Here is a 57,136-nt window from a genome sequence, read left to right as displayed (position 1 = left end):
CGATTCCTTGCCAAGGCGATCAGGCGGCGCGAGCGTTGGAGAACGCTTGCGAGGAGGCGTACTGCTCACCAGCGAGCTGGAAGCCGCGAACGTTGGCAAACACCGGTGCATCGGTAACCACCAGGTCGTGGTTCGGGAACTTCTCCTGAATCAGATCCTTGAAGAACTCCGCTCCACCACCGGCCAGAATGATGTTGTCGATGTCCACGCCGTTGCCCACACGGTTGGCCAGGACCGACACGAATTGGCGTGCCTTCTCCTTGCCGATCTTGATGTGGCGCGTGATGTCGAACGACTTCCCGCAAAAGCGCGGGGCGATGCCGGTGCGAATCGCATCATCGATCACCGAGTAGTCGTTCAGTTGGGTGCCAAGCTCGCGGCCGATGGCCTCGGCCATGGTCGACAACACCGCCGACATCCCCCCCGAGTGAGCGCCGCTACGGGCGTTGGCCATCTTCACCCCGTGGGCGACCACCCAGTCGAGCGTGTAGAAACCCGGGTCGATCAGCAGGTTCATCTGGTTCTTCATTCGCCCATACAGATTGTTGCGGATCGCGTAGTCAAAGAAGCCACCGATGGGTTGCGGGATCACGCGAACCGCCCGAACTTCGACCTCGATGGTGGCGCCAGGCTCGCTCGTAGTAGGAGCCGGCACCCGATGCGTGCCAACCATGCGCTTGGCCAGATCAAGGTTGTGAGTCTCGAAGGTGTTGACCGGCAAGCCAAGCACGAGCACATCGATGTGCGGCACGCCCATGTAGGAGATCGCCCCGCGCACGAGCGCCATGTAGACATCCGAGAGCGAATACTTCGAATCGAGCACCCGGCCGTAGCTGGCGTCCTGGGCGAGCTTGGCGTCGCGCCCCACCTCATACAGCACGCCGTTCACGTCGACGGTCACCGTGTTGCGCTTCTGGAACACTCCGCCCGACAGGTCGGCGCCGACGCTCGCTTGAGGGGCGATCGAGGGGAAGACAGCGCACTGGACCTCCTGGCCACGCTCATGAAAGACCACGTACTTGGTATTGCCATAGCCAACGTCGATGGCGCGGACGATTGCAGTCATTGGAAGCACTCCTTGTGTTTGAGTGCCCCAATCCTAGCCGTCGGCCTCTCGCCAACCACCTTGGGAAAACAGCGTTTTGTCTCGTTAATCGATTCTCGCGACGAATTGGCGTCGTTTAAACGTCGCCAATTCGACATTAGGTTCCATGGCGCAAACCGCAGACGGCACTAACGTCGCCAATTCGACGCGAAACCGTCGCCAATTCGACGTTGGACCAATTCGCCCCGCCGCCGCCCGGTTCTAACGTCGCCAATTCGTCGCCAATTCGACGTCAGCGCGTCGCCTATGGGACTCGATGCTTCACGCCCGCGCCTGCCTCGTCGCTTGAAAGGGGAGAGCGGGTCGGCAATACAGCCTTCCGGAAACAGAATCGAGCACTTGAATTGTCCCTATCCGATCCCCCGGCGAATTGCCCCAATCACTGGCATTCGCAAAAAGTGTTCAATAGAGAGTGATAGGGGAACCCAATAACGGCGCGAGAATTCGGCCCGGATTCAAAAGTGAATCTGCTGGTGAAACGGAAATTGAACGCGGCTTTGTTTGACAGTTGTCCGGCACGGAAATAGTATTTGCACGTCTCTGACAGGATAGCTGCCATCCTCAACGCAGCCCTTCTCAAGCCCCGCATGCGGGCCCGCCTCACTGGCGACACACCAACTGCACCATCCGCCACGGACGAGACACCCCGTCTCGCCCTCTGCATCAATCCGCTCGAACGTACTGTTCTGATCGGACGCGGCGCTCCTTTGCTGGACGCCAAGCCGTCATGGGCCGACCTGGCTTTGACGGAGATGAGGCGCCTTACCGGGCGCGTTCTTTCCTGACCGGGTCGCTCTGACCGCAAGTGCTGCTCATTCCTACCTGGATGGCGACACGCATCTCAATTTTCGACTGACGCATCGTCCGTGCATTACCGGCGCGAGGGCAGACCACGTGATCTGCTGGCCGCCACCCACGGAGCGGACGAAACAGCACTCCTCCTGGTGGCAGGGAGGACAGCGGGCTGGGTGTTCAGTGCAATGAATCTGTAGGAGGACGGACGAGCCTCCCGTTTCGTCACACCGCTTTAGTTGGGGTGGTGTTGGTCGGTACATCCGGCCGCGTTTGGTACGACAGAAATGCTCTGCCGGGCGGACTCTCGCATGCTCACGTATCGCCTTAGTTGCTGATGAGGGGTGTTCTGCGCTCCTGACCCTTGGGGTCGAACAGACGGGTAGGTCTGGTGCGGACAGGGCGACTGCGCGCGTCCAGATCGGAGGGGGTGGTGACGCCCTCTGCGCTCTGGGCGGACGCGGCGAATTTAGGTTTCCGGAAAGGAGATAGGCAGATGAAGGGCCACGGCTGGAAGAGTGAGCTTGTGGAGCTGCTCGCCGAGAGTGGTCGCCGCAGTGCGCCGCAGAAGGGCCGGATGAAGCCGGTGAGCGACCGGACGACGGATGCGCGCCAGGCGGTGCTGTTTCAGGCGTTCCGGCAGCTTCACGAGATGGGGTACGCGATCAAGAGCATCTACGCGCTGCGCGAGAAACACATCGAGGCGCTGGTGTCGCGCTGGGACGATGAGGGGCTGTCGGCCTCGACGCTGCAGAACCGGATCAGTCATCTGCGCACGCTTGCCCAATGGCTTGGCAAGGGCGGGATGGTTCGCCCCTCGCATGAGTACGTCACGGACAGTGCGCGGGTGCGCCGCTCCGGGGTGGCCACCTATGACCACTCGTGGAGCGCGGCGGGCGTGGATGTGGAGGGGGTACTGGCGATGGTGTCCGCGATGGACGACTACGTGGGGTTCCAGCTGCGCCTGTGCCATGCGTTCTATCTGCGCCGGGAGGAGGCGGTGATGTTCAGGCCGCACCGGGCGGACAAGGGCGATCGGATCGAGGTGCTCGATGGTACGAAGGGCGGTCGGATGCGGATCGTGCCGCTGACCACGGACTACCAGCGCCGGGTGCTCGACGAGGCCAAGAGCCGTGTCCGGTCAAGAAATGGTCATGTAGGTGATCCGAACCGGAATCTGAAGCAGGCGCTCAATCGGTTCAGCTATGTGCTTCGCCGCTGCGGGGTGTCGAAGGAAGCGCTTGGGGTGACGCCTCACGGACTTCGCCACCAGGGGCTCAATGACACCTTCGAGTCCTTGGCTGGGATTCCTTCCCCGATCCGGTGCGCTGATCCGGCCCGGGTGCTGGCCGCGGCGGACCCGGACAAGGTGGATCACGCGCGCCAGGTGGTGGCCGAGATTGCCGGGCACAGCCGACTTTCTATTTCCGGTTCGTATATTGGCGGTCTTCGCGGGCGGAAGGTTGAGCTGAGCCCGGCCCAGCGCAAGCAAATGGAAGGCTGGTCGCGGTTGTTCCAGTTGCACGGGCGATCGGACTTGAGCGAGTCGGAACGTGCTGAGAAGCTGCGGCTGATCCGGACACTGGGGGTTCGCTCGATGGCGGCCGAGGCGGACGCGCTGGAGGCAGCCGGGGATGGTCGGAGGGATGAGCGACAGGAGCAGTGCGCCGGCGAGCGCCACGTTGATGTGTTTGGCTAGGAGATGGCCCTTGAAAGTTGGCGCAGAGCCGGAAAATGGACTGACCCGGCCGCGCATTGGCGAGGCCAACACGAAACCCACCAGATTGAGGGAGACATAGCGATGCAGAACGAGACGAGCCTTCTGGCTTCGGGTGAAGATGAGTACATGAACGAGGAGCAGCTGGCGTTTTTCCGTGCCCGTCTTGAGCGGGCCCGTGACGAGCTGCAGGCACGCCCTGTCGCGTTGGAGGTGCAGGGTCAGGATCTGATGGCCGCGGCAGATCCGACCGACCGGGCGACGATGGAGGAGGAACGCACGGCCACGCTCATGGACCGGCAACGCCAGAGCGAACGCCTGCGGGAGATTGCGGCCGCACTGCGACGGATCGAGGAGGGGGAGTATGGCTACTGCGAGGCGACGGGCGAGCCGATCGGGCTGCAGCGGCTGCTGGCCTACCCGACGGCCCGCCTGTCGCTTGAGGCTCAGCACGCGCTGGAGCACACCCAGCGTTTCGTTATCCGCGCGGCCTGAGCGCATGGCCCTGAGTCCCGATTATCTGTCGGGAGCCATCCGGGGCGCTGTATTGCACTGGATAGCCTGCATCGACGCGCGAGCGCAGGAGGCAGCCGGAGAATCGGCTACATAGAGCACCCGCGCCACTGAAGAACACAACCTGAAAACAACGCTACACACACAAAGGACAACCGTGATTTCTCCCATCCTTAATTTCTACCTCGAACGCATCTGCCTGCCCGGCTACCAGGAAGTATGCAAGAAGGTGCGTCGACAGTTCATCTGGCGCAAAGTGCTGTCGTATCTTGCGTTTGCCGTCACGTGGCAGGCGCTGCTCATGCTCTTTGCACACAGCGGCTCAGGCGCCACAGCCATGGAGCTCAACGCGCTTACACCCCTGGAGCTGACCATTGGGTTTGGTGCCCTGCTCCTTTCCGCATTGACGCTTGATTTGGTGAACCAGGGGGTGTCAATACTCACTGACGTTGCACTCTCAAACCCCTTCGCGACCTATGCCCTGGTGTCAGCCCCAGCCATTCTGTTCTTTGTCTGGACAGCGGTCGCTAGCCCGACCGGATTCGACGACGAAGCGCAGCTCATGGCGGCCTATGTCGGATTTGCCTTGATCTTCACGCCACTCATCATTAGCGGCACAGGCTTGGTCATCGTGATGGTGTGCTCTGCCGCACTCATGTTCGGCTACCCGCTTGAACGCATCCTGATTGCCCTTCAGGCAAGGGCATTCAGCAGCTGGCTCTTGCGCGAACATCCCCAGTGGCGAAGCAGCGACGGCAAGAGCTTGGTCAACGTCGGCAACAAACCGCGCGTGACTGACCTGTCCAAACGGATCTTTGTGGCATCGCCCATCCTCCGCACCGACGAAGATCCGGACGCACTTGGGATTGTCCTGCTCACCGGTAGCGAGCTGACCGACAGGGAGAAGGTCTTCGCTGCATACCAAGAAAGCACCCGTTGCCTGAAGCTGGACGGTGCGCGTAGCGACGGATTGTCCGGCCTCCTTGTGCTTGGCGCAGCAGGCGCCACCTACGCGGCCTACGACAGCATCGGCGATGCGGGGTTTGCGCCGCAGGCGATCAACCCTGCGTCGGGTCTGCCGACCATAGGCGGCGCAGGCCACATCGACGTGGCCGGTAATGCCTGGGGCACCAACGACCAATCCTTCTGATGCAGCCGCAGGCTACGGCGTTGCGATGAGCGCGTCGCACTTACCCAGGTGCGACACGCTACTTTCCGAGCACCACCGGCGTACGGCACATGAGCTGCGAGTTCGAGGTTTCTCTGCCGTGAGATGCGATCCGACGGCTTATTTAACGGGCTGCCCAGCGGCGAACGCGGGCTCGCAGTGCGCATTGTCAGGCCTGGTCGAGCGGCTTGCCTCGGCTATTGATCGGCCGCAGCCCTCGTGTCCTCGGTCACCACAAATCGGCTGTCCAAGCCGTCAGCTCCCTCAATCTCGTCGGCCAGGACATCATCCAAGCCGAGGTCTTCGAGCACGCCTGTGACATGCATGTAGGCGCCGAGGCCCTCGCACTCGACGACTCGATAGATTTGACCCTCGGGGTTTTCGATGGCGACAACCATGGTGTGGCCGCCACCCTCGAACTCGCTATCGGCGAGCGCCGCGGAGATTGCGCGGTCAAAGTTGGGGATGGCTACTCCAGACACATAGGTGGATTCGAACATGTTGAATGCGGCTCTCAAGAAGGGGGCAGGGGATTAAGACAGCGTCCGATCCAGACATGAAGCACTGGGTCGGAACATGAGCGGGGAAGCATACCCCATAAGGGCGGAATCACTTGGCATCGCCCTCGCCACCACGGGCTGAAAGAATGCTTGCCAAGGGCTTGAACTGCCGCCCGCCTGTGGTGTGATGGATCAGTCGGCGGCCACGGTGCCGCCAGTCCGAAAGAGAAGCACCTTCCATGCGCACCCGCTACAACCAGATCCCATCGCACCGCTACTGCAGCCCCCGTTGCGCCTTCCGGGGCAAATCCGGTGGCTACTATCACCTGGACGATATCCGCAAGCACCTGCAGCGCCACCACCCGGCCATGCTGGGTCGGCACGTCCGGGAGCAGATCGAGGCCCTGGGGCTTCTTGACGAGTTCGAGGGCGGCACCGTCCTCATTCAGCTTCCCTACACATTCTGCTAGGACACCAACGATGAGCGAGATGGGTGAACTGTTTGCCGAGCATCGTCGCCTTGGCCAGCAGAGGCGAGCGAACAACCGGGCCTCGAGCGCCGAGCGGCTCGCCGCGGCCGGCGTGAGCTTCGAGAGCAAGAACGCCGGGGCGCACCTGATCGTATCTGCCGGCTCCAAGCGGATCGATTTCTGGCCAGGAACAGGGTTGTGGATCGTGCGAGGAGACCCCCGAAGGCGCTATGGTGTGCAAAAACTGATCCGTTATACCAATGACCCCCATCAGGTAGGAGGGTAGGCACAAAGGCATGCAGGTCATGGAAGAATCGCCCTGGAAGCAACGACTGGCGAGGGCACTTACGGACATGTACGAGGTCAGCGAGCCCATCAACGGTCTCAGTGAGACGATTCGGTGTCAGGCCCCACAACAACGCAAGGCACACCCATGGATGAACTGAACAAATCCGAACAACAGGTTTTAGATCGGCTGCGTCAGATGCAGGGACTGGGGGACCGCCAACTAGCGGCACTCCTGGATGGGGTTGGTCCCAAAGGAGCTATTCTGATTGATCGCCTGGTTGCGGCTCTGCGCATTTCGCGTGAAGAATCCCGGTCCGCAGAAGACGATTGCGCTCGCCTGCGAGCGTACATCGACGCTCTGCACGGCAAAGGAGCGGTGCGCCATTGCTATGCTGGGCTCTGCCCCGACGAGTCGCAGCCGGATAGTCGTGACTCGGAATGCCCTGCCTGCAGGTTGGCTCCAGGCTGACTTGGACATCGAGCGCGCCGCGGGAAAGCACGCATTGGTGCTGTCTCCAGTGAGCATGAGAACTAACGTTGCTAGCTGCGCTATCGCCGCTAGCGATCGGACGCCAGCCACAGGTTCGAGGGGCGGATTCGCCTCTTACCCTTGAGGCTGCATTGAATTGCCATCCCCGCTCGCTGCCCTCGGACAGCGCCACAGCTTCGGGCAGCCCGATGGCGTTGTCCACGCGCATCGATCGCCAGGCCCAGCCTTCGACGGGGGCGGCGCGCTTGACGCTGATGCGCGTAACGGCGCCGAAGCCGAAGTTCCGTCGCCGGCAGCGGGAGTGGGCGACTACGACTCAACAGCGTGTCCGCACATGACGCCACAACAGAACACACGGGCGGGGCGCCCTTGTTTCCCTTGAAGGCAGCCCCGCCCATGGTAGTTTCGTCACACAGTCGGATGGCACAGACACAATTCGTGGCACATGGGTCACCGCGCAGGGATGGAGACGTAAACCACGTGAAACTTACATCGGGAAAGGTCCCCGCCGGCGACGTTCTGATCTACGAGTACGGCGTTCGCCTCGACAAGGAATGCCACGAAGCCGCCAACGACCAGATCATGAAGGCGCGACGCCTCTACAACGACCTGGTGGCGCTCATCCGAGACGTCATCGGCCAAATGAACGCCTTCGTTCTCGAGAGCGCTCCGGCCGACGCCCAAGCGCACCAACGACGCATCGACGAGCTCAACATCCAGTTCGATGAGGCACGCGGCCGAAACGACGAAGACGCGATGAAGGCGATCGCGCAGCAACGTCGGAGCTGTGGCCGAAACTGTGGGACGCCCTGGCCAAGACGCGCAAGGCGCTCCGAACTGATCTGTCCTCACGCTTCCTATCGCGCATCGGCAAGAACTCGCGGTGCGAGACCTACCAACTGCGTTCGCAGGCGGTCAATGACGGGCTTGGCTGGGCGACGGCCAATGCAGTGCTCGATTCTGCGCTGCAGGCGTTCAGCAAGTGCATCGCCAAGGGCAAGGCGCCGCGCTTTTCGGTCGGCGCCGACAAGGTGCAGGATAGCCTCACGCTACAGTTCGTCGCTGCCGGCGGTGTCTCCTGCGCCGCGCTGCTCGAGGGTAAGCACGCGGAACTGGCCATTCTCCCGACACAGGGCTGCGGGCGCCGCAAGTACGGCGAACTGCGTTTCCGACTGGGAGCGGCCAAGGCGGACATGTACGCCACCGGCACATGGCAGTATCACCGCCCCTTGCCCGAGGGTAGCTGCGTGGGATTGGCTCGCCTCGTGCGTCGACGCATCGGCAAGGACACCAAGTGGGCCTTGCAGTTGATGATCAAGCTGCCTGCACCGCTCGATGAGCGCACTCAGGGCAGGGCGCCACTGGTGGCCGTGCACATGGGGTGGGCGGCCGACGTGTCGGGCCGGCGCATCGCCGGCATCACGGACTGCGCGGACCCTGGGCAGGCACGCCTGATCCAGTTGCTGCCGCGCATCTAGGAAGGTCTCGACAAGGCGGCCGACATAGCGAGCCGGCGTGACAAGGCGCGCGACGAGATCGTCCCCTTGGTTAAAGAAATAGCCATCGGTGCCGGCTGGCCCGAGGATCTGGTCGAGGAACTCAAGGCAATCCGCCGGCTGCCGCCACAGCACGTGGCCATCCGACGCCTACATCGGCTGTGCCGAGCGTTGTCCGAACTGGACGGTAGCCCCGATTGGCTCGAGCAGTGGCGCAAGGCCGACCGCCTGCGCTGGCAGGAGGCCGCGCACGGGGCACGCCGAGCGCGCAACGCGCGCAAGGACTTCTACCGTACCCTGGCAATCGAGCTAGCGCGAAGCTACGACGCGATCATCATCGAACCGTTGGGCCTGGCCGCCGCGGCCAAGAAAATCGATGAACAGACCGGCGAGCGCTCAGAGTTCGCTCGCAAGGCGCGTGCGGGGCGTACCGTCGCGGCGCTCTACGAACTGGAGATGGCGATCCGGTGGGCAGCGGCCAAGTGCGGCAGCGCGGTGCTCGAACTGACCGGAGAGACTGCAACGTATTGCTCGGTGTGCGGGGGCTCCGCTATGCAAAGCGTCGAGAACTCGCAGGAGCTGGATTGCACCAACTGTGGGGCCCGCCTTGATCGCAAACTCAACGGTGCAGCGATCGCCTGGAAAATGGCCAATGACCAGCGCGAGGACGCTGTCACCGATTTTTGGCTCAACGCGCGTGCCGCGCGCGAGTCCCAGGTAGCGAAGAAACTGGAGAAGAAGGAACGGATTCTCGCGGCGCGCAGAAGTGCGCGAACGCCAAGCGACCATGAATCGACAGACACATCCGCGTAGCTGTCGAATCAGAGACTTACGGCGCAATGGCCTTTTTCCAACAACTCTCTACGCATAGCATAGTGAGGTTCGCGTATTGGGGTATCATTCGCGAAACGGAGCACCGAGTTCGGAGCAAAGGGTTTCAACGGCCATCGCACCGGCTTGGTAGGTGCGACAGTTCTCGGGAATTAGGGGTTCGGCTGTCCACTCGGACGTTTCAACGGCCATCGCACCGGCTTTGCAACGCTCCGTCAAGAAAATGGAGGAGCTGGGTTACGTGAAACGCATCGAGCGCAAGGCCAAGGTCGGGGACAACCTGAGCAACGAATACGAGCAGCGCGGGCTGGGGAGGGTGGCCAGCAAGCTAGCCGACGACGAGATCGCGCTTAGTGCCAAGCGAGCCGCCGAGGACAAGAGCCGGAGGACAGCCCCGACCACATTGGCCCTCATCGAGGAGGCAAGAAGGGCAAAGTGGATAAGCGAAAAGCCCGCACAAGGCGGGCTTTTCAGTACTATCGTCTGTCCGCGGGGGGAGGCTTGCGCCATCAAGTCCCGTGGCTAGTGAATTAACTATATGGCTTATTGACGATGACGTCAACAATAAAAACAACGACAGATCCAACGATACAGGCTGTGAAACAGGCGCTATCGTCGGCGCGCATGGCAACTTACGAGACTGTGACAGGAGGCCTGGACCAAGCAGCGGCTCTCAAGCTGTACGCTTGGAACGCGCAAGTCTCGGCCGCCTTGCTCGCACCTTTGCACGTGTGCGAGGTCGTGATCCGAAACGCCGTGGCGGAGGCCATCGAAGCCCAGTATGGCCCAAAATGGCCCTGGTCCCCCAGTTTTGAACGCAGCCTTCCTGACCCAACGATCGGATACAGTCCGCGCAAGGATCTCCTGAGCGCCCGCCGTAGCGCAACGACGGTCGGCAAGGTAATTCCAGAGCTGAAGTTCGTGTTCTGGCAGAAGATGTTCACCGCCCGCTACGATCAGCGTCTGTGGAGCCCACACCTGCAGACGGTTCTCCCCAACTTCGATTTAGCGATGTCGGTGACCGCGCTCCGACTCAAGATATACCACGAGCTTGAACAGATTCGCACCCTCCGGAACCGGATCGCCCACCACGAGCCGATCTTCACGCGAAACCTGGTAGATGACTTCCAGAAGATCGCAGATCTCATCGCGCTGCGATGCGCCGTGACGGCAGAGTGGATGGTTAAAAACCAGCATGCGTTGGCCCTAATCAACCATCGTCCTTAGCTGCTGGCGATTCAGTCGCACATCCGAAACGCTGGCGCGGAACACCGAGGACCTGATAGGCGGACATCGGCCGGCTCACTCAATCGCCTGGCGTCTGCGGAGAAATCCAAACAGGCTGGCGGCGCTATGGAAAGCGGCAACACCCCTTCGGCGTAGTCAAATGCGTTGGAACCCGATTTCTGGGATGGCCGATAGGTGAAGTTTTTCGGGCATACGGGACCAAAAGGCGCGATCGGTCTCTGCCCGGGCTAGATATCTAGTGGCAAGCACCCTTGTGCTGGATCGACGCTGGCGCCGGCCGCGCCCCACATGATCGGAACGAGTCCTGCGGCAATGAGGTGGGCATTGGCCCGGCTGAACGGACGCGAGCCAAAGAATCCCTTGCGGGCGGATAGCGGCGAGGGGTGAGCGCTTTCGATGATCAACTGATTGCGCCCCGAGATCAATCCTCGCTTGTCCCGCGCATCGTCTCCCCAGAGCATCCAGACCCGCGGCCGGTCATCCTCACACAGCAGCGTCACTATGCGGTTGGTCATCTCTTCCCATCCGAGCTTCGCGTGGCTGCGTCTGAGCCCGGGCGCCACGGTCAGGATGTGGTTGAGCAGTAAGACACCTTGGCGTGCCCACGGCTCCAAGTCGCCGTGGCGGGGCAGGGCGCAGTCGAGGTCATCGCACATCTCCTTGTAGATGTTGCGCAAGGATCTGGGTATTGACCGTCCATGTGGGACAGAGAAGGACAGACCGCAGGCGTCCTCAGTGTTCGGGTAGGGGTCCTGGCCAAGGATGACGACGCGTACTTCAGCCGGGGCGACCATCTCAAGGGCGCGGTAACGCAAGGAGGGCGGCGGGATGGCTGCGCCGTCCGGGTCGGCAAGCGCCACGTTCGCTTCGGCGCGCGCGGCGAGGATGGCCAGCTCAGTGCAGCGATGCGCCCAACTGGCAGGCAAGGATCGGGAGAAGAGTTCGGCGGCGATCATAGTGCGGGAACAGGAGATGTGCGCGAGCGATGGTAGCAGGCGCGGGAACGGCTGTGCACCATGGTGCTTGGGTACGTTCCGGTACTCGCCTCCACGACAGAGTGCTTCAGCCCCGGCGCCGCCGCCGCTGCGTCCGCACAGAATTTCTTGCAACGAATAATGCGCCATTTGGTGGTTTTCCGGGCTTGTGTGGCTCTGAAGAATCGATAGTGTTGACCGTTCTCGTCGACAGGCGGCTACGCCTGGGTTCGGCCGACAAGCAAGGAGCTGGCAATGCCGTTGAGAAGGCTTTGGGGGGTGCTCTCAGGCGCAAGGTCGCCGTGCGACGCATCCGTGTCCGACTCGGACAGCCATGCCAACACGAATCGCCAGATGAAGCCCGCCAATGATTTGGAGAGCGACAAAGCACTGACCCACAGCGCCCATGGGAAGGTGAGCAGGGCCAACGCCAGCGGCCGGCATCGAGCCGCCATCGCCTACAGCGCATTCACCGCGTTTCGAAAGCGCGAAGGGGGCTTCGTCGGAAAGGTCCTGGCCCGCAGCGAAGGAGGAATCTTCAAGCGCATCGACGAGAATCGTGAATTGCTGGAGCAGTTGCAGCAACGCGTGCCAGATCTGCTGTACGACGCGCCGTGGATCGAAGGCTGGATTTCGAGTCAGGATGCCTTCCTGGCCGATCTGGCCGAGTGCCTTGATGGCATCGAGCCGCTGCCGGAGATCAGAATACCCATGACCGACCGCTTTCCCCGCGCGTGGCCCATCCCGCCCGAGCAGCCTCAGAGCTTGGAGCCCCACCCTGACGACGCCGCGGCAGAGCGGTTCTGCGCCGCGCTGAAGGCCAAGATGGCCATCAACCGAGCTCAGGACAAAAGAGACTATGCCGATCCGCAGTGCCCTGCGTCATTTCTCGCTAAGATACTGATCGAAAGGGTTGAGGCAGGCGATCCTCTCGACGTTGCTCTCATTGCCATGGCGTTGCACCTGCGCGGTGAGCGAATCGATCTGTGCTCATGGCCCGAGGGCAGCGCGGCAAGCTGCCAATTTCGAATCAGGAAATAGAATGACTAATCCATACCTCGACGCCCTCGAACTGGTCAAGATTCACAGCGGCACGAGCGGACAAACCGCGCTGGCCAAGTGCATCCTCTCGCTCTACAACGGGCAGCATGCGTTCTCGATGGCGGAGATCCTCGGGCCGCTCGATGGGCGCTACACCAGCATGGTTCTCGCCCTGGTACGCGAGTACGCCGAGCACGGCGAGACGGAGGAGCTACGCACCGCCGGTGAGTGGGTCTATGCGCAGTTCCCCGGCCTGGTGGAGTTGTCCGAGGCCATGTACGAGGCCCGGAACACGGTGCGTGCCCGCTGGGAGCGCGAGCGCGAAGAGGAGATGCGCCGGCTGTACCCGGAGGATTTCGCGGACTAGCCTTGGCTCGTCACTCGCCAGTGTGGATCAGCAAGTGGTTGATCAGGCGGTCTGCCGGCTTCTTCGGCAATAGCACTGCACGCTTGCTCAGGCGAGGTTGCTGCCAGCCCGCTCCCGATACAACGCCGCTGCAGCCAGGTCCTTCGAAGCGGTGTATCGCGCATAGACAGAGACAATCGCCGCTTCGTGCTCAGCGCGGCTAAAAGGTGCAGCCTTCTGGATGGCAATGAACCGCTGAAATGCCCCAACAAAGCGCGGACTCATGGTGACCACGCGAAGCGCGCGAACGAGTCCGGTGTCGGCGTCGACCAGCACCACTGTAAGGGGCACAAAGTGTTTGTCACTCGCCTCGCCCGGCCCGCGGTCTTCGACCGGCACGAGATGGATTGAGAACGCCTGGTCAGACCATTCCCAGCTGCCCTGAATTTTGAACAGAAAGAAGATCACGTTGCGCTCGAAATGCAGGCCGATGTGAATCGGCGCGAACCGGAAGGCCTCGATGCTCTTCGGGCCGGGACTCGCCTCGTTGATCTGTAGCAGATAGCTGCCGTCGAAGTACCGGAACTCGAAGCGGTTGTGCTGCCACGTAGTGCGCTCGGGTGCGAACGGCTCGCCAATGGCGAGGCGCCAAGGGGTGCGATTGGTTTCCATGGCTCAGAGCATCCCACACCTCAATCCCTTTTCAAGCCCTTGAATGGGACAACGCTGCGGGTAGCGTGGTGGGGTATCCACCCATCGCCGAGCCCCCCGATGACCACCGCCCACGTTCGATCACCCTGCAATCGCCCCTTGCCAAGACAAGCGGATCGGTTCGATGACCGAGTCGTCATCCCGCTGCTGCTCGAGCGCTGCGCGCAGGCCGCGGGGCCGATCGAGAAGGGCGCCTACTTCGACGCGCCGGACATCGACCTGGGCGGCTACGACCGGATCGTGATATGCATGTCGGGCGGGAAGGATTCGCTCGCCTCGCTGTGCCGGCTCTTCGACATGGGGTCAGATCGCAGCCGCATCGAGCTGTGGCACCACGATGTCGACGGCCGGGAGGGCAGCACGCTCATGGACTGGCCCTTCATGGCCAGCTACAACCGCGCGCTCGCGCAGGCCTTCGATCTCCCCTTGTACTTTTCCGGGGCTTCGGATTTTCTGGTGTACAGACCCTGATTTAGCACCTTGTTGGCCAATGGTCGATTTCGGCCAGTAAGGTGGACAGGTCGGTTCCGAGCGTCACTTCCTTCACGACGTTCCTGACATCGTATTGCGGTTCCTCGGGCGTCATCCGACCAAGGTTGAAATACATCCGGGCACCTTCAAGCTCGTCAAATCTGGGCCGGCGCTTCACCTTCACCTGCTCGACCCGTCGTGCTTTCCGCTGCATCACGTCCGTGAACAGCACCTTGGCGCGCAGCACCTCGAAGCTGTAGCCATTCCCCTCTTGGTACGCCTTCCGGATCTTGGCATTGAACGACTCGGTGAAGGCGTTGGTGATCGGATGCTCGAAGTAGGCAAGGATCTGTTTCCGCCACGTCCGCCAGGCGGTGGTGATTGCCCGGAACGGCTTGGCAAGCTCCGGCGGGATAGCTTCCTGCCAGCGCAGGTACTCCGCCGCCGCCTCGTCCGGGGATTCGCAGTCCCAGATCCTGAAATACCGCTCCTTCAACTCGTAGGCGACCTTCAGCTGGGGAAAGTTGTTCAGCCAGCCAGAAACCGCCAGCCACTGTTCATCGGATAGCTCGTGCTGACGCATGGTCAGCAGCTTTCGCTCGCGCTTCAAGGCCAGATTCAGCTTGCCGCTGATCGTGTCCTTCATTCGTCGCCGGACGGCTTCCAGCGCCTCATTGCCCATCCGGATAATGTGGTACTTGTCGACCACATGAACGACGTGCGGCAGGACTTCCTGGATGGCCTCCCGGTACGGGCGGTACATGTCAGTCGAAGCCGCCTGAATCCGTTCTGGATTGGGCAGGCTCTTCAGGAATTCAACGATGGTCTTCTTGTACCGGTTCTCCAGCATATCGACCAGGCAGCGGTCGCCAATGTTGGTGATGACGCCTCGTGGCCGGGAAAGGTAGATTTCATCCAGCCCAAGGATGACCGGAGTATCACGCTGGTACTGCTTCTCCAGTTCGGCAACGTACTCGCCAAAGATGGCCCGGACGGTCTTTTCATCAATGCCGACCTGCTTGGCGATCTCCGTGAACGGGTATTCAAGCGATTGCCGCCCGATCCATTTCACCAGGCGCTCGGTCATCTGCCGGTCGGCATCGACCTCGGGCACAACAGCGGTGAAGGTCCGCACGCAGTCATGACATTTCAGGCGGGGAACGTCGAGGTGGATGGCCACAGCCCGGCCATGACTGGGCAGGTCACGGACAAACAGGGTTTTCTGTTGATGGACGACCACTCTGCTTGCTGGCCCACATGACGGACACAGGCGGGAAATCGCCTTGGGCGTGGCGCGAACGTGATATTCGGTGTCGGTTTCCCGGAAATCCACCACATCCAGACCGGGCAGGTTGAGGATGTTGACGGGCACAGCGCTTCCTACCGGATCAAGCAGCCGCGGATAGCTTGGATGGGCGGATCAGGCTCTCGGCAGGGATTCCGAACTTCTCGTGCAGTCGCCAGATCATGTTGAGCGTCAGCGGACGCTTGTGATTCAGGATTTCATAGACGCGGTTCAGACGGCCGATGGCCGGCACCAAGTCCTTCGGTGCCAGTCCGGCTTGCTCCATGCGGAACTTGATGGCTTCCACCGGATCGGGAAGGTCGATGGGGAAGTGCTTGGCTTCATAGGCTTCGAGCAGCGTTACCAGCACCTCGAACCGGTCTCCTTCCGTGGAGCCTGGCTCTGGCTCGTTTTCGAAGTACGCCGATACCTCGCGCAGAACAGCCCGATAGTCAGCGTCGGTATGAATTGGTCGGATTTCCATGTCAGGACTCCATTTCAACGGTTTCGGCGTCAATCAGATCGTACTCGGCGTGCGTGCCGATGAATTTCACGTAAACAGCCTGGAAGCGATAGGCCACCGAGACCACCAATCGATAGTCATTGCCCTTGATGTTGAACACGACCCGGCGATTCTTCAGGATGCTGGCGCTACGGTACTGCGCCTTGATGTCCGCCGGCTGGCTCCAGTTCGCCTTCTTCACCTCATCCACCCAGGACTTCAAGGGCTGCTCGGCGTCCGGATTGGATTCCCAGAAAGGTCGCAGGTAGCTGACGGCAATGATTCGCATGCGAAAGTTTAGTCCCAAATCGGGATATAGCGCAAGTGCCTATGTCTTCGGTCATGCTGCGTTGCACGGCGATTTGCCAATTCCGCCTAGTAGGCTTCGCTTGGTCGAAAGGCCGGGTTCGACCCAAAGCTGAAGTAGCGACTTTCAGACCCTACGACAGCTACGCAGCGGTAACGGCCATTGGTCTTCGTAAATCCTATTTCAGCACCCGGCCATGACCGGCCGGTGACGACCTTTTCCGCTAAGCCGACGTTGAGTTGGACCTCGAACCCGAAAGCGGCCATTTGCCTGACGAAGCCGATTTTTCTCTGCCAGCGGGCGGCTTTGTGATGGTGGACTAAACCGCTCGCGCGGTAGGGGTGGTGTTCAAGCGTAGTCTGTTTTTTTTGAGGTAAGTGGTTTGCGGCGGCATGAATCTGCCGATGTTGGAAAGGAGGCAACGTCGCCTCGATTTCCGACAGGAGCAAGCCATGGAAACCCAGAAGCCGAGCATCAGTCCGCTGCGCCAGCGCATGGTCGACGACATGCGGATGCGCAAGTTTTGCGACAAGACGCAGACCCACTACCTGCGTGCAGTACGCCAGTTTGCCAAATACCTGGGACGCTCGCCCGATACGGCGGCGATTGAGGACTTTCGCAACTACCAACTCCACCTTGTCGACACCGGCATCTCGCCGGTGTCGCTCAACGCGGCGATCAGCGGACTCAAGTTCTTCTGCGAGGTCACGCTCGATCGACCCGAGTTGATGGCCAAGATGCAACCGGTGCGGGTACCACGCACCTTACCGGTGGTGTTAAGTCGTGAAGAGGTCGCACGGTTGATCGCCGCGGCCAGTAACCTCAAACACCAGACCGCGCTCTCGGTCGCCTATGGCGCGGGCCTGCGTGCCGGCGAAGTCATTGCACTCAAGGTGGGCGACATCGACAGTCAACGTATGACGCTTCGCGTCGAATGCGGTAAAGGGCAGAAGGATCGCTACGCCATGCTCTCGCCGGTACTGCTCGAACGCCTGCGTCTCTGGTGGAAGGTGGCACGCGCGCAAGGCAAGATGCTCGACGGCGGCTGGTTGTTTCCGGGGTTAAACCCCGTCGAGCCCTTGAGTGCGCGGCAACTCAATCGGGCCATCAAGGAGGCTACGCAGGCGGCAGGTCTCGACAAACGCGTCTCGATGCACACGCTGAGGCACAGTTTTGCCACTCATCTGCTTGAGCAGAAAGTCGACATCCGGGTCATCCAGGTCCTGCTCGGTCACAAGCGACTGGACACCACGGCACTTTACACGCAGGTCGCCACCGACATCCTGCGCGAAGTCGTCAGCCCCCTGGAGACGCTGCACCCAACGTAAGCCGCCATGGGGCGACCCACCCTGGAGGTCGGCGACATCTTCCGTGCCCATGCGCCCGCGTGGCGCCGGCAGCAGGCAGGACACCTGAGCCTTGGTCAGCTCAAGGTCATGTCGGCCATTGAACAGTGCCGCACCGCGGCGCTGGGGGGCCATGCATTGCGCTGCGATGCCTGCGATCACCAGGAGATCAGCTACAACTCCTGCGGCAACCGACACTGTCCGAAGTGCCAGGCCAAGGCGGCACAACGCTGGCTTGAGGCCCGACAGGCCGATCTGCTGCCCGTCGAGTATTACCACGTCGTGTTCACCCTGCCGGCGCAAATCAGCGCCATCGCCTATACCAACAAGGCCGCCCTCTACAAACTGCTGTTCGACGTGGCGGCCGAAACGCTGCTGACCATCGCGGCTGACTCGAAACACCTTGGCGCACAGATCGGCGTCACCCTGGTGCTACACACGTGGGGGTCGGCGCTGACACATCACCCTCACGTGCACGGAATCGTACCCGGCGGTGGGCTATCAGCCGATGGCCAACGCTGGGTGTCGTGCCGGCGAGGATTCTTCCTGCCTGTGCGGGTGCTCTCCCGGCTCTTTCGCCGCCGTTTCGTCGAAGAGCTGGAGAAGTTGCATCGCACCAGCCAACTCCAGTTCTTCGGCGAGCATGCGGACTTGACTGATGCCACAGTTTTCAATCAGTGGCTCGTACCGCTCCGAAAGTGCGAGTGGGTCGTCTATGCCAAGCGCCCGTTTGCCGGGCCCGAGGCAGTTCTGACCTATCTCTCCCGCTACACCCACCGGGTGGCCATCTCGAACCGGCGATTGGTGGCGATGGATCACGACGGCGTGGCTTTCCGCTGGAAGGACTACCGCGCCAAGGGGCGCACCCGCCACAAGACCATGACACTCGCGCCAGATGAGTTCATGCGCCGATTTCTGCTGCATGTGCTGCCGGGTGGCTTCCATCGCATTCGCCACTACGGCCTGCTGGCCAATGCCAGGCGACGGGAGAATCTGGCCAAAGCACGCGCCTTGCTCGATGTCGATCAGCCCGAGCCCGTCAGTGACGAGACCGCCACGACGATCATGCCGGCCTTTGTATGTCGGTGCTGCGGCTCGACCATGCACGTCGTCGAGATCATCATGCGCCGACAACCGATCCGCGCGCCGCCATGATTCGCATCTGTCTGCCTACCCATTGCCTTCCAGTGTCGGCTTCCCGGTCTGCGGTGCCGATAGGAGACTGTTGCCGTTTACTGTCATCCTGGCTCACAGAGCCTCTTCCAGGATGTGCATGCTCGGTGCCGACCTCCTGCGTCAGCGCCGTTTCAACTGTTGGCGGCTACCCACTGCACCAGCCAACGGTCGGCTTGGTCGCTGTCCGCAGATTCAAATCCCCATAGCCGAACCCATCTTCAAGCCGCGTACCCGCATTCCGCGGTTTCCTCCCCCGAGGCTTGTGCGACGCCTGCCCGCAGACGCCCGTCCCGTTTCCACGCCATTCGCTTGAGGGCAGGCATCCCACAACCCTTAACAGCACCGGCCGGTTGACTATCGTTTGGCGAGGTCAGTAACGGGTCAAGGATCGAAAATTCGATAGCTCAGGAAATCTGCCACTGTAACGATTGCTCAACACGAAGCCGCGCCAGACCGGCTACGCTAAGAACTTCAACTCCATGCGACACCCAAGCGCATGCCGCTTCCTCAGCGCTGTTCGACCTTCTTCGCGACGTTCGTAGCGTATCGCGCGAGTTCCCGGATAAAGTCCTCTGCGCGCGGCCATTCACCGAAACCGGCCGCCGGGTTGAGGTGGCCGACAACGTGGATGTTCTAGATGCGGCGGCCCCACGCGGCCGCGAGTTCGCTAATCCTATCCAGCCTGCCGATCGGATCGTTGGCACTCGCGGCGACAATGCTCGAAAAAGGGCAGTAGTTGGCGCGGGATCGTCAGCCAGCCGTGGTCGCGCAGGGCTTCGGTCGTCGGGTAACCGGGCGGGAGGGGGATTCCAAATCGGCCGGCGCGGCCCAGGTGGTCGTGCTCCAGCGGCGGCACGGCGCGCGCGTTCGGGAGCAGGGTCTGTCATTGATCCCTTACGGCGAGAACTCCATTCAAGGACTCACTGATCACGGCGCGGGCGCTCGTGGATCGGTGGTCGAAGCTCCCCTAAGATTGGACTCGCTGTTCTCCCGACACCTCGCATTGGGTCACATTCGTTGCCGATTCTCTTGTAACCTTATTGGGATCTCAGCTACCTGGTGAATGCGCCTTGTTTGATATACTCCGTTTCGCCACCGGGCACCGAATCAATGCCGGGATATAAGCTGTAGTGAAAGTTTGACAGACCTGCAGTTCACTTTGCAATCATCTGTACGCTGATGGGCGTCGGGTGGGTCGTTTTTTCTCCGAAAAACTGATGCTGGAGTTCGTGCCGGACTTAATGCCAGATTTCATGGTCCATACGCAGATCGGCATGTGGAAAGGGCTTGTTTTCGTCCTAGCCACAGGGTTCGTGCTGTATCTTGCTGCGGTCTGGCTCGTCCGCGAACCGAATCGCCCGCCAGCAGGGGAAACTGCCTATTCCGGCCGGAGCGCACTCATTCTTATCTTCGTCGTGGTGGCCAGCGTCACCGTTCTGCTCGCTCTTGTTAGCATCGCTTATGCGTTAGGCAATCTTAAGGGAAAGGAGTTAGAAGGGCTCCAGGCTATTGCCGATCTCAAGACAAATCAGACTGTGGCGTGGCTCGGCGAACAGCGGAAAATAGCTGAATTCGTGCACAGTGACGCCTCGCTGCTTGAGCTATACGAGGCTTGGCGCCAGTCAGGCGACGAGGTCGAGCACGCGCAGCTGAGGGGACGCCTGGTAGCTTACCGCGATGCCTTCGACTACGAGAACGTCCTACTTCTGGACGATAAGAACATCGTAGTGTCAGCCATGGGCGGAGCCGAACCGCCCCCAGGGCCCAACCTGCTTGAAACCTCCCAGCGCGCTATCCAGACGGGGCAAGTGCTTTCCACGGATCTGTACCGCATGCAGCGTGACCCGTCTCAGGTGTATCTCGACTTCATCGCCCCCCTGCCGTCCCCCGAAGGGAGCCCGGGTCTGGCCGTCGCCTTGCGGGTCGATCCGAATCGATTTCTCTTCCCCTTCATTCAGTCTTGGCCGGTTCCCAGCGTGAGTGCCGAAACTCTGCTGTTCCGCCGCGAAGGCGACGAGGTGCTATTCCTCAACGAACTGCGCCATCGTTCAGACACGGCGCTCAAGCAGCGTATGCCCATGACCCAGAAGAAACTGCTTGCCGTGCAGGCTCTGGAGGGTAAGCACCAGACGTGGGTCGAAGGCGTCGACTACCGGTCGGTTCCCGTCCTCGGGGTGGTGAGGCACATCGAAGGGACCGCTTGGTTTCTCGTTGCCAAGCTGGATAAGGATGAACTTTATGCACAAGCGAGGAAGGATGCCCTCTGGATCGGCTTGGCGGCGACCTTGTGCCTTGTGATTGCAGCGGCCGCGATCAGACTTATTCACCAGCGTCGTGAACTACGCTTCTCAAAGATCCAAAACGACGAACGGGCGGAAAAGCTGCAGGCACTCGAACTCCTGGACGCCATCGCCGAGGGCTCCACGGATGTCATATACGCAAAGGATGCGGCGGGCCGCTACTTGTTCGCCAATCGCGAATTCTCCCGCGTAGTGGCAAAGACTCGTGCGGAAGTGCTCAGAAGGGACGATACGGCAATCTTTCAACCGGTTGACGCGGAGCGTCTCATGGATTCCGACCGTCAGGTCATAAATGCCGGCCAGGTGTTAACCTCGGAGGAAACGCTGCGCACCATCGGCGGAATCCGCACCTTCCTTACCACCAGAGGGCCGCTGCACGACGCACAGGGCAGAGTCATCGGCATATTCGGTGTTGCCCGGGACATTACCGAGCACAAGCAGCAGGAATGGGAACTGCGCGCGAGCGCGGCGCGCTTCCGGGCCATCTTCGACGGAGTGAGCGATGCCATCTTCCTGCATGACGTTGGCACGGGCGCCATACTTGACGTCAACGCCCAGATGACCGAAATGTACGGATATAGCCGGGATGAGGCGCGCAACCTAGGGATAGCCGAGCTGAGTGCCAATACCCCGCCCTACACCGAACAGGACGCCCTGAGATGGTTTGCACGCGCGCAGCAAGGTGAAGCGCCCGTATGGGAGTGGTTGGCCCGACGCCACGACGGTAGCCTATTTTGGGTGGAAATAACCGTGCGGCGCGCTGAGATCGACGGCCGTGTGTGCATGCTCGCGCTATCGCGTGACATTGGCGAGCGGAAAAAAGCGGAGGCTCTCCTGCGCGAGCGCAGCAAACTGCAGGAGCAGCTTGGCATACTTTCCCAGGCGGTTGAGCAGAGCCCCATTTCCATCATGATCACGGACACCGCCGGCAATATCGAGTACGTCAACCACCGCTTTGCCTTGGTTACCGGATATTCGAAGGAGGAGCTTTTGGGCCAGAATCCCCGCATCCTGAGATCCACCGATACACCTCGCAAAGTGCATCAGGACCTCTGGGAGACCATTACCGCGGGGCGTGAGTGGTCGGGAAAATTGCACAACCGTAAGAAGAGCGGCGAGCTGTTCTGGGAGTACGAGCGTATTCTGCCGATCCACGATGCAGCCGGCCACATCACCCACTTCCTGGTGGTGAAGGAGGACGTTACCGAGCGTGAGCACGGCATGTAAGGAGTCGTCCTGCGAGGCCGCTTACATACCCTGGGAGGCCACCCCAGGGTCCAGGCTGGCGCCGTCCGCCGGCTCAGCATCGTTGGGCGAAACCGGGAGGAGGACGGTAGCGACAGCCCCACCCGAGGGCCTAGAATTCAGCGTGACGTGGCCACGGTGCTGCGTCACGATGCGCTGGACGATGGCTAGGCCGAGCCCCGTTCCCCTAGCCCGCGTCGTGACAAAGGGCTCGAACATTTCACCGGCAATCTCGGGCGAGATTCCGGGCCCGTTGTCCGTGACTTTGACTTCGACTGCGGGCTGGGAATCGTGCAGCAGGACGCGCGTCTCGATGGTGATATGCCCGCCCTCCGGGGCGGCCTGAATGGCATTGTCCAGGATGTTCTGAAAGAGCTGGAGCAGCTTGTTGCGGTCGCCTCTGACCGTCGGCAGTTTGTGCTCGCTGCAGTTGCGTACGTCGATCGACTTGCGCATGGCGTCCGGCAGCAGCGACACCGAGGCCGTGCTGATGGCCTCGCCCAAGTCTACCCAGTCCAAGTCCAGGGTGCCCGGCCGTGCGAAGGCGAGCATGTCGTTTAGGATGTGCTCCATATAGCGCACTTGATCCAGGGCGATTTCGCAGCCATCCAAGCAGTCGTCGTTCTGTTTCCGGTGGTGGGCTTGCAGGATGTGCAGGTTCATCTTGACGGATGACAGGGCATTTCGCAGGTCATGAGCGATCATGCTCGCCATGCGCCCCATAGCGGCTTGTTCCGAATTTTTCGCCGTCCTCCGCAGTTGATCGGCCATGTGCATCATGGCCCGCGCCAGGATGCCGATCTCGTCCCGCCGTTGCGTCGGCGCCATGACGTTCTGCTCACCCGCTGCAATGCGATCAACGACGGTAGTCAGGCTTTCAATGGGCCGGACCAAGCAGAAAGTAGCGAAGGTTAGCCCCAACACCATGAGGGTCCCAATTCCCAGCACCGTGACAGCGAGCTGGGTGCGGTACATGGACGCCTTCATTTCCACGTTCGCGAACGAAGCCACTCCGCCCACGACGAGGATCTCGGGGGGGGCCGCTGACGTCGCGTCCACAAGGTCGACCCGGCGCAGATCGACAACTCGCGGCGGGTCCCGCAACTCCCGCTGCAGGTGGGGCTCGCCCTGAGCCAGCCATTTACCCCAGCCGTTACGCAAGGGGAAGTCGTCAAGCATGTTCCCTTTGGCGCCGTCGCTCGCAGCGGGCGGCGGGCGGGAGCGATAGAGATACCGGCCCGTTTGGTCACCCACAGAGTAGACCACATCCTCACTCGTCCAACCGAGTTCACGCACCATCAGGTCGAAATCCGCCGCTATGGCAACGGCACCCACCGTCGCGCCGCCCCGTGCTACCACAGGGGCGCTGAAGTAAAGGACGTCCCTTCCCTCCGCCGCCTCCTTGCCCTTCGAGGTTCGCGGCGCGGCCCCGAACTGGGCACTCCACGGCCGCAGGCCCTGCTTTTCCCGCAGCACTGCCTCATAGCGGAGACCTCCGGTCGGCGCACCGACCGTAGTCTGGCCGGCGTCTTCCGACCGGGTACTGAGTACCATGCGCTGGCCGGTCGCTCCGCCCAGTATTAGCTGGGCTTGCGCATAGGCGGGGCGCTTACGCATCAGGGCGTTCAAATGATCCGTGAGCATTTGCAGGCTGCCGGCGCTCGGATCAGAATGGTCGTCTAGGATTCCAGAAGCGGCCACTTCCGCCAGCACGACCAAATCGCTTTTGACCATATCGACACTGTTTTGCACGACGCGCGCCTCCCGGCCGACGGTGTCGCTTAAGCTCTTGCGCAGGAGATCATGCAGCGCCCCGTTCGATACGGCAAGCGTCAGACCGGCAATCCCAACGATCGCGGTGGTCGAGATCAGGAACGTTATCGCCAGAATTCGGTTAGCAAGTTTCATAGCTGCGTGGCGGCGCCCCGTGCGCGGTTGCTGGCATGGATAATGCTGGTCGCAAGACGAACAATTCGGGCGCGCAGCCCCGCAACTCCCAGGAGTACGTAGGATGACACATATTCTCATCGTCGACGACGACGAGGCGATACGCCAGACGCTCAAGGTGTATTTTCAGCAGCATGGTTTCAAGGTGTCCTCGGCGGGCACGGCGGAAGAAGGTGCCGCTCTTGCCTTCGCCAGCAATATTGATGCCATCGTCTCCGACATCCGACTGCCGGGGAAGGACGGCCTGTGGCTGTTGCGGGAGATTAAACAGCGCCGCCCGCAATGCCCTGTGATCATGATTACGGCTTTCCACGATCTGGAGATGACTGTGGTGGCCATGCAAGCGGGGGCGACCGACTACGTACCCAAGCCGATCGATCTCGACGAGTTAGACGCCGCCGTCAAACGGGCCGTGCCCCGGAAAAGCGACGCCGACGGTGCCGCTTTGGTACTCGGCCCACAGGTTGCTTCGTGCTCCAAGATTGTCGGCCAGTCCTTCGCCATGAAGGAGGTGTTCAAGAGCATTGCATTGGTCGCCCAGAGCCGCGTCACGGTCATGATTCTGGGGGAATCGGGAACGGGTAAGGAACTCGTCGCGCGAGCAGTCCACGACGCCAGTGACGAGAGGCAGTCGCCCTACATTGCGGTCAACTGCGCTGCCCTCGTTGAAAGCCTACTGGAGAGCGAGTTGTTCGGCCACGAACGGGGCGCCTTTACCGGCGCGGTGAGCGCCCACAAGGGAAAGATCGAGCAGGCGGGCGAGGGAACCCTGTTTCTCGACGAGATTGCAGAACTCTCCCCAGCCATGCAGGGCAAGCTGCTGCGCATCCTGGAAGAGCGCGAGTACAGCCCCGTGGGGAGCACGCAGATCATGAAGAGCAAGGCCCGTTTCGTCGCAGCGACGAATGCGAAGTTAGAGGACCGGGTGGCGTCCGGCGGCTTTCGCGAGGATTTGTATTACCGGCTGAACGTGGCGGTCATCCATCTGCCCCCCCTGCGGGAACGTCGCAACGACATCCCGCTCCTGGTCGAATTCCTGTTGAAGAAGGCTAATCGGGATCTGCAGAAGAGCATCCGGCGCGTTTCTAGCGAGGCCATGACCTGCCTCCAAGCCTACTCCTGGCCCGGAAACGTCCGACAACTGGAAAACGTCCTGTTGAAGGCCGTTGTGATGGAGCAGGGTGACACCTTGACGACTGAGCACCTACTTCCTGAAATCAATTGCCATTCACGAGGAGTTGTCGAACCGCCACAAGGGACCTCAAGGGAGGCATTCGTTTCGTTACGTATTCTGGAACGTGACTATATCGTTCGCGTTCTAAACACCACACGATGGCACAAGGGTAAGGCGTGCCAAATTCTGGGTATTTCCCGGCCAAGGCTGGAGCGCAAAATTAGGGAATTCGATCTAACTGCCGCAGATGACAGAGAGAAAGATTGAACGAAAAATTTAATTCGATCCAAAGTTATTTAACGAATCGTTGAGAAAGAACTCTCTGGAATCCTCCCAGCGCCTTCATGGCGCACTGCACTGCCATCGGTACACCAAATCTCGTAACCGGACTTATTCAATTTATCGAAACGTTCACTTATTTTCGCCCGATTTAACGAAACGTTAAATTCTCTGAGGTGATTAATCGAACCGGGCGACTAAGACCCTGTACAAAAAGTGGGCTTTGCCTGGGCATTACCAGAATATTCCAAGTTGGCACGTTTGATGCTCTGTAGAAGCACTAGCGAAGCGCACAACCCGTTCAGGAATAGTGCTTCAAATGCCGCGGTACATCCGGTCAAACAGCAAGTAGGGAGAATAGCAATGGTTCAGATGACTCGCAGACGCTTTTTAGCGGCCGCCAGCGCAACTTTTTTGAGCAGTACTCTTAGTTTCAGGACGCTCGCTGCCACCATGGATCTCAGCGGTAAGTTCGAATACTCGGGGTGGGAGAACTACCACCGGGCGGAATGGAGCTGGGACAAAAAGACGCGCGGCGCGCATCTCGTCAACTGTACCGGGGCATGCCCTCATTTCGTCTATACGAGAGATGGCGTGGTCATGCGCGAAGAGCAGTCGAAAGACATACTGCCGATGCCAAACATACCAGAGTACAACCCGCGTGGCTGCAACAAGGGTGAGTGCGGCCACGACTACATGTATGGCCCGCATCGGATCAAGTACCCGTTAATCCGTGTCGGTGAGCGCGGCGAAGGCAAGTGGCGGCGTGCCAGCTGGGATGAGGCCCTGGACCTGATCGCGGACAAGGTTATCGATACGATTAGAAATCATGCGCCGGATTGCATCAGCGTGTACTCACCGGTGCCAGCAGTGTCTCCGGTGTCGTTTGCGGCCGGACATCGCTTCGCGCACTACATCGGCGCCCACGCCCACACCTTTTTCGACTGGTATGGTGATCACCCCACCGGGCAGACCCAGACCTCCGGTTATCAGGGCGACACGTGCGAGACCGCTGATTGGTTCAATTCGAAATACGTTATCCTGTGGGGCTCGAATCCGGCTCAGACACGCATTCCGGACGCTCACTTCCTTTCCGAAGCGCAATTGAACGGTGCGAAGGTCGTCAGCATTGCTCCGGAGTACAACACCTCTGGAATCAAGGCCGACAAATGGATTCATCCAAAGTCTGGCACTGACAGTGCGCTCGCCATGGGGATGGTGCACACTATCATCAAGGAAAACCTCTATGACGCGCATGGCCTGAAAGAGCAGACCGATCTTCCCTATCTGGTACGTGCCGACAACAAGCGTTTCTTGCGTGAAGTGGATGTCGTTGCCGATGGATCGAAAGACAAGTTCTACGTGTGGGACAGTAAAACAGGCAAGGCAGTGATTGCGAAGGGATGCTGGGGCGATGAGCCGGAAGAGAAGGCGCGGCCCATTGGGTTCATGGGACGAAATACCCAGACCTTTCCCAAAGGTTACATCGCACTGGGCGATCTGGATCCTGCTCTCGAAGGCAAGTTCAATATCCAACTGCTCGATGGCAAAACCGTCGAAGTCCGGCCGGTATTCGAAATTCTCAAATCGCGCGTCATGGCGGACAATAGCCCCGAGCAGATGGCAAAAAGCACCGGCGTACCTGCCGCTGCCATCGTCGAACTGGCACGGGAATACGCCACCGCCAAGCCGGCGATGATTATCTGCGGCGGCGGCACTCAGCATTGGTACTACAGTGACGTACTGTTGCGCTGCATGCACTTGCTCGCAGCGCTGACCAACAACGAGGGGAAAAATGGCGGGGGCATGAATCACTACATTGGCCAGTGGAAACCGGTCTTCGTGCCGGGTGTCGTGGCATTGTCCTTCCCGGAGGGGCCGGGTAAGCAACGATTCTGTCAGACCACCATCTGGACCTACCTCCATGGCGAAATCAATGATGAGATGGTCAACGAAGGCATTGATACAAAAAAATACCTTCTCCATGCATTTAATACGGGCCAGATGCCCAATCTTCCCGAAAATTACCGTGATCCGAAGGTCTTCTTTGTATATCGCGGCAACTTCCTGAATCAAGCCAAAGGTCAGGAGCACGTGCTGCGAAACCTCTGGCCGAAGCTGGAGTTGATCGTAAACACGAATATCCGAATGGATTCGACCGCGTTGTACTCCGACGTTGTGCTTCCATCGGCACACTGGTATGAAAAGTTGGACCTGAACGTAACTGGAGAGCATACCTATATCAACATGACTGAGCCGGCCATCAAGCCGATGTGGGAATCGAAGACCGATTGGCAGATTTTCCTTGCTCTTGCCAAACGCGTAGAGATGGCGGCGAAGCGCAAAAACTACGAAAGATTCAATGATGAGAAGTTCAAGTGGGTGCGCGATCTTTCCAATCTGTGGAACCAGATGACCATGGATGGGAAGCTAGAGCAGGACGAGGCAGCAGCCCAGTATCTCCTGGACAGCGCGCCCCAATCCAAAGGAATTACCCTCGACATGCTGCGTGAAAAACCACAGCGCTTCAAGTCGAACTGGACTTCACCCATGGAAGAGGGCGTGCCTTACACGCCGTTTAAGAACCACATCGACGACAAAAAACCATGGCCGACACTGACCGGACGACAACAGTTCTATTTGGATCATGACACCTTCTTTGATCTAGGGGTCGAGCTGCCGACCTATAAGGCGCCGATAGATGCCGACAGATTCCCACTCAGATTCAATTCGCCACATAGCCGCCACTCGATTCACTCGACGTGGAAGGACAACATCTTGATGCTGCGGCTGCAGCGCGGCGGCCCGTCGATCGAGATGTCGCCCGCTGATGCGCAGGAACGCGGCATCAGCGACAACGACTGGGTTGAAGTGTGGAACAACCACGGCAAGGTGATCGTCCGCGTCAAGGTCAAGAAGGGTGAGCAGAATGGCCGGGTCACGATGTGGCATACCCCCGAGTTGTACATGGATCTCATCAAGGGTTCTTCGCAGAGCGTTGTGCCTATTCGCATCACCCCAACCCACCTTGTCGGCGACTATGGACATCTCTTTTTCCGGCCTAACTATTACGGACCGGGCGGAAGTCAACGCGACACGCGGGTGGAGGTAAAGCGTTACCTCGGGGCGACACCCATGATGCTTGAGTCATAATCACAGATTAACAGAATAGGAGCATATGTCATGGCAGAAGTGATGAAAGCGCCCAAACGGCAACTGACGTACGTAACTGACTTGAACAAGTGCATCGGTTGCCAGACCTGTACCGTCGCATGCAAGAAGCTGTGGACCACCAGTCCGGGCCAGGAGTACATGTACTGGCGAAATGTTGAAACCTCGCCTGGTCTCGGTTACCCCAGAAACTGGCAAACCAAAGGCGGCGGTTACAAGGACGGAGAACTCCTGGTGGGAAAGTTGCCGCCGATGATCGACTATGGAATTCCGTTCGAGTTCGACTATAACGGGCGTCTCTTTGAAGGTGAGAAAGGGCGAGTACGTCCGAGCCCAACACCCCGCTCAGGACCCAATTGGGATGAGGATCAGGGCGACGGGGACTATCCCAACAACTCGTACTTCTACCTGCCGCGCATGTGCAACCATTGCACCAAGCCGGCCTGCCTGGAAGCTTGCCCGAACGAGGCCATTTATAAGCGGGAAGAAGACGGCATCGTCGTGATCCATCTGGACAAGTGCAAAGGCACGCAAGCTTGTGTCCAGTCCTGCCCCTACGCTAAACCGTATTTCAATCCATTGACCAATAAGGCAAACAAATGCATCGGCTGCTTTCCGCGGATCGAAAAAGGCGTTGCGCCAGCATGCGTTGCCCAATGCGTAGGGCGCGCCATGCATGTCGGATTCATCGACGACACCAATAGCTCGGTGTACAAATTGGTTAAGCAGTACAAGGTGGCCTTGCCGTTGCACCCGGAGTTTGGCACCGAGCCCAACGTATTTTACATACCGCCGGTGCTCGGGCCGAAAATGGAACTGCCGGATGGAACAATGTCGGCGGATCCAAAAATCCCGTTGGCACAGCTTGAAGGACTGTTCGGCAAACAGGTACGCGATGTGATGAATATTTTGCAAGCTGAGCGTATGAAGAAAATGGAAGGACAAGAATCGGAACTGATGGATGTGCTTATCGGTCGGCGATCCGCCGACATGATGATTTCTCCGATGACTTAACTTGCACCGCGAAGAGCAGCAAAGCTGCTCTTCACTTCCACACACTTGATGGATCGTTATTTATGCGAAAATCAATAGTTCTTATAAGCCTGTTATTTGCGGTAATGGCACCCGTCACTGCACTTGCTCAACAAGCGGAGTACATCGGTTTTAGCGCATGCGGCAAGTGTCACTACGATCAACGGGAATCTTGGAGTACGACCGCCCATGCTAAGGCTTTCGATTCACTGAGATCCGGCACAAAAAAAGAAGCAAAAACCAAGGCCAAATTGGACCCTGACAAAGACTATACGCAGGATGAAAACTGCGTGAGTTGTCATGTCACCGGCTATGGTGAGCCTGGGGGATTCGTGCCGGGAGCTTCCCCGGATGACATGAAGAAGGTGGTGGGCGTCACCTGCGAATCCTGCCATGGCGCTGGCGGAAACTATCGCGAGCTTCACGCCGAAGGAGAGGATCGACTGAAGACAACGTTTGAGACCAGCGAACGCAAGCCGCTGGCTGATGCCGGACAGGTCTTTGATATGGAACAGAGCTGCGCCCGATGCCACCTCAATTACGAGGGGGGCACGGAACATGAGGCAAAGCCGCCGTACACACCGTTTCACCCTTCCGTCGATGCTAAATACCAGTTTGACTACCAAAAGTCGGTGATGACGACTGGTTCGAAGAATCCGGTTCATACCCACTTTAAGCTGCGCGGCGTATTTACGGGCGACCCGATTCCGGACGTCCGGGCAGAGCTCCAAGAGGACGCCCCCGAACCGGAATAGTTCCGAGCTTGCCCAAGCCCTCATTCACAGGTTTTGAACATATCAAAAATGGAGAAATGTCATGAACAGCGTTGCTGATGAAGCAGTAGTCGAAGGGTTCGACAGATCATTATGCCGAAGTCGGGTATACGCCCTGATCGCAAGCGGACTGGGATTTCCAGATCACGACAGTTACAACAAGTTTTCCGACGGAAGTTTTGTAGCCGAGTTGCAACTGGCGCTGGATGTCTGTACCCCCGATCTGGCTGAGGAGTTCCGTGAGCACATCGCGCCGGACCTGAATTTAACGTGCTCTTACGAGGAGTTCGAAGCGCTTTTCCTCAGCTCCTTCGAAACAAATATGCCGACACCCAGTGCGGCGCTCAACGAGGGAGTGCATGCTTATCAAAGCAACCGCCCGGCCCTCCTTCTGGAACTCAAGGGGTTCTATCGAAATTTTGGATTGCAGATGGAGACCGCAGCCAATGAACTCGAAGACACGCTGACCGCCGAGCTCGAGTTCATGCATTTTCTGTCCGCCAAGCAGTGGCAGGCAGAGACAGAAGGGCTTTCCGCCGAAGCATATCAGTTGGCGCAGCGCGATTTCCTCGAGCGCCATCTCGCAGCCTGGGCGCCCTTGATGCGTGCCGACATCGCGGCCAAAGTGACAGCGCCATTTTTCGTCGCTCTGGCAGAGTTGACCGAACGCTTCGTAGCGGCTCATCTGGAGCAGGTGCGGCAGGAAATAGGTTCGTAATTTCATCGGAACACGGGCGTACCTGCGACCGTGTTGCAAATTTCAGAGTGTTTTTAGATTTTTTCAAGGGAGATAGCCATGCGCAAGATTTCATTCACAGACCTTCGACTGGGCCTCATCGCTACATTGGTTGGTGCAAGCATTACAATGATCGCGATTCCTGCGGCTGCCCAGCAGCCAATGGAACCGACGGCGATTGAGCGTGCGAAGATCCTCGCCGAGCCCGGCGTCTTCGGGGTTTTTACCATGTTCAAGCTGCGGCCGGACTGGGACAAGGCACCGGCCGCCGAGCGCGAAGGCGCTGCCGCGGAGCTGACCAAGCTCATCGAGGAGCACAAGAACAACGTACTAGTGGACGTGTACCTCACGCGGGGCCTGAAGACCCAGTACGACTACTTCTTCCGAGTCCACGCCTATGAGCTGGACAAGGCCCAGACGTTCATGCGCGCGTTCCGCGCCACCACCCTTGGCCGACATTCCGACGTCGCGGAAACCCAGGTCGGCATCACCAAGGCGCTCAACTACATCACCAAGGACATGTCGCCGGGCTTGAACTCGGGTCTGAGCTCGGCTACCTACACAGGCCCCGCGCCGCGTTACGTGGTCTCGGTGCCGATCAAAAAGGACGCCGCCTGGTGGAACATGAGCATTGACGAGCGCCTCGCGCTCATGGAAGAGCACACGGCGCCTACCCTCGCCTATCTGGTCAATGTCAAGCGCAAGCTTTACCACTCCACAGGGATCGACGACATCGATTTCATCACCTACTTCGAGACCGACGACCTGAAGGCTTTCCAAAACCTGATGATCTCCCTCGCCTCGGTCGGCGAGAACAAGCATCATGTGCGCTGGGGCGACCCGACCACACTTGGAACGATTCACACACCGGAGAAGGTGGTGCAGGCACTTGCCGAGTAAGGCTCTCGGTTAGGTGTCGCCTTTCCCTCCGCGGTGAATTTACCGAGACATCCCCGCCCCTTGCGGGCGGGGACCTCGTTGCGCAACGGAGGGAGCCCCCCTAAAACAGGACATTCAAGTGACTGACAAGGAATCCCCCTCTAGCGGACCAGACCGGCTCGGCTCGCCTCAGCGCCGGTCGCGTATTAAGTACACCTTGCTGACCCTGCTCGTGGTCGGCTTCTTCTCGGGCATCGTGTTCTGGGGCGGCTTCAACACTGTCTTAGAATGGACGAACACGGAGAAGTTCTGCATCTCGTGCCACGAAATGCGCGACAACGTGTACAAGGAATATCAACACACCATCCACTACAACAACCGCACCGGCGTCCGCGCGGTGTGCTCCGATTGCCACGTTCCTCAGGAATGGGTGCCGAAGATGATTCGCAAGGTCCAAGCCACGCGCGAAGTGTGGGGAAAGATCACGGGAACCATCAATACCGCCGAGAAATTCGAAGCCAAACGCCTTACCCTGGCGCGACGCGAGTGGAAGCGCATGATGGCCAACGATTCGCTGGAATGCCGCAATTGTCACAGCTTCGGGAGCATGGACAAGGAGAAGCAGGCCACACGCGCGAGCCGGCAGCACCAGAATGCCGTCGAAGAGGGCATGACCTGCATCCAGTGTCATCAGGGCATCGCGCACGAATTGCCCGAAGACATGGAAGACGACGATTACCTCAACTGATCCGCGCTGCGGCACGCGCAGCTGTTCTGGGATTGACTGGAGTTTGACTATGAAGAAATTACTGATTGCCGCAACGATCGGGCTGAGCTTCTCCATTGCGCAAGGCATGGCCTTGGCGGCCCCGCCGGCCGACTGGAGCAAGGTCGAGGCGACCGAGATCAACGTGTTCTACCCGGGGATCTCGCCGATGGAGTGGATCATTGGTCCGCTGCGCATCGACAGCGTGCGCCACGGTGGCGGTCGCGCCTTCGTTAAGGGCGACACCTGTGCCGACTGCCACGCCGATGAAACCGCAGAGATGGGCGAAAGGATCGTGACCGGCGAGAAACTCGAGCCCAACCCGGTTCCGGGCAAACCCGGCTCGATTCCGGTCACCATCCAGGCGGCACATGACGGCGAGAACCTCTACATGAGGTTCAGCTGGAAGCAGCCGGGGTCCGCAAACTCGCCCAAGATGGACGACAAGAACCCGGTCAAGATCGCGTTCATGCTCGATGGCGGCATGGTCGCGACCGCGGATCAGAGCGGTTGCTGGGCAAGTTGTCATGCCGATTCACGCACGATGCCCGATGGCGCCGACGACAAGACCAAGCATGTCAAGGACGGCTCGCTCGCCGGCGGCGTGTTCTACGACCTCTTCCAGTGGCGCAGCGGCGAAAACAAGGCCCTCAACGGCTACGTTGCCGACAAGCGCGTCCTCGAAGAAAGTGCCGGCATCAGCGCCGAAGGCAAGCTCGACGGCGACACGTGGACCGTCGTGTTCCAGCGCAAGCTCGCCGGCGGAGAGGGCGACGTGAGCCTGGAATCGGGCAAGGCATACAACATCGGCCTTGCGATCCACAACGAGAACACCGCCGGGCGCTATCACCATGTCTCGCTCGGCTACAAGCTCGGGATCGATATCAAGGGCGACCTCACTGCGATGAAGTTCTGAGGTGCCGGACGGGGTGGTAAGGGAGGTAAAAATGTTGGAAGATGGATTGGGGCGTCGTGTCGAATACCTTCGTTTATCGGTGACGGACCGTTGCGACCTGCGTTGCTCCTACTGCATGCCGCCCGGGTTCAAGGGTTACGAGGAACCCGGAAACTGGCTTACCTTCGACGAAATTGAACGTCTCGTGGCGGTGCTCGCGGGCCTGGGTGTGAAGCGCATCCGAATGACTGGCGGCGAACCCCTGCTGCGGCGCAACGTCCCTGAACTTGCACAGCGGCTGGCCCGGCTGCCGGGCGTGGAGGACCTCTCCTTGTCGACCAATGGGACGCGACTCAAGCAACATGCGGCCGCGCTTCGGGCCGCCGGCGTCACGCGGTTGAACGTGAGCCTCGACTCCCTCGATCCTGAACGCGTGCACAAGATCACCGGCCGCGACGTTCTGCCCCAAATCCTCGCGGGACTGGAAGCGGCGCGGGCACAGAGCTTCCAGGTCATCAAGATCAACATGGTAGTCCTGCCGGAGGTGTCCGATGCGGACATTGACGCCATGGTCGAGTACTGCGGCGCCCAGGGATTCGTCTTGAGGTTCATTGAAATGATGCCTGTTGGCGATACAGGCAGGCGCGCGGGCTACGTGGACCTGCGCCCCGTTCGGGAGCGCTTGCGCTCCCGCTTCGGCCTCGTCGACGGGATGGTGCCGGGCGGCGGTCCGGCGCGTTACCTGGTGTCGCCCGATGGCCGCCATCGGCTAGGCTTCATCACCCCCATTTCCCAACACTTTTGCGAGACCTGCAATCGGGTCCGTTTGAGCGTCGAAGGCATGCTCTACCTTTGTCTCGGCCAGGAGGATACGGTGGATTTCCGCGAGCTGTTGCGCTCCGGCTGCGACGACGAACAGATCGCGGCGCGTTTTCGGGCCACGCTGCAGGTCAAGCCAGCCCGACACGAATTCCGGGAGCGTCCGGAGCGGGTTGTCCGGTTCATGTCCTCCACGGGCGGATAAAGAAGTACATTTTTTTGCTGTACTGGTTTAGCCCGAATTTTGCATAAGAATGGGCGAATCTCATTTAACCATTTGATATAATTGGGGTTACGCCAAATGACGCTTCGTACGAAGCTTAAATGAGACTGCCCATGGACCTAGAAACCGCAGTTGGCCGCTTATCTCTTGCATGGATAACGTATGAATGCTGAAGTTGTCGTCTTCGACAAGGCTCACCGAATGGGTGAGAACGCTACGCACCCGATTGCACGTCTGGCGCGCCGCCTGGCTTCTGCTGTTACGTGCAGCTGTAGAGCTCCCAGCATGGATCGGGGCTGCAGAACACTACATCAAGGGCGAACGCGTAGCCCCGCCACCGCAGGATCCCCACAATTGCCGATTTGGCCTCTGGCTGGAAACCGCACGTCTGACCGACCGCGACGACCAACCCGGTTTAATCGCCATCGAAACCCTACACCAGCAGGTGCACACATTGGTCGATAAGCTGTGCAAACTCCGAACACAAGGCGGCGCCACCGAGTCAGTGTCGCACCTGGGTGAGCTATTCAGCCTGCGCAATGCCCTACTCGGGAGAATGAAGGCGCTGCAAACATCGCGCTCGAGAAGCACGGCCGACCGGTGATGGCTGGTCGCCGACCGGCCTGCTCCTAGCTAACTTAATGGTCCGACTTCAAGCCCGCCGTTCAGGCGCCCATAGCGCCTTGGTGTAATGAACGACTATAAAGAGGACTTCCCACATTCCGCTGGTGGCATAAGCCATCCGGCATCGATGTGCCAAGATTGAATTTCTTTCAATCAATCTGAAGTGCAGAAAGGGGAAGTCCAAATGAATACTACGACAGTTGGAATTGACTTGGCGAAATCCATTTTTGCCATTTGTGAGGGAGATAGCCGTGGCCATGGCAGCCGATCATCGATACTGAAAAGCGGCGAGTTTTTGAAGTGGTTGCGCACCTTGCGTGGTTGCGCACCTTGCCAACGGGCACGGTCGTGGCGATGGAAGCCTGCAGTTCTGCCCATAGTTGGGGTCGTACGATGCACGCACTCGGTCTCGAACCCAGGCTCATTGCCGCCGAATTCGTTCGACCATACCGAAAAAACCAACGTATCAAGAACGATACGCGTGATGCCGAAGCGGTACTCACGGCATTGCACGCCCCAGGAATGCGCTTTGTCACCCTCAAGACAGAAGAACAACAGCAACGCTTAGCCTGGCACCGCCTGCGTGAAGGGTGGAAGGCGGAGAGAACCGCGTTGTTCAACCGGATCCGTGGATTGCTCTCGGAGTTTGGCATCGTCGTGGAACTCGGTGCGGCCAAGATCCGGCGTAAATTGGCCGAATTGGAAAGTGACACCGCCTATCCGGAAAGCATCCAGTTGATGGCACAAAGCGTCCGTCAACAAGTCGGCGTACTGGACCAACGTCTTGCTGAATGTGAACGACAAATTGCTCAGCAAAGCAAGAGTGATCCCGCGGTAGCTCGCCTGCGCAGCCGGCCGGGAATTGGACCGCTCACTGCCGATGCCATCATTGCCACGGTCGGCGATGCGCGTCAGTTCAAGAACGGTCGTCAGTTTGCCGCGAGCCTCGGCATCACCCCGCGCCAACACGGGAGCGGTGGCAAAACGCATTTGGGGGCCATCACCCGGCGCGGCGATGCCTATCTGCGTTGTCTTCTGGTTCAGGGGGCACGCTGTGTTCTGCAAGCCACGCTGCGCCTGTACAAGAACAAGCCCGATACGCTGAACCGACTCCAGCTATGGATGGTCAAGCTCAATGACCGGGTTGGCTATCACAAGGCGGCCGTCGCTATCGCCAACAAACATGCGCGACAGGTGTGGGCCATGATTAGCCGTGGGGAGGCTTACAACGCCGATGCCTACAAGGACTGGGAAGCGGCCCACGCGACTGTCCGCCCAGGTGATATTCAGAGTAAGCGCTCCACGAACCCCATCCTTACGTAGCCCCAGTTGAGCCCGCATGCTTCGAGTTCCGTTTCTCAGGGAGCACGAGCATGTCGGAGCGCAGCAAGTTCTGGTTGTCGCACCTGTCGGCGATCGAGGCCGAGGGCATCACCACGAAGGCTTACGCCGAGCGCGAAGGGCTGTCGCCGCAGGCGCTCTATCAGTGGCGCAAGCGCCTGGTAGCCGATGGCCGTCGTAGCCGCGCCAAGCTTGGCGGATTCGTCCCGATCCAGATCGAACCCTCGATGACGCCCCGCGCGGGCTGCACGGTGGTGATCGACGCGCAGTTGCGGCTCGAGTTCGCGACGCTGCCGGGCGTCGACTGGCTGGCCGCGCTGTCGGCGGCGCTCTCCGAGCGAGGGCGCTGATGCACCCGGGGCATTCGATCGGTGCGGTGTATCTGTACCGGCCGGCGATTGACTTCCGCAAGTCCATCGGCGGGCTGTCGGCGCTGGTCGAGCAGGAATTGGGGCTGAACCCGTTCGGCGACGCGCTGTACCTGTTCATCAACCGCCGCCGCGACAAGCTCAAGGCGCTGTACTGGCACCGCAACGGCTTCTGCCTCTGGTACAAGCGCCTGGAAGCCGAGCGTTTCGCCTGGCCTTCGACCGAGGCCGGCGAGCTCACCTGCGTACTGACGATGAAAGAGCTCGAATGGCTGCTCGAGGGCTTCGACCTGTGGGCGGCAAAGCCGCATAAAACGCTGCAATACCAATCGGTTACGTAGCGTGATCGGGTATAATTCCGGCATGCCACAATGTGCCGCCGCCCCCTTCGCGAATCTCGCCAGCGGCGTGTGCGCGTCCGTCCTCTCTGAGCAGTTGCCCGACGACGCGGCGGTACTCAAAGCGTTGCTGCTGGAACAGCAGCGTGCCTTCGAGGCGCGTGAAGCCGAACGGCAGGCAGCCTTCGATGCCCGTGAGGCCGCACTCCAGAAAGTCTTCGATGCCCGTGAGGCTGAACGCCAAAGAGCCTTCGATGCGCGGGAGGCGGAACTCCAGAAAGCCTTCGAGGCACGCATCCTCGAGCTCTACGAGCAGCTTCGCCTGGCGCGTCGACGCATGTTCGGCCCCAGCAGCGAATCGCACGCGGGCCAGGGATGGCTCTTCGACGAGGCCGAGGCGCTGGCCGAATCCGCGCCCGAGGCGGACGGCACCGCGACCTTGCCGCCGCCCGCCACCGAGACGCCGGGGGAGACGCCCGCCGACACCGGCAAGAAGAAGGCGCGCGGCAAGCGCAAGCCCTTGCCAGTCGAGTTGCCGCGCATCGACGTTGTCCACGACGTCCCCGAGGCTGAGCGCACCTGCGGCTGCGGCACGCCCATGGTCGAGATCGGCCAGGACGTGAGCGAACAGCTCGACATCGTGCCGATGCAGGTGCGCGTGCTGCGCCATATCCGCAAGCGCTACGGCTGTCCCCAGGGCGACCAGGCGCCGGTCACCGCCCCCGCCCCGGCGCAGGTGCTGCCCAAGAGCAACGCCAGCAACGACCTCTTGGCGATGCTGCTCGTCACCAAGTACGTCGATGGGCTGCCGCTGGCGCGCTTCGAGTACGTGCTCGCCCGCGCAGGCGTGCTCGTGCCGCGCCAGACCCTGGCGCGCTGGGTGATCGGCACCGCGCAAGCGCTGCAGCCGATCGCGAACCTGATGCGCGATGTGCTGCTCGGGCACGACGTCATCCACATGGACGAGACCCCGGTCCAGGTGCTCAAGGAGCCCGGTCGGGCGGCCACGAACAAGAGCCAGATGTGGGTGCAGCGCGGTGGCCCGCCGGGCAAGCCGGTGATCCTCTTCGAGTACGATCCGAGCCGCGCGCAGGCGGTGCCTTTGCGCCTGCTCGAAGGCTGGAAGGGGCATCTGATCGCCGATGGGCTCGAGAGCTACGGCGCAATTGCCTTCACCGAAGGGGTGACCCGGCTCGGTTGTTGGGTCCATGCACGCCGCCGCTTCGTCGATGCCAGCAAGGTGCTGCCCGCCGGCAAGCGTGGCCGCGCCCACGAAGCGCTGGCACTCATCGGCAAGCTCTACGCCATCGAGAAGGAGGCGCGCGAGAAGAGCGACGCTGAGCGCCTGGCGCTACGCCAGACCCGCAGCCGCGCCGTCATCGATGAGTTGCGCCGCTGGCTCGACCATGTGCTCCCCACCGTGCCGCCCACCTCGGTGCTCGGTGGTGCGCTGGGCTACCTGCATCGGCAGTGGCCGCGTCTGACGCGCTACCTCGAGCGCGGCGATCTGCCGATCGACAACAACCCAGCCGAAAACGCCATCCGGCCCTTCGTCGTCGGGAGAAAGGCATGGCTCTTCTCGGACACCCAAGCCGGGGCGCGTGCCAGCGCGCTGCTCTACTCGCTGGTCGAAACCGCCAAAGCCAACGGCTTCGAGCCGTATCTGTGGCTGCGCCACGTGCTGCGCGCCTTGCCCACCGCGACCACCGTCGAACACTTCGAGGCCCTCCTGCCTTGGAATCTCAAGGCTGAGCAGTTGATCACGGCGTAGCGGGCTCGGGGAAGATGGGATTCATGGAGCGCTTACTATTCAGAAGGCCAGTAATGACGACTTATCCACCGCCGCGCTCGCCGCCGCCAGCGTGTGAGGCGCGCTTTGGCGAGCGCGCCCCTGGACCTGCGGCAGGGCATTAATCACCGAACAACGAAACCCAATCATCAATTTTTGAAACGGAGCGCGAACGACTGCATGAGTGCAGTGCAAGACACCACAGGTCAGACCGGCCGGTGGAGAGCCTGGGAAGCTGCCTGCGCCGACCATTCACGGGTGAAGATTGATCCTCCGAGCCCGGGTCGTGACGACGAACGACTAAGGCCCACCGGAGCGGTTTATTGCATGGCCCAGCGCATGCGTGCGCTGAACAAGGCCGGTTAGAGGGATGACAGTCTGCTCTGTTCCTGTCCAGCACAACACTACTGCCAGCAGCGCGATCCAGAAACAAACCGAGAACGACCATGTACCTCAATACGTCTTGATCAACGAAAACGAACCGGCCTAACGGCCGGACTTAAGACCAGGCAGGGTTGACAGGAAGTCCCTTAGAGGCAGCTTCCGCCGGGTCGGTTGTTGCTGCGAACGGCCGCTTCAAAAATGCTAGACCGGCAGGTCCAAGTCGAGACAGCTCAGCCGGCCCCGAAACCTGAACGACAGCAATCAGTCTTTAGCGGCCCGACAGTTCTTGCCCGCGAATGTCTTTTGATGGCCGGACTCGGACTTACAGTATCAACGAATTTCGCATGACAACGCAATTGCGCGGTACAGCAATAATATGTCGTACACCGGAAAATCCGAAGCCCCACTTTTCCTGGCTGGACGGCGGCTTCGAAGGCGAGATGCTCAAGCAGAACAGCTACAGCCGGGCGCACATGATCGAGACACCTGACGGGCTCGTTCGCCTCGAGCGAGACACTGCGCGATCGCAGCCGGGCACCCGGCGGCGATTCCCCCAGCAGGCAGCCAGCTTGCAGACGCGCTGGTGCAGCTCGGCGCTCAAGATCGACGTGGGCCGGCGCGCGCTCAACAACCAGGCGCGCTTCGACGGCCAGCGTGTCCTGTTCATCACCGGCGAGCGGCGCGAGGAGAGCGCCAACCGGGCGCGCTACAACCAGCTCGAACCACACGCCTGTGACCGGCGCCAAGGACGCAAGGCCCGCCATGTGGATGCTTGGCGTCCGGTCCTGAACTGGAGCGAGGATCAGGTATGGGATGCACTTCGCCGTCACCGGATCGCGGCCCCCGTGCCCTACCGGCTCGGCTGGGGACGCTCCTCGTGCATGACCTGCATCTACAACAGCCCGCGAGTCTGGGCCACGTTGGCTCATTACTTCCCGGAGCGCGTGCAGCGCATTGCCGACTACGAGCGGGAGTTCGCCACGACCATCAGCCGCGCGCGCATCGATGTGCTGGAGCAAGCCGCCCGAGCCAGTCCGTTCGAGATCCACGACGCGGAGGCGCTGCTGCAGGCCTCCTGCCATGACTACACACTGCCGGTGCTCACCTCAGGCGCCTGGAAGATGCCGGCCGGCGCGTTCGGCGCGGAACTGTGCGGGTCGACCTGAATACGATCCGTTTGCTCGTTCATGATGAAGCTCAAGACATCCGGCGAGGCTCACGCTACAATCTATTCAACAAGGGCAAGGAGAGCACGCCTACTAGGCACGCTCGGCTGGGCTGAACGTCTGGACACATCAGGCGGCAGGAGAGCAAACCAAAGGTTTACTCGACAGCCAATGATCAATATAATTGGCGTGTTGCTGGTCGGGCCACTACGTTACTTTGGTCAGCCAGCCTACCAAAAGCCCCGAAAGGGGCTTTTTTCTTTTCTGGAGTCAGAATGGATCGTTTCGCGATTTTCGTGGATGCAGGCTACTTCTTCGCCGCCGGTTCTCAGGCGGCCTTTGGCGCTACGGTCCCGCGCCATTGCCTGTCGATCCAAGCCCCAGCCGAGATGATTTCCAAACTGACCACACAGGCCCAGGTATCAGCGGACGGTATCCCATTGCTTCGGGTGTACTGGTACGACGCCATGCCGGGCCCTCGTCTTTCGCTCGAGCAAAGCCAGCTCGCGATCCTCCCCGGTGTGAAATTGCGCCTTGGTGTTCTCAACAACAACGGAGAGCAAAAAGGGGTCGATTCTCTGATCGTGACCGACCTGATCGAGTTGGCGCGCAACGGGGCAATCACCGACGCAATTTTGGTCTCTGGTGATGAAGACCTGCGCATCGCGGTCGAACTGGCACAATCCTACGGCGTTCGAATCCACATTCTGGCCGCAGGTGAAGCCCGTCGTAACGTCAGCCACTCACTGCAAATGGCCGCAGATTCGGTGTCGGAACTGGACGGCGAGTGGTTCAAGGCGACCTTGGCCAATACCAGCCGCCCGCAACCCGAGGCGCCCACCATCGAGCCCAGGCCGGAAGCAATGGCCAAAGCACCCGTCGATGAGCCGGAGGCGACCACGCTGTCATTCAAAGATGCGGCCAAGCGCGTCATAGAAGAGTTGATCGATGCCGATCCCGCGCAGATTCCCGATCTGGTGCAGCATTTTTCCACCTCCAGTTCGGTCCCTTCGGACTTCGACGGGAAGCTGATTGCACGAATCCGCGCCCTTCTGGGAGAGCAACTGACTGGCGAACAAAAACGAGAGGCCCGGGGCTTTTTCGTCCATCGGGTGCGCGAGCGCGGGGCACTTCTGCAGGCTGCGGCTCCCTCTGCTTGAAGGGACGGCTAAATGCGATAGGCTGCCTCAAAGGTATATGAGAGCAAGGATTCGTTATGGATTTTTACGAGGCTCCGGACTTCGATGTCAAGGTGCACCCCAAGCGTGTCTCGCGCATTGAACGCGTTCTGAATGACATCGGCGCACAGCGAGATAAAGCCAACTATACGCAAGTCGATTTCTGGCGAAGGTTCGGTATCACCCAGTCGGCGGGCAGCCGCATGGAGCAGGGCAAACCAATTCCCATACCGGCCCAGATCCTGATTGCACTTGAGGAACTGGGTTACGTTAGCCAGGAGCAACTTATCGAAGCAATGCGCCTGGTCGAGGAAGCTGACGGTCCGCGACGCGGAAAGCCGCGTCGTGAAGAGGCATGTTAGGTCAATGAGCCATGCGGTGCCTATCTGCCAGAGAGGGGGGTACGCGCCGCCATCGACTACAGTCTTTGAAACCCTGTTCCAATTGGATCAAGGCACACCGACGCGGTACTAGACCCAGAGCTGCAGCACAGCGCGGGGCCCAGATCACGATTCACGGTAGTTTCGAACGGGCTATCGAGGTAAGAGGTCAGTCGTCCAGTTCGGAAACCAGCACGCAGCGGCATCCGAGCTCATGCGTACAGCCGGCGTGGGGCAGTTCCGGGATCTCGTCCAAGCGCAGTTTCTTCTCGGTCCAGCCGCGGCAGAAGTCGCAGGAGTTAGGGCAGCCCAGAATCCGCCCGTGCTTGATGCCTATCCTGCGGAGATTGCGGATCTCTCGTTGGTGCCTCTGATGGAAGAGCAGCATCCGGGCAGCGGTATCGTGACCGAAGCGGGGCGATCCGACAAACCCTTCGGGCAGCCAATGCTTGGCGCTGTCCATTCCCCACAAGTGCATCATCGCGGTGGCCACCCGAAGCGCGCTCATGTCCAGCTCACTGAGATTGCTCAGGATGGCTGGCGTGGCGTGCTGCAAGCTGGTGAGAAACCGCACGTCCTCGGCAGCATCGTGAGACTGCCAGTCAATACCGAGGCCGCGCGGGAAGACCTGCCGCGCTTCATAGGCCGCCACAGTCCGGCTCGCGCCCGCAAAGTCACCGCGCTGGATCATCTCCAGGCTCGCCTGGCTGGCTTGTTCATGCTCGGCGTTCTTCCGCTCGCGAAACGCTGCCACAAGCTTCGCGCCCTCGTCCGTGCAACCAACCAGCGAGCGGCCGGCAACGGCCGCTTCGGCCGCAGCCGGATCGGCCTCGACAAGGCGCTCGATCAGCACAGGCTTGGTGCCGGATACCGGCAACTCGCGCTCGCGCAAGAGCACCTTCAACTCGGGCACTTTCAGCGTCGCAGCAAGGCGCGCCTTCAGCGATGCAGGAGCCAGCAGCCCCCGGTCGATGAGCCGGCGAATCGTCTTGCCAACCGGCGCCCCAAGCGGCGCATCCCAACGCTCGGCCGATTCGTCCTCTGCCACCCGCGCCCTGCTGAACCGGGCAAGCAGCGTCAGCTCAGCATCGCTGAGCCCATCCTTTCCCTTTCGCCCCCGGAGAAAGTCGAAAAAGCCCATAGCAAACCCATCCCATTCCAGCCGGTTTCAACAGACATCGAGGATATGCCGATCGCGTGGGTTGGCGCAGGACAAAATGCTCAACGGGCCACCGGTAGCTCATCCCATCGGGTGGTGTAGCGCGGCGAGCGGTTTTCCGAGCGCATCGCCCAGCGCTTCTCTGTGCCGCTGGCGCCGGTGCGCAGCACATCCCGGCCAAAGGTGCGATTGACCGCGTCCAGAACGGACATCAGCGCCGCCGAGCGGGCGCCGGCGCCGGCGACATCGAACAAGGAGCGCTGCATCGCCGCCTTGGGCGAGAGCAGCGTGAGCATGATCCCGGCCTTCTTGTAACGGATGCCCGGCCGGAAGATCGCCCCAAGGCCGCGCAGCGCAGCGGTGGTGAGCGCCCGCGTATCGTCGCAGGCCTCGGCCATCGGGACCGTCAGCCCGGCGCTGTACTGAGGCTCTTCGGGACGGAAGCGGTTGCTCATCACGAACACGTGGACCGCGGCGCACACCGAGGCCTGGGCGCGCAGCTTCTCGGCCGCCCGGCTCACATAGGCGGCCACCGCCTCGCGCAGCGCCTCGATGTCCTCGAGCGGTTGGCCGAAGCTGCGAGAGGCCATGATCTGCTGCTTGGCCGGGACCACCTCCTCGAGCGCCAGGCAGCTGATACCGCGCAGCTCAGAGCAGGTGCGCTCCATCACCACCCCGAAGTGCGAGCGCAGCCACTTGGGCGAAGCGTTGCGAAGATCGAGCACCGTATGGATGCCAAGCGCGGCCAGGCGTTCTTCGAGCCTGCGCCCGACGCCCCACACCTCGCCGACCTCGATGCCGGCCATCCACCGCCCGCGCTCGGCGCGGCTGAGAGCGTGCAGGTCGCACACGCCATTGAACTCGGGGTTCTTCTTGGCCATGTGGTTGGCCAGCTTGGCCAGCGTCTTGGTCGGGCCTATGCCAACGCACACCGGAAGCCCGGTCCATTGACCGACCCGGGCGCGGATCTGCTGGCCCATCGCGCCCGCGCCACCATACAGGTGGGCCACGGTCTCGATGCGCAAGAAGGACTCATCGATGCTGTAGACCTCCACCTCGGGCGCGAACTGGCGCAGCACCGCCACGAGCCGATTGCTCATGTCGCCGTAGAGCGTGTAGTTGGATGAGAAGGCAAGAATGCCATGCTGCGCGGCCAGCTCGCGCATCTTGAACCATGGCGTGCCCATCTTCACGCCCAGCGCCTTGACCTCGTTGGAGCGGGCGACAGCGCAGCCGTCATTGTTCGACAGCACCACCATGGGCGTGCTGGCCAGCGCGGGGCGAAAGACTCGCTCGCATGAGACATAGAAGTTGTTCGCATCGACCAGGGCGAACTGAGGCGAGGGCGAATCCACCGGCTACCTCGCGACCGGGTAGCGGCGCACCACCCCCACAACCACGCCCCAGACCTCCAACTCCGAGCCTTCGCCAAAGGTGATCGCCTCGAACGCCGGGTTCTCTGGGCGCAGCTCGACGTGCCCGTCCCGCAGGTACAGCCGCTTGATGGTGTATTCGCCGTCGACCACCGCCACCACGATGTCGTTGTGCTGCGCTCGCGCGGAGCGATCGACCACGACCTTGTCGCCGTCCTCGATGCTCGCGCCGGTCATCGAGTCGCCCTTGACCGTGAACATGAACGACGCCGGCTTGTTGCGCACCAGGTATTCGTTCAGATCCAGTCCGTCCTCGACGTAGTCGCTGGCTGGGGAGGGGAAGCCGGCGCTGATCCGGTGCGAGAGCAGGCGGATCTCGGCGGCCGGCGCATCGGTAGCAAGGGGCTCCGGTGCTTGCGACAGGGTCGGGACGGGCGAAGTGTGCTGGGCGTGCGAGCGCATGGGTGTACTGCATTTGGGAACGATTCCAATCGTACCGCAGAACTCCGCCGCGCTCGGCTCCGGCCGCCTTCGCATTTACCTGCGGCGATGGTTACGGCAAATATGGCCCCCTAAGCCATGTTTTCCAGAGTCTGATTGCACGTGGCGCTGCGGTACGCTCTTGGCAATCAGATAGACCAAGATGGACGCCTGCGACGATGGTATTGAAGCAACCGCAAAGCGATTGCGGCCTCACGCCCTACGGGGCTGTACTCGCGTGGATCTTGAAGCAGCGGCGGGCCTCTGACGCCGGGCAAATGACCAAGCTGGTACTTGCCCTCTCTCAAGGCGATATGGCCCACGCCTACAGCGAGTGCGGCCAGTGGGTGAGCCCCGAGCAGAACGATTTGGCGGCGGATGTGATTGCGCACTACCTGCGCGTGGGCGACAACCTTGAACTGTCGGATGTGGTCGCCAAGCTCCTCGCGCGTTTTCCGCGCGAAGCTCAACTGCACAGCGAGGCGCTTCTTGAGCAGCGCCGATGGCGGGCAGCTCTCGAGCCCGAAGAGCCTGGCTCGATGCCCTTTCCGGAGCCTTGGCAGATCGGCGTGATCCTTGATCGGTCCGGTTGAGCCCCGTGCTGGATGAAGGGGCAGCGCGCGACGTGATTTAATTCTGGGAAGTCGGCCTCTGTGAGCCGCACGCCTGCACGAACACCAATGATAAAATCGATGCTTATTCAGGCCGGCTTCACTGGCCGATCCGGTAGCTGGGTCATACCGGGCACCTTGCCGAAACCAGCCCTCTCGTCCATTCAGGACGCTCAACACATGCAACCCACGCGGGGAAACTCTCCCCGTACCGGGCAGTGGTTTCTCCGCACATCACCAGGAGATCCACATGAGTAGTTCTTCCCCTTTGCCAAAGCCCGGTCCGCAGTTCGACCTGCATGTCCGGATCTCTCTCGACCTCGAGCTCGCCTCAGACATCACCAGCGAAGCAGCCCGGCTGGCGATCGAGCGCCGAGTCCAAAACGCCATCGCGGTGGAGTTCGGCATGGAGGCGGTCACCACTGTACTGAGCAGCCAAGCCACGCCGGCGCCAACGGCGCATGCGCCTTCCGCGCTGGAGCTCACACGCAACCAGATCATCGGACGGCACTACCGACTTGATCGTCAGATCACCGACGATGAAGTGCAGCGAACCGTCGCCTGGCTCGAGGAGAAGGTTCGTCTGAACAACCTCGTCGAGTTCGAACGCACTTTGGCCAGCAAGCTCAAGATGATTTAACACTGATAGGCGTGCTAGCACCCCTATCAACCGTATCACCTCAAAGTCCGTCATGGACACGCCTTACCGGGACTTATCGCCCGGCGGGCGGGTCCCTCCAACGAAATGCACTGGAGAACGATATGACGACGCAACAGTACAACTACAACGCAGCGCTGCTGATGGCGGCCCATGCCCTGCTGGGCAAGCTCAATCTGACCCGGAAGATCACCGGGATCGGCTTGAGCGGCGAGCGGCACATGAGCTTTCGCGCCGGCAACGGGCGAAGCGCAGGCAAGACGCATTTCATGCCTGTGGTGCCGTTCTTGCACAAGGTGACCATCCTCTCCCTGCTGGAGGAGACGGGCGTCGGCCGGGCCACCTGGCAACCGAACGGACAGGCCGCTCGCGGTACCCGTGAACTGGCCCGTTGGGGAGCATCGGGCCACTGCACCCTTGTTCTCTCGCAGCGAACTGTCGAGGATCGGTTACGGCAAGCCAAATCGGATGACCGGTTTCGACGCACCATCTGCCCGGGGTGGGATGAGGCGCAAGTGCTTCGCTCACCCGAACAGGCTCGGCTAGTCCTTGCTGGAAAGGAGGGCCGGCAGATCATCAATCTGCCCCGCGACGAAGACGCAAGGGTAATCTTGTGGGCCCTTAATGGGTCTGCCCAGAGCATCGATTCGCAGCAGCGATCGCGCATCGAACCGATGCTCGCCATGGGCATCGATCTGGCCCTGACAATCAATGCGGACAAAATCCTGCTGGGCCACCCGGCAGACAACGCGCACCGCACGCGACACGCAGCATGACGAAGCCCACCCTCGGTCGCCTCAAGGCGTCTCTGGGTGGGCTTCTTTCGTCTGGGCACTCTGAATACGTCTGAACTAGAATTCTCTGGACAACGGCAAGCGGATATAGCCACCTTTCACCAGTAGCCTCTCTGTCCTGGCAAACTCTCTAAAGGGTATCGCTCAACACTCAGCCAAGTGACGCCGAACGCTCAATTTTCGATGTTGCGCTTGAGCCAAGGCACAAACGATGCCCGAACGAGCGGCCCTTCAAACCCACGCCGGTTGATCTCCCGCATGAGCGCCGCATTGTCCGAGATGGACTCGACGAACTGCTCGACCAGCGCGTCGCGCTCCTCCTTGGGGAGCTGTCGAAAGTGATCCTCGATCTCTTCCCAGCCTTCCTTCACCGCGCGCTTCTCACTCAGGGTGTCTGGCCTGCGGCGCCCCTTCTGAGGCACCTCGGGGTCTAGGATATCGACCCCGCTGGCGTCGGCCTTTGCGTCCTTACCCCTTTGATCAGGGCCAGAGAGCTTCTGATTCTTCTCGCGGGCCTCCTTGATCTGATCGCGCACGCGCTTCATCGCGTCGACGAAGTAGGCCGTCACATTTCCGAGCGGATTCAGATCGGACCTGCGCAAACGAGCCTCGGTCTGGGAAGCTGCATCCTTGACGACCTCGGGATCGTTGTCGTCGAGGATCTTTGAGATGTCAGCCTCCTTGAGGCCGATCTTGAGGAGCCTGTTGTGTATTGTCCCGGTGTCGATGAGCGGCTGGGAGACCTTCAGTCCAAGGCTTTGTTGCGCCTTGGGCCGCATCCTGAACTGCAGCTTGTCGATGACCCGGCCAGTCTTGAATACGAGCATCTCAAACTCAAACTCGGTGACCACCTGGCCAAGCTCACGCAACGCTTTGTTCAGCACATCACGGCTGAAGTATTTGTACTGCTCATAGACGTTGGTGCTGTCCCCACCCAGCAGCAGATTGCGCCACTCGCGCCAAGGCAGCTTCACCGTATAGGCCCATCCATCCGTGGAGGTGTTGGACCGGTAGCGGATCACCTGCTCGTACAGCGCTAGGGTGTGAGAGCTGGAGAACTCGGTTTGCAACTGCAGGTTGATCCGGGCATACACCTCCGGCACCAGAAGCCGCTGCTTGACCCGCTTGTCGAACTGGTAGCGAACGGTGCGCGCCACCCCGGAGCGCGGGCCTGCCGGATCGTAGCCGCCGATGAGCTGGACTGCGCCGAGCAACTGGACTGAGTCGCGGACACGAACCGATTTTCCGGACTGCGTATCGATCACGTCCCACTTGAGCAACGTGGTTTGCATCGCATCGAGCGTGTCTTCCAGATGCTTCATGTCCTTGCTGTCGAAGCGCATGTCCTTGGCCAGCTCGGAGATCGGAATCTCGTACCACTCCTTTTCGACCCCATCCTCCATGGCTCGGGCCAGCAGCAGGTTGAATGCGCGCCGAGACATGAGCGTCAGCCGACCTTGGTGCGGATAGACGTAGATGGCGTCGACGGCCTTGCGCAACTCGCCCGGCGCGTTGTTCGCTTTCACGGCCACCACGACACTCTTTTCGGATTGCTTCTTGCTCACGAGCTTTGCATATATCGCATCGATGACAGCTGACAATGTAGCCGCGACCAAAGGTGATAGCAATAGGTAAATCGGTTATCACCGATACCTTTTTTGGGACGGGTTTGGCACAACGCCAAAATGGACACCAGACCCGAGCAAAAGTGAGCGTTTCCGGGGATGGCTTCCACTGTGGTACTCACAGGTGAGCGTTTTCAGGGATGCTCTCACCTGTGAGCATTGATAGGTGAGTGTTTCCGGGTATGGCCAGGGCGTGAACACTGCAGCGCAGCACGCCTGAAACGGCGTGGGAAGTGGGCTTTCCGGATAGGTGAGAACTTTCGGGGATGCTCTCACCTGAGCACACCGACAGGTGAGCGTTTTCGGGGATGACCGGGGCAGGCGCACGGACGCGACGCTCCACAATCCCTTGTGAATCATAGACTTTCCGGAAAGGTGAGAACTTTCGGGGATGCTCTCACCTTTGGGCTCCTCCAGGTGAGAGCTTTCGGGTATAAACCGGGCTCCCGGCATGTGATACAGGCCCGCAAACCCGCGTGGATACTGGGTTATACGATAGGTGAGAGTTTTCGGGGATGACCTCACCTTCGAGAAGCGATAGGTGAGAAGCTACGGGGATGGCAGGCCCGGCAATGTGGTCCCAGGGGTGGCCAGAAGCCTTGCTGTTATTGGATTTCCAGATAGGTGAGAGGATTCGGGTATGGCTGACATGGCGACCGCTACAGGTGATAGCTTACAGGGATGATAGGTGAGAGTTTTCGGGTATGAAGCGCACAGAAATACTGACGGACAACAGGCAAGGCATTGATTTATAAGGAAAGCGCCTTCCTCTCAAGAGATCAATCCATCATTGAGGGCGCCAACCGCCATCCCCGAAAGTTCTCACCTATGAATAACCGGTCAAAAGTGCTGTTTTATGAGGTGGAACCGCTAAAAGCCTTGTGGTAAAGGCTGTTTGACCGACCTGTGAGCCTGCCGCTGCGGAGGCCATCCCCGAAAACTCTCACCTATCATCCCTGTAAGTTCTCACCTTCCCCGAAAGCTCTCACCTTTGATCCCTGCAAACGCTCACCCAAGTTCCCGAAAGCTCTCACCTACATACCCGGAAACGCTCACCGTGAGCCCTGAAAACACTCACCACAAAAGCCCAGACGTCAATAACGCCAAGGGTTTGGGGCGCGCGTAAACGTAAACGAAGGGTTTACAAAATCTTAGAAAAAACATACGAAGGGTTGCGCTCTTGATGATTTTCGACAAAGGCACAACCACCTCACACTGGACGCGCGGAGCATCATGCACGTGCCTTGCCAGCGCGGGCAGCGTCGATTCGTCGATCAATCGGCCATTTCATCCAGCACGACGCCCAGCTTTCGCGCCGACCCCCTGACGACCAGCGGCTGCATTTCAGGCATGATCAGGTCAAGCAGGCGGCTCAGCCAGGTCGACCGCGCTGTCGGCAACCACAGCACGCACACCTGGGCGCCAAGCTGCTCGCGTTGTCGTCGCGCCTGCTGCCGGGCGCGTTGCTGCCTGCCCCGATCCCGGAAGCGACTTCGCCAGTAGTGAAACGCCTTGATCTCCACCGTTGCGCTCATGGGCCCGCGGCTTACCACCATGTCGACATCCCCATAGCGCGTCATCTGTCCACATCGGACAGTAAAACCCATGCCTCGGAGGTGATCGGCGGCCAGCCTGGAATGGCGCGACTCTATCCGCTGCCCGTACTGGCGAGATCGAACCTGCCGAAGTAGCCACAGACCGACGAACAGACAGCCGCCGGCTAGTGCGCCAAGCCAAAGATAGGCGTCACGATGCCAGAGGAAACCAAAGACCAAGGCGGCCGGAGCCCCGGTCAGCAGAAGACGGGCCAGGAGCAATTGCCGGCGCCAAGGTGCGTAGGATGCGGCCAAGACGATCTCTCCAATGCGGAATACTTTCCATACTGCCACGGCGGGGTCGTTCTCCAAGCGCCGATCGACTCGGTGTCCTCATCGGCCCGCGTTGAGCCAACATCTCAGCTAGACTTTGATCATGTGCTCGAACTACCGACCCGCCACCGTCCACCATCTCGAACAGTTGGGAGCTGACGCACAGCAGCTCAAACTGTCTGCCGCCGACACCTACCCGGGCGGACAGGCTCCCGTGATTCTTTCCGCAGAAGGCAAATCGCGCCAATGCGCCTTGGCTACTTTCGGCCTATTGCCGGTTTGGGCGAAAGATCGCAGCTTCGCCAAGCGCACCTACAACGCCCGGGCAGAGACCGTGGCGGAAAAGCCTTCGTTCCGGCACGCATGGAGCCACAGGCAACTGTGCGTCGTGCCGGCCGCCGCCTTCTACGAGCCGTGCTACGAGACGGGCAAGGCGGTCTGGTGGCGCATCGAGCGGGCAGGAGGCGGACCGATGGCCATCGCCGGGATGTGGGAGACGAAGCGCTGGCCCGATGGCGGCCCAGATCTGTCCTTCACGATGCTGACCGTCAATGCAGACGACCACCCTCTCATGAGCCGCTTCCACAAGCCCGAGGACGAGAAGCGCACCGTAGTTGTCCTCGATGAGGCGAATATCGACCGCTGGCTTCTGGCGAGTTCGCCAGAGCAGATGAGGCAGTTGCTGGCCAACAGCCAACAGGTCGAACTGGTGGCGACCGAAGGGCGCCTGGGCACCAACTGAGCGCGGACGCTTGCTTGCAGGGCCGGCCTCTCTGCTATGATTGAGCCTTCTATGAGCAGCAATGCTCGCAGCGGTAGCTGGCAGCACCGCGCCGATGGCAAAGCCAGCTTCTTCAACGTCCGTTCTGGACACCAATCTCAACCCTAGCGGGGCTTTCATGCCCGCAGGGGCAGAGGGCTCCGCGCTCACACGGAGTCCCCAATGCAAACGATTCATTCCCATCTGGACGCTTCCTTCGCCGCGCTGTTCGGGGTGCAGGAGACGCCGACCGCCGTCGACGCCTACCTGGTGCATGACGACAAACCCATCGAGACGGTCAGCCCGTCGGTCGAACTGACCGTCGCGCAGCGCTTCGAGTCGCTGTGGCAGAAAGGTTGCCTCGCGATCGACGAAGCCGCTGCAGCCAGGAACCAGTTCCGGTCCGAAGAGGCCGCGCTGTTCAAGGAACTGGGGCACCCGCGATACTCAGTGCTCGGCACTGTCAGCCCTTGCGAGTGCGAAAGCGATAAGGACTCCCTGGCCAAGGGGATGTTCGATGCCCTGATCTGGCTTGCTTCCAAGCAATTCGGCTCCGACGGAAGCGAAGTTCCCATCGACAGGCACGACATCCACGAGAAGCTCTACGCGGACGAACACCTGAGCCACAAGACATTCCATGCGGACGCGCTCTGGGAACTGCTCGAGCGCACCTACGGAGGTGACAACGGCAAACGACTCGCGCTGGAGAAACTGGCCACCGAGTTCTACCGCGCCTTCGGCTTGTCCCGTCAGGACAAGGTGGAGGTCAAGGGCGGCTACACCATCATCAACCTGCATGCGTACTGCGATTCGTTCGACAAGAAGTACGGCCGGAATCGGCTGAGCTATTCAAGCCAAGAGTCGCTGGTCAGCGCCTTCCGCCTCATGGCGCAGGTGATGAACTGGGCAAGCCTGGACGATCTTGCTGAGGCGATCGTAGGGTTCGCGAAGGATCTTTCCTATCGAGACGATTTGGTCTCTCGCGCGCGCTTCAATCTGGGTGATAAATCAGAGGTAATCGTTATCACCTATCTCAATCGCTTCGAGGTGCGTATGAATCAGCAGGTCGCCGAACAGGTGCAGATCTTCCTGGGCAACTATCTCAAACTCGAATGAGGGCACAACCGATGAAGACAAAATAAGTGATAGCGCTCATTGCTGCTGTCATCGCGCTCGTACTGGGTGCGGTGGCCAGCTTCCAAAGCCAGGAACGCAAGGCCGAGGCATGGCAACAGGCAAAGGTGTTCGTCGCATGCCTCCCGGCAAAGAACACCCCCTTGGCGGCACCTAGCCTGATCGCCACTGCTTTTCCGGATGGCATCAAGAACGTGATCGAACAGGGAAGGGCGCAAGTGGGGGACTGGCTGACCTATGAGCAGGTGGGGCAACTCATCGAGCTGGTTGGGCATACTCCAGCAACCCTGCAATCAGCAGCGCAGTGTGCGATGGACAGGACCTGATCGCCATCGCGTCAAACAAGGCAGGGCCTTGTCTGGAGCCTCCCCGAAGGGAGGCTCTGGAGAAAGCCTTACCGGGTGCATGCATCCGAGACGGTAGCTGGGACAGACCGTGGCGAAAGCCGAATCCAGCACACACAACGTCCGTTCAGGACAACCATCAAGCAACCCAAGCGGGATCATCATCGCCCGCTGGGCGGTGGTGCGTTCCGCTCCTCACGAAGGAGCACAACATGAGCTGGTATGACGCCCTGCGGGGCATCAAGTCGCGTGGATCGCAGGCCGACAGGCCCGGTTCGCTCGGCGGTCTGGCGGCGGCAAGGCGAGTGCACGAGGGGCAGTTCTTCACCCCGGATGCCGTGGCCGCACTGATGTGGCGAATCGTCACCCCAGCGATCGAGCGAGAGCTGGAGAAGCGTGGTCCGATGGGCCGCGTGGCGGTGCTGGACAACTCGGTCGGAAGCGGCCGACTGCTTCAGTTCGCCGATCCGGCAAAGCACGCCATCTTCGGATTCGATGTCGATGCGGGTGCGGTAGCACAAGTGGGCGAGCAGGCACTGGCCGCGGGGTTCGAATGCGAGTTCGAGCACTGCGCCATGGAGTCGGCAAAGCCCCGGGGGTTCGATGTGGCACTGATCAATCCTCCGTTCTCGGTGCATCTGGATGCGCCAACGATCCAACCGTATGCCTGCACCTGCTACGGCCGGTACGGGCCCAACAGTGCTGCGATCAGCCACGCATACGCGCTGGCCCAGGCACTGGAGGCGGCTTACATCGTGGTGGCTCTGCTACCGCGTACGTTTGCCGATGAGCTGCTTCGCGAACCGGGCGCGTATCTGGACGCGGATCAATCGAAGCGCATGCGCGCCAAGATCGATCTGCCGGCCGGTTCGTTCCGGGAAGAGGGCACTGAGGTCCAAGTGTCCATTGTCGTGTTCGGCACTGGAAGCTACGGGCACATCGAGCGCATCGAGCTCGATTCGCTCGATGCCCCGGTGTCGATCAGCCCGGCGCTGGTGCTGTATGGCCGAGGCCGGCCGTCGATCGGTCGATGCGATGTGAAGGACACCGGTCCGAGCATCACGTTGCCGGTTACCGGCGAGCGCAAGGTTCGTGTTGTGCGAGACGGCCGGCGTGTGGGCCTGAGATTCGGTTGCGGTCTGACCGAAGCGAAGGTTATGAACGCAATCCTGCGCGAGCGCGTCCCCTCGGGGCGCGACAGCCAGCACCGCTATCCCAAGGGTGTGCGCTTTGTGGGTCAAGGTGTGTTCGATCTTGAGGTGCATCTGGCCCAGGACGAGCCGGTGGCCTCGTTTCGCGCGTTTGTCGACCTGATCGGCGAAGCGGGAGGCGAAGCAGTGGTCGATGAGGGCATCTTCGGATACCTCAAGCGGGCCACCCGAGCGACGCGCCGTCAGGCGACGCCGCTGCGGCACACAGTGTTCGTGCAAGACGGCGTGGCCGGTGCGGCCAACCAGGTCGAAGCGCGTCCGCGTCGCACACAGGTGGCAGACCCGAAGGTTTGGGGGTCGCCGGTACTCGAGCCGAACAGGACCTATGGGTTCGAGCGCGGCGAAGACGGCAACTACTGCATGACCATTGCGGGGCGCGAGATCCGGCTCAAGCCGGAAGATCTGTACGAGCGCTTCGAGGTGGTCACCGGTGCGGCTGAATCTGGCTGGACCGTGGTGCATCAAGGGCTCATCAAGGCCTTCCCGGGTGTTGCGCAAGGCTGGATGGCGCGGGCGCGGGCGGCGCGGATCGACGAGTGGCTCTCGTGGGGTTACCAGTTCGACGACCTGATCGAACTGGCCATGAAGCCGGTCGGCACTATAGCGGCATGGGACATGGGACTTGGCAAGGCGCGTCTGGCCTCTGCCCTGATCCTGCTCCACGGCGTCCGTCACGGACTCATCGTGACTGAGGCCGGTCTCATCGACGAGATGGTGATCGAGCTCAAGGGGCTGCCCATCGCGGCAGATCAGTGGCAGGTGATCACCTCGCCGCATCAGGCCAGTGCGCTTCGGCGCATCAACCTGATCTCCTACGAGCGCTTGCGTATGCCCGTGCAGTCGGACGGGTCCAAGAAACGCATGCGCAAGACCTACGCCGGGCTCATGCGCCGGCGTGCGGGTGTAGCGGTATTCGATGAGGGGGATTTGCTGTCCAACCCGAACTCGGACCAGGCGCGAGCCTGCGCACAACTCAGCGCGAAGAAGCGATACGTGCTGACCGCAACGCCCATGGCCAACTACCCGCGCGATCTGGCGCCAACGCTAGCGTTCGCGGCAGGCGATGGCACCGCGGCTCAGCCGTGGGGGTGGCGACGGGGCAAGCTTGAGCCAAACTGGCGCCAGAGCATGATCGGCGCCGAGCGTGGCATCGACGCGTTCCGAGACGCTTTCGTGACCACCCAGTGGGTGACCCGGGAGTTCGAGGACACCATGACGGAAGGGGCCAAGCGGGAGATCCCGCGTATCGGCAACCTGGAGCTGTACCGGCAGATGGTGGCGCCGCACATCAAGCGGCGAATCGTTGAGGAGCCCGAAGTGGCCCAGTGGATCAAGATCCCGCCCGAGACTCGGGAGGTGGTGGAGGTTCCTTGGGATCACGAGCATCTGCGCTACTACATGGAGGTGGTCCAGGAGTTCTCGGACTTCTATCTGCGAAGCCGTGCGGAGCCGGGCAAGAAGAACAACCTGATTGCCATCCTGGCAAGGATCAGGGCGGTGAGTTTCGCATCCGACTACCCGCAGTATGGGGTGGAAGGATTCGGCGCCTACGGGAAACTCACTTCAAAGCACCGCTGGGTGCTCGGCGAAATCGAGCGCCTGACCAAGGCCGGTCGCAAGACCGTGCTGTATGCCGAGAATCCGGGCTTGATCGAACTGATCGGGCGTGAGCTTGGCAATCGGGGTGTAGATGTAATGCCGTTCCACGGCAAGATTCCGGTGCGCACGCGCACCAAGGATCTGAACACGCGATTCCGTTATGGGCCGTGCCCCAACCTGCTCGCCACTACGGGGGTAACGCAAAAAGGGCTCAATCTGTGGCAGGCGCAAGAGGTACTGATGCTGTCACGATCCTGGTCGGCAACGACCGAGGAGCAGGCAATTCACCGCCTGCTGCGTCCGCAACAGAAAGAGAACGTGAGGGTGAGGTACATCCACCTTCCCGGTTCGATTGACTGCTACAAGGCACAGCTCGTGCAGTTCAAGCGGGATGCAGCCCGGGCAGGCCTCGACTGGGGCACGCCCGAAACAGAGGATGCGGACTTCCTGCATCTGGATACCGTCATCGGGCGCTTCGTCGACGACATGGTCAAGCTGCATCAGCTGGCTGACCGTGATCTTCGTCTTTGGCTCGACAACATTCCCAAGGAGACGGCATATGCCTGATTCACCGTTCAAGGTCCTGCCAAGCATCACGATCGGTCAGACCGATATCGCCGTGACCCGTCATGGGTCGAGCAAGAAAACTGTCGCGAGCATCTTGGGTCAGGAGACTGATCCGGCGACAGGCCACCGCACGATCTGGCTCGATCGGCTCGTGCACCGGGCCGATGAAGCCCGGTTCGACAGTGGAAACAGCACCTGGGCAGTTACCGGGGCCATCTCAACCATCCTGGGGTCGTCTCAGAAAACGGAAAATAAAGCACGCTAAGCCGGTTGCAGCGGCCGTAGCGGCCTGAACTTGCCCGCGCCGATCTTGGCGCTGCTGCGCCAGAGGTAATCGCCGGTCAGGTTGATGTGCTCCCAGCCGAGCGG

At 60.6% G+C, this 57,136-nt stretch carries 54 protein-coding genes and 1 pseudogene; 40 read left to right on the top strand and 15 right to left on the bottom strand.

The genetic code is table 11. The features are described 5' to 3' along the window. Positions 1 to 19: 19 nt before the first annotated feature. Complete coding sequence (locus FHP91_RS12000) at positions 20 to 1,066, bottom strand: PRTRC system protein D (protein WP_144309835.1); 1,047 nt, start codon at positions 1,064 to 1,066, stop codon at positions 20 to 22. 1,327 nt (positions 1,067 to 2,393) lie between these two features. On the opposite strand from FHP91_RS12000, the gene FHP91_RS11995 reads away from it, so the two are divergent. The 3 genes from FHP91_RS11995 (at position 2,394) to FHP91_RS11985 (ending at position 5,277) form a co-directional block, all read left to right on the top strand. Further along, a complete protein-coding gene (locus tag FHP91_RS11995) occupies positions 2,394 to 3,596 on the top strand; it encodes an integrase domain-containing protein (protein WP_144309834.1) in 1,203 nt (400 codons plus the stop codon). 102 nt (positions 3,597 to 3,698) lie between these two features. Next, on the top strand, positions 3,699 to 4,109 hold the full coding sequence (locus tag FHP91_RS11990; protein ID WP_144309833.1) for a TraR/DksA C4-type zinc finger protein: 411 nt from the start codon (positions 3,699 to 3,701) through the stop codon (positions 4,107 to 4,109). A 175-nt stretch (positions 4,110 to 4,284) separates the two neighbouring features. Then, the gene (locus tag FHP91_RS11985; RefSeq protein ID WP_144309832.1) at positions 4,285 to 5,277 is read left to right on the top strand and encodes a hypothetical protein; all 993 of its coding nucleotides are present in this window, start codon (positions 4,285 to 4,287) and stop codon (positions 5,275 to 5,277) included. 215 nt (positions 5,278 to 5,492) lie between these two features. On the opposite strand, the gene FHP91_RS11980 is transcribed toward FHP91_RS11985, so the two are convergent. Continuing rightward, on the bottom strand, positions 5,493 to 5,795 hold the full coding sequence (locus FHP91_RS11980; RefSeq protein ID WP_144309831.1) for a hypothetical protein: 303 nt from the start codon (positions 5,793 to 5,795) through the stop codon (positions 5,493 to 5,495). 239 nt (positions 5,796 to 6,034) lie between these two features. Here FHP91_RS11980 and FHP91_RS11975 point away from each other — a divergent pair, with 239 nt between their 5' ends. Beyond that, on the top strand, positions 6,035 to 6,265 hold the full coding sequence (locus tag FHP91_RS11975; RefSeq protein WP_144309830.1) for a hypothetical protein: 231 nt from the start codon (positions 6,035 to 6,037) through the stop codon (positions 6,263 to 6,265). A gap of 10 nt (positions 6,266 to 6,275) precedes the next feature. Continuing rightward, a complete protein-coding gene (locus FHP91_RS11970; protein ID WP_144309829.1) occupies positions 6,276 to 6,551 on the top strand; it encodes a hypothetical protein in 276 nt (91 codons plus the stop codon). A 942-nt stretch (positions 6,552 to 7,493) separates the two neighbouring features. On the opposite strand, the gene FHP91_RS21335 is transcribed toward FHP91_RS11970, so the two are convergent. Continuing rightward, a complete protein-coding gene (locus tag FHP91_RS21335; RefSeq protein ID WP_222105190.1) occupies positions 7,494 to 7,820 on the bottom strand; it encodes a hypothetical protein in 327 nt (108 codons plus the stop codon). Positions 7,821 to 7,993: 173 nt separating this feature from the next. On the opposite strand from FHP91_RS21335, the gene FHP91_RS21330 reads away from it, so the two are divergent. From FHP91_RS21330 to FHP91_RS11955, 4 genes are all read left to right on the top strand, one after another. Continuing rightward, complete coding sequence (locus FHP91_RS21330) at positions 7,994 to 8,521, top strand: hypothetical protein (protein WP_222105189.1); 528 nt, start codon at positions 7,994 to 7,996, stop codon at positions 8,519 to 8,521. Between the two features lie 66 nt (positions 8,522 to 8,587). Continuing rightward, on the top strand, positions 8,588 to 9,352 hold the full coding sequence (locus FHP91_RS21325) for a zinc ribbon domain-containing protein (protein WP_222105188.1): 765 nt from the start codon (positions 8,588 to 8,590) through the stop codon (positions 9,350 to 9,352). A 259-nt stretch (positions 9,353 to 9,611) separates the two neighbouring features. Then, positions 9,612 to 9,896, top strand: coding sequence for a hypothetical protein (locus FHP91_RS11960; protein WP_144309828.1), 285 nt, complete (start codon positions 9,612 to 9,614; stop codon positions 9,894 to 9,896). Positions 9,897 to 9,967: 71 nt separating this feature from the next. Beyond that, on the top strand, positions 9,968 to 10,597 hold the full coding sequence (locus tag FHP91_RS11955; protein ID WP_222105187.1) for a hypothetical protein: 630 nt from the start codon (positions 9,968 to 9,970) through the stop codon (positions 10,595 to 10,597). A gap of 248 nt (positions 10,598 to 10,845) precedes the next feature. Here the strand turns inward: FHP91_RS11955 and FHP91_RS11950 are convergent, their stop codons facing one another. After that, positions 10,846 to 11,742 (bottom strand): uracil-DNA glycosylase, encoded by an 897-nt coding sequence (locus FHP91_RS11950; RefSeq protein ID WP_144309827.1) that lies wholly within the window; start codon positions 11,740 to 11,742, stop codon positions 10,846 to 10,848. Between the two features lie 204 nt (positions 11,743 to 11,946). Between FHP91_RS11950 and FHP91_RS11945 the strand changes: the two genes are divergently transcribed. Both FHP91_RS11945 and FHP91_RS11940 read left to right on the top strand, forming a co-directional pair. Further along, positions 11,947 to 12,633 carry a hypothetical protein gene (locus FHP91_RS11945; protein WP_144309826.1) on the top strand — a complete coding sequence of 229 codons (687 nt, stop codon included), beginning with the start codon at positions 11,947 to 11,949 and terminating at the stop codon, positions 12,631 to 12,633. Between the two features lies 1 nt (position 12,634). Then, positions 12,635 to 13,000: a hypothetical protein gene (locus FHP91_RS11940; protein WP_144309825.1), complete on the top strand. Its 366-nt coding sequence runs from the start codon at positions 12,635 to 12,637 to the stop codon at positions 12,998 to 13,000. Between the two features lie 87 nt (positions 13,001 to 13,087). Here the strand turns inward: FHP91_RS11940 and FHP91_RS11935 are convergent, their stop codons facing one another. Continuing rightward, the gene (locus FHP91_RS11935; protein ID WP_144309824.1) at positions 13,088 to 13,651 is read right to left on the bottom strand and encodes a hypothetical protein; all 564 of its coding nucleotides are present in this window, start codon (positions 13,649 to 13,651) and stop codon (positions 13,088 to 13,090) included. A gap of 99 nt (positions 13,652 to 13,750) precedes the next feature. On the opposite strand from FHP91_RS11935, the gene FHP91_RS21320 reads away from it, so the two are divergent. After that, positions 13,751 to 14,161, top strand: coding sequence for a hypothetical protein (locus FHP91_RS21320; protein ID WP_222105186.1), 411 nt, complete (start codon positions 13,751 to 13,753; stop codon positions 14,159 to 14,161). A gap of 1 nt (position 14,162) precedes the next feature. Here FHP91_RS21320 and FHP91_RS11925 read toward each other — a convergent pair whose 3' ends face one another. From FHP91_RS11925 to FHP91_RS11910, 4 genes are all read right to left on the bottom strand, one after another. Then, a complete protein-coding gene (locus FHP91_RS11925) occupies positions 14,163 to 15,533 on the bottom strand; it encodes an ISL3 family transposase (protein WP_186301532.1) in 1,371 nt (456 codons plus the stop codon). Between the two features lie 16 nt (positions 15,534 to 15,549). Continuing rightward, on the bottom strand, positions 15,550 to 15,930 hold the full coding sequence (locus FHP91_RS11920) for a helix-turn-helix domain-containing protein (RefSeq protein ID WP_144309822.1): 381 nt from the start codon (positions 15,928 to 15,930) through the stop codon (positions 15,550 to 15,552). A 1-nt stretch (position 15,931) separates the two neighbouring features. Continuing rightward, complete coding sequence (locus FHP91_RS11915) at positions 15,932 to 16,237, bottom strand: type II toxin-antitoxin system HigB family toxin (RefSeq protein WP_103859291.1); 306 nt, start codon at positions 16,235 to 16,237, stop codon at positions 15,932 to 15,934. Between the two features lie 86 nt (positions 16,238 to 16,323). Further along, the gene (locus tag FHP91_RS11910; RefSeq protein ID WP_144309821.1) at positions 16,324 to 16,704 is read right to left on the bottom strand and encodes a hypothetical protein; all 381 of its coding nucleotides are present in this window, start codon (positions 16,702 to 16,704) and stop codon (positions 16,324 to 16,326) included. Positions 16,705 to 16,707: 3 nt separating this feature from the next. Between FHP91_RS11910 and FHP91_RS11905 the strand changes: the two genes are divergently transcribed. The 3 genes from FHP91_RS11905 (at position 16,708) to FHP91_RS11890 (ending at position 22,304) form a co-directional block, all read left to right on the top strand. Continuing rightward, the gene (locus FHP91_RS11905) at positions 16,708 to 17,583 is read left to right on the top strand and encodes a tyrosine-type recombinase/integrase (RefSeq protein ID WP_144309820.1); all 876 of its coding nucleotides are present in this window, start codon (positions 16,708 to 16,710) and stop codon (positions 17,581 to 17,583) included. Between the two features lie 6 nt (positions 17,584 to 17,589). After that, complete coding sequence (locus FHP91_RS11900; RefSeq protein ID WP_144309819.1) at positions 17,590 to 18,756, top strand: IS91 family transposase; 1,167 nt, start codon at positions 17,590 to 17,592, stop codon at positions 18,754 to 18,756. 1,238 nt (positions 18,757 to 19,994) lie between these two features. Beyond that, positions 19,995 to 22,304: a PAS domain S-box protein gene (locus tag FHP91_RS11890; RefSeq protein WP_144309818.1), complete on the top strand. Its 2,310-nt coding sequence runs from the start codon at positions 19,995 to 19,997 to the stop codon at positions 22,302 to 22,304. 21 nt (positions 22,305 to 22,325) lie between these two features. On the opposite strand, the gene FHP91_RS11885 is transcribed toward FHP91_RS11890, so the two are convergent. Next, the gene (locus FHP91_RS11885; protein WP_186301531.1) at positions 22,326 to 24,230 is read right to left on the bottom strand and encodes a sensor histidine kinase; all 1,905 of its coding nucleotides are present in this window, start codon (positions 24,228 to 24,230) and stop codon (positions 22,326 to 22,328) included. A gap of 103 nt (positions 24,231 to 24,333) precedes the next feature. Between FHP91_RS11885 and FHP91_RS11880 the strand changes: the two genes are divergently transcribed. From FHP91_RS11880 to FHP91_RS11800, 17 genes and pseudogenes are all read left to right on the top strand, one after another. Continuing rightward, a complete protein-coding gene (locus tag FHP91_RS11880; protein WP_144309816.1) occupies positions 24,334 to 25,710 on the top strand; it encodes a sigma-54-dependent transcriptional regulator in 1,377 nt (458 codons plus the stop codon). Between the two features lie 375 nt (positions 25,711 to 26,085). Next, positions 26,086 to 28,875 (top strand): molybdopterin-dependent oxidoreductase, encoded by a 2,790-nt coding sequence (locus FHP91_RS11875; protein ID WP_144309815.1) that lies wholly within the window; start codon positions 26,086 to 26,088, stop codon positions 28,873 to 28,875. A gap of 30 nt (positions 28,876 to 28,905) precedes the next feature. After that, the gene (locus tag FHP91_RS11870) at positions 28,906 to 29,907 is read left to right on the top strand and encodes a 4Fe-4S dicluster domain-containing protein (RefSeq protein ID WP_144309814.1); all 1,002 of its coding nucleotides are present in this window, start codon (positions 28,906 to 28,908) and stop codon (positions 29,905 to 29,907) included. Positions 29,908 to 29,969: 62 nt separating this feature from the next. Next, on the top strand, positions 29,970 to 30,680 hold the full coding sequence (locus FHP91_RS11865; RefSeq protein WP_144309813.1) for a cytochrome c family protein: 711 nt from the start codon (positions 29,970 to 29,972) through the stop codon (positions 30,678 to 30,680). Between the two features lie 61 nt (positions 30,681 to 30,741). Then, entirely contained in the window at positions 30,742 to 31,416 is a 675-nt protein-coding gene (locus tag FHP91_RS11860; RefSeq protein WP_144309812.1) for a molecular chaperone TorD family protein, read from the top strand. A 78-nt stretch (positions 31,417 to 31,494) separates the two neighbouring features. After that, on the top strand, positions 31,495 to 32,334 hold the full coding sequence (locus FHP91_RS11855; RefSeq protein ID WP_144309811.1) for a chlorite dismutase family protein: 840 nt from the start codon (positions 31,495 to 31,497) through the stop codon (positions 32,332 to 32,334). A gap of 184 nt (positions 32,335 to 32,518) precedes the next feature. Continuing rightward, the gene (locus tag FHP91_RS11850) at positions 32,519 to 33,061 is read left to right on the top strand and encodes a NapC/NirT family cytochrome c (protein ID WP_144309850.1); all 543 of its coding nucleotides are present in this window, start codon (positions 32,519 to 32,521) and stop codon (positions 33,059 to 33,061) included. A gap of 49 nt (positions 33,062 to 33,110) precedes the next feature. Then, positions 33,111 to 33,995 carry an ethylbenzene dehydrogenase-related protein gene (locus FHP91_RS11845; protein WP_186301530.1) on the top strand — a complete coding sequence of 295 codons (885 nt, stop codon included), beginning with the start codon at positions 33,111 to 33,113 and terminating at the stop codon, positions 33,993 to 33,995. Positions 33,996 to 34,026: 31 nt separating this feature from the next. Next, positions 34,027 to 34,998 (top strand): GTP 3',8-cyclase MoaA, encoded by a 972-nt coding sequence (moaA, locus tag FHP91_RS11840; protein ID WP_144309809.1) that lies wholly within the window; start codon positions 34,027 to 34,029, stop codon positions 34,996 to 34,998. A gap of 184 nt (positions 34,999 to 35,182) precedes the next feature. After that, the gene (locus tag FHP91_RS11835; protein ID WP_144309808.1) at positions 35,183 to 35,620 is read left to right on the top strand and encodes a CZB domain-containing protein; all 438 of its coding nucleotides are present in this window, start codon (positions 35,183 to 35,185) and stop codon (positions 35,618 to 35,620) included. 204 nt (positions 35,621 to 35,824) lie between these two features. Further along, positions 35,825 to 36,963 (top strand): annotated as a pseudogene (locus FHP91_RS11830) (IS110 family transposase). 50 nt (positions 36,964 to 37,013) lie between these two features. Beyond that, positions 37,014 to 37,331: an IS66 family insertion sequence element accessory protein TnpA gene (gene tnpA / locus FHP91_RS11825; RefSeq protein ID WP_144309807.1), complete on the top strand. Its 318-nt coding sequence runs from the start codon at positions 37,014 to 37,016 to the stop codon at positions 37,329 to 37,331. After that, complete coding sequence (tnpB, locus tag FHP91_RS11820) at positions 37,331 to 37,690, top strand: IS66 family insertion sequence element accessory protein TnpB (protein ID WP_144309806.1); 360 nt, start codon at positions 37,331 to 37,333, stop codon at positions 37,688 to 37,690. Before tnpA ends, tnpB begins: the two co-directional genes overlap by 1 nt. Before the next feature lie 22 nt (positions 37,691 to 37,712). Then, positions 37,713 to 39,458 carry an IS66 family transposase gene (gene tnpC / locus FHP91_RS11815; protein ID WP_144309805.1) on the top strand — a complete coding sequence of 582 codons (1,746 nt, stop codon included), beginning with the start codon at positions 37,713 to 37,715 and terminating at the stop codon, positions 39,456 to 39,458. A gap of 746 nt (positions 39,459 to 40,204) precedes the next feature. Next, entirely contained in the window at positions 40,205 to 41,026 is an 822-nt protein-coding gene (locus FHP91_RS11810; RefSeq protein WP_222105184.1) for a phosphoadenosine phosphosulfate reductase domain-containing protein, read from the top strand. 275 nt (positions 41,027 to 41,301) lie between these two features. After that, the gene (locus FHP91_RS11805; RefSeq protein ID WP_144309803.1) at positions 41,302 to 42,186 is read left to right on the top strand and encodes an NYN domain-containing protein; all 885 of its coding nucleotides are present in this window, start codon (positions 41,302 to 41,304) and stop codon (positions 42,184 to 42,186) included. Positions 42,187 to 42,242: 56 nt separating this feature from the next. Next, a complete protein-coding gene (locus FHP91_RS11800; RefSeq protein WP_144309802.1) occupies positions 42,243 to 42,566 on the top strand; it encodes a helix-turn-helix domain-containing protein in 324 nt (107 codons plus the stop codon). Between the two features lie 187 nt (positions 42,567 to 42,753). Here the strand turns inward: FHP91_RS11800 and FHP91_RS11795 are convergent, their stop codons facing one another. The 3 genes from FHP91_RS11795 to FHP91_RS11785 form a co-directional block, all read right to left on the bottom strand. Continuing rightward, complete coding sequence (locus FHP91_RS11795) at positions 42,754 to 43,725, bottom strand: SAP domain-containing protein (RefSeq protein ID WP_144309801.1); 972 nt, start codon at positions 43,723 to 43,725, stop codon at positions 42,754 to 42,756. A gap of 80 nt (positions 43,726 to 43,805) precedes the next feature. After that, the gene (locus FHP91_RS11790; RefSeq protein WP_144309800.1) at positions 43,806 to 45,098 is read right to left on the bottom strand and encodes a Y-family DNA polymerase; all 1,293 of its coding nucleotides are present in this window, start codon (positions 45,096 to 45,098) and stop codon (positions 43,806 to 43,808) included. Between the two features lie 3 nt (positions 45,099 to 45,101). Continuing rightward, positions 45,102 to 45,578: a LexA family protein gene (locus tag FHP91_RS11785; RefSeq protein ID WP_144309799.1), complete on the bottom strand. Its 477-nt coding sequence runs from the start codon at positions 45,576 to 45,578 to the stop codon at positions 45,102 to 45,104. Positions 45,579 to 45,874: 296 nt separating this feature from the next. Between FHP91_RS11785 and FHP91_RS11780 the strand changes: the two genes are divergently transcribed. The 3 genes from FHP91_RS11780 to FHP91_RS11770 all read left to right on the top strand — a co-directional run bounded on the left by FHP91_RS11780 (position 45,875) and on the right by FHP91_RS11770 (position 47,641). Further along, a complete protein-coding gene (locus FHP91_RS11780; protein ID WP_144309798.1) occupies positions 45,875 to 46,189 on the top strand; it encodes a hypothetical protein in 315 nt (104 codons plus the stop codon). A 268-nt stretch (positions 46,190 to 46,457) separates the two neighbouring features. After that, a complete protein-coding gene (locus FHP91_RS11775; RefSeq protein WP_144309797.1) occupies positions 46,458 to 46,847 on the top strand; it encodes a hypothetical protein in 390 nt (129 codons plus the stop codon). A gap of 122 nt (positions 46,848 to 46,969) precedes the next feature. Continuing rightward, positions 46,970 to 47,641 carry a hypothetical protein gene (locus FHP91_RS11770; RefSeq protein ID WP_144309796.1) on the top strand — a complete coding sequence of 224 codons (672 nt, stop codon included), beginning with the start codon at positions 46,970 to 46,972 and terminating at the stop codon, positions 47,639 to 47,641. A gap of 191 nt (positions 47,642 to 47,832) precedes the next feature. Here the strand turns inward: FHP91_RS11770 and FHP91_RS11765 are convergent, their stop codons facing one another. Beyond that, positions 47,833 to 49,224, bottom strand: a complete 1,392-nt coding sequence (locus FHP91_RS11765; RefSeq protein WP_144309795.1) for a replication initiation protein — start codon at positions 49,222 to 49,224, stop codon at positions 47,833 to 47,835. 1,334 nt (positions 49,225 to 50,558) lie between these two features. After that, positions 50,559 to 51,134, bottom strand: a complete 576-nt coding sequence (locus tag FHP91_RS11760) for a hypothetical protein (RefSeq protein ID WP_144309794.1) — start codon at positions 51,132 to 51,134, stop codon at positions 50,559 to 50,561. Between the two features lie 121 nt (positions 51,135 to 51,255). On the opposite strand from FHP91_RS11760, the gene FHP91_RS11755 reads away from it, so the two are divergent. From FHP91_RS11755 to FHP91_RS21160, 5 genes are all read left to right on the top strand, one after another. Further along, positions 51,256 to 51,894: an SOS response-associated peptidase gene (locus tag FHP91_RS11755; protein WP_144309793.1), complete on the top strand. Its 639-nt coding sequence runs from the start codon at positions 51,256 to 51,258 to the stop codon at positions 51,892 to 51,894. Between the two features lie 201 nt (positions 51,895 to 52,095). Next, positions 52,096 to 53,028, top strand: a complete 933-nt coding sequence (locus FHP91_RS11750; protein WP_144309792.1) for a hypothetical protein — start codon at positions 52,096 to 52,098, stop codon at positions 53,026 to 53,028. Positions 53,029 to 53,054: 26 nt separating this feature from the next. After that, complete coding sequence (locus FHP91_RS11745) at positions 53,055 to 53,372, top strand: hypothetical protein (protein ID WP_144309791.1); 318 nt, start codon at positions 53,055 to 53,057, stop codon at positions 53,370 to 53,372. A gap of 230 nt (positions 53,373 to 53,602) precedes the next feature. Next, the gene (locus FHP91_RS11740; RefSeq protein WP_144309790.1) at positions 53,603 to 56,767 is read left to right on the top strand and encodes an SNF2-related protein; all 3,165 of its coding nucleotides are present in this window, start codon (positions 53,603 to 53,605) and stop codon (positions 56,765 to 56,767) included. Further along, positions 56,760 to 57,032 (top strand): hypothetical protein, encoded by a 273-nt coding sequence (locus FHP91_RS21160; RefSeq protein ID WP_186301529.1) that lies wholly within the window; start codon positions 56,760 to 56,762, stop codon positions 57,030 to 57,032. The genes FHP91_RS11740 and FHP91_RS21160 overlap by 8 nt, the downstream gene beginning before the upstream one ends. Positions 57,033 to 57,136: the final 104 nt, after the last annotated feature.

The sequence above is a fragment of the Denitromonas halophila genome, from assembly GCF_007625155.1.
Taxonomy (GTDB): Bacteria; Pseudomonadota; Gammaproteobacteria; order Burkholderiales; family Rhodocyclaceae; genus Nitrogeniibacter; species Nitrogeniibacter halophilus.
This window is presented reverse-complemented; position numbering and strand designations above follow the sequence as displayed.

What these genes read in the sequence shown, in the direction of transcription:
- FHP91_RS11865 (WP_144309813.1), top strand. Translation starts at nt 29,970, where the DNA reads ATGCGAAAATCAATAGTTCTTATAAGCCTGTTATTTGCGGTAATGGCA.
- FHP91_RS11970 (WP_144309829.1), top strand. Translation starts at nt 6,276, where the DNA reads ATGAGCGAGATGGGTGAACTGTTTGCCGAGCATCGTCGCCTTGGCCAG.
- moaA (WP_144309809.1), top strand. Translation starts at nt 34,027, where the DNA reads ATGTTGGAAGATGGATTGGGGCGTCGTGTCGAATACCTTCGTTTATCG.
- FHP91_RS11780 (WP_144309798.1), top strand. Translation starts at nt 45,875, where the DNA reads ATGACCAAGCTGGTACTTGCCCTCTCTCAAGGCGATATGGCCCACGCC.
- FHP91_RS11795 (WP_144309801.1), bottom strand. Translation starts at nt 43,725, where the DNA reads ATGGGCTTTTTCGACTTTCTCCGGGGGCGAAAGGGAAAGGATGGGCTC.
- tnpA (WP_144309807.1), top strand. Translation starts at nt 37,014, where the DNA reads ATGTCGGAGCGCAGCAAGTTCTGGTTGTCGCACCTGTCGGCGATCGAG.
- FHP91_RS11885 (WP_186301531.1), bottom strand. Translation starts at nt 24,230, where the DNA reads ATGAAACTTGCTAACCGAATTCTGGCGATAACGTTCCTGATCTCGACC.
- FHP91_RS11880 (WP_144309816.1), top strand. Translation starts at nt 24,334, where the DNA reads ATGACACATATTCTCATCGTCGACGACGACGAGGCGATACGCCAGACG.
- tnpC (WP_144309805.1), top strand. Translation starts at nt 37,713, where the DNA reads ATGCCACAATGTGCCGCCGCCCCCTTCGCGAATCTCGCCAGCGGCGTG.
- FHP91_RS11950 (WP_144309827.1), bottom strand. Translation starts at nt 11,742, where the DNA reads ATGGCGCATTATTCGTTGCAAGAAATTCTGTGCGGACGCAGCGGCGGC.
- FHP91_RS11740 (WP_144309790.1), top strand. Translation starts at nt 53,603, where the DNA reads ATGAGCTGGTATGACGCCCTGCGGGGCATCAAGTCGCGTGGATCGCAG.
- FHP91_RS11900 (WP_144309819.1), top strand. Translation starts at nt 17,590, where the DNA reads ATGGGGCGACCCACCCTGGAGGTCGGCGACATCTTCCGTGCCCATGCG.
- FHP91_RS11855 (WP_144309811.1), top strand. Translation starts at nt 31,495, where the DNA reads ATGCGCAAGATTTCATTCACAGACCTTCGACTGGGCCTCATCGCTACA.
- FHP91_RS11860 (WP_144309812.1), top strand. Translation starts at nt 30,742, where the DNA reads ATGAACAGCGTTGCTGATGAAGCAGTAGTCGAAGGGTTCGACAGATCA.
- FHP91_RS11845 (WP_186301530.1), top strand. Translation starts at nt 33,111, where the DNA reads ATGAAGAAATTACTGATTGCCGCAACGATCGGGCTGAGCTTCTCCATT.
- FHP91_RS11805 (WP_144309803.1), top strand. Translation starts at nt 41,302, where the DNA reads ATGGATCGTTTCGCGATTTTCGTGGATGCAGGCTACTTCTTCGCCGCC.
- FHP91_RS21320 (WP_222105186.1), top strand. Translation starts at nt 13,751, where the DNA reads ATGACCACCGCCCACGTTCGATCACCCTGCAATCGCCCCTTGCCAAGA.
- FHP91_RS11800 (WP_144309802.1), top strand. Translation starts at nt 42,243, where the DNA reads ATGGATTTTTACGAGGCTCCGGACTTCGATGTCAAGGTGCACCCCAAG.
- FHP91_RS11935 (WP_144309824.1), bottom strand. Translation starts at nt 13,651, where the DNA reads ATGGAAACCAATCGCACCCCTTGGCGCCTCGCCATTGGCGAGCCGTTC.
- FHP91_RS11875 (WP_144309815.1), top strand. Translation starts at nt 26,086, where the DNA reads ATGGTTCAGATGACTCGCAGACGCTTTTTAGCGGCCGCCAGCGCAACT.
- FHP91_RS11835 (WP_144309808.1), top strand. Translation starts at nt 35,183, where the DNA reads ATGCTGAAGTTGTCGTCTTCGACAAGGCTCACCGAATGGGTGAGAACG.
- FHP91_RS11810 (WP_222105184.1), top strand. Translation starts at nt 40,205, where the DNA reads ATGACAACGCAATTGCGCGGTACAGCAATAATATGTCGTACACCGGAA.
- FHP91_RS11770 (WP_144309796.1), top strand. Translation starts at nt 46,970, where the DNA reads ATGACGACGCAACAGTACAACTACAACGCAGCGCTGCTGATGGCGGCC.
- FHP91_RS11775 (WP_144309797.1), top strand. Translation starts at nt 46,458, where the DNA reads ATGAGTAGTTCTTCCCCTTTGCCAAAGCCCGGTCCGCAGTTCGACCTG.
- FHP91_RS11785 (WP_144309799.1), bottom strand. Translation starts at nt 45,578, where the DNA reads ATGCGCTCGCACGCCCAGCACACTTCGCCCGTCCCGACCCTGTCGCAA.
- FHP91_RS21160 (WP_186301529.1), top strand. Translation starts at nt 56,760, where the DNA reads ATGCCTGATTCACCGTTCAAGGTCCTGCCAAGCATCACGATCGGTCAG.
- FHP91_RS11980 (WP_144309831.1), bottom strand. Translation starts at nt 5,795, where the DNA reads ATGTTCGAATCCACCTATGTGTCTGGAGTAGCCATCCCCAACTTTGAC.
- FHP91_RS11890 (WP_144309818.1), top strand. Translation starts at nt 19,995, where the DNA reads ATGCTGGAGTTCGTGCCGGACTTAATGCCAGATTTCATGGTCCATACG.
- FHP91_RS11755 (WP_144309793.1), top strand. Translation starts at nt 51,256, where the DNA reads ATGTGCTCGAACTACCGACCCGCCACCGTCCACCATCTCGAACAGTTG.
- FHP91_RS11940 (WP_144309825.1), top strand. Translation starts at nt 12,635, where the DNA reads ATGACTAATCCATACCTCGACGCCCTCGAACTGGTCAAGATTCACAGC.
- FHP91_RS11920 (WP_144309822.1), bottom strand. Translation starts at nt 15,930, where the DNA reads ATGGAAATCCGACCAATTCATACCGACGCTGACTATCGGGCTGTTCTG.
- FHP91_RS11990 (WP_144309833.1), top strand. Translation starts at nt 3,699, where the DNA reads ATGCAGAACGAGACGAGCCTTCTGGCTTCGGGTGAAGATGAGTACATG.
- FHP91_RS11870 (WP_144309814.1), top strand. Translation starts at nt 28,906, where the DNA reads ATGGCAGAAGTGATGAAAGCGCCCAAACGGCAACTGACGTACGTAACT.
- FHP91_RS11915 (WP_103859291.1), bottom strand. Translation starts at nt 16,237, where the DNA reads ATGCGAATCATTGCCGTCAGCTACCTGCGACCTTTCTGGGAATCCAAT.
- FHP91_RS11750 (WP_144309792.1), top strand. Translation starts at nt 52,096, where the DNA reads ATGCAAACGATTCATTCCCATCTGGACGCTTCCTTCGCCGCGCTGTTC.
- tnpB (WP_144309806.1), top strand. Translation starts at nt 37,331, where the DNA reads ATGCACCCGGGGCATTCGATCGGTGCGGTGTATCTGTACCGGCCGGCG.
- FHP91_RS11905 (WP_144309820.1), top strand. Translation starts at nt 16,708, where the DNA reads ATGGAAACCCAGAAGCCGAGCATCAGTCCGCTGCGCCAGCGCATGGTC.
- FHP91_RS11975 (WP_144309830.1), top strand. Translation starts at nt 6,035, where the DNA reads ATGCGCACCCGCTACAACCAGATCCCATCGCACCGCTACTGCAGCCCC.
- FHP91_RS11995 (WP_144309834.1), top strand. Translation starts at nt 2,394, where the DNA reads ATGAAGGGCCACGGCTGGAAGAGTGAGCTTGTGGAGCTGCTCGCCGAG.
- FHP91_RS11945 (WP_144309826.1), top strand. Translation starts at nt 11,947, where the DNA reads ATGAAGCCCGCCAATGATTTGGAGAGCGACAAAGCACTGACCCACAGC.
- FHP91_RS12000 (WP_144309835.1), bottom strand. Translation starts at nt 1,066, where the DNA reads ATGACTGCAATCGTCCGCGCCATCGACGTTGGCTATGGCAATACCAAG.